Raw genomic sequence first — 56,911 nt, 5'->3', positions numbered from 1 at the left:
TGGCCGGGGTGAGCCAGCCGTCGGTGACCCGCTTCGCCGTGGCGCTCGGCTTCGACGGATATCCCGCGCTGCGCCGACACCTGCGCGAGGTGGCCCCCGCCGAGCGGCCCGGGGCCGCGCACGACGACTCGTACAACGAGTACCAGCAGGCGGTCCTCGGCGAGATCGAGAACCTGCGGCAGCTGGCGGCGATGCTCGCCGATCCCGCCCCGGTCCAGGAGGCCGGGCGGCTGCTCGCCGCCTCGGCCCCGCTGCTGGTGCTCGGGCTGCGGGCGGCCTCGTCCCAGGCGCGCGGGTTCGCGTACTTCGCCTCGAAGGTGCATCCGGACGTACGGCTCCTCGACGAGGGCGGCACGATGCTGGAGGACCGCATCGACGCGGCGCTCTACGAGGGCGCCACGGCCCTGCTGTGCTTCGCGCTGCCCCGCCACCCGCGGGAGGTCGTGGACACGCTGGAGCGCTCGCGGCGGGCCGGCCTGACCGTGGTGACGGTCGCCGACTCGGCCTTCGCGCCGGTGGCCCGCCACTCGGACCTGCTGATTCCGGCGCAGGTCGGTACCGGACTGGCCTTCGACACGGCGTGCGCGCCGATGCTGCTGGGGCGGGTGCTGCTGGAGTCGATGGCGGACGCGCTGCCCGACGCGCAGGCGCGGCTGGAGGCGTTCGACGCGCGGGCGGCGGCACGGGGCCTGTTCGTGGAATAGCCCCGCGGCCTCAGCGGTAGTCGAGCTCCGCCAGCTCGTTCGCCAGCCGGTCGTGCAGCGCCGGGATCCGCAGGAGGACCGGCAGCAGGGTGTTGCGTACGGTGCGCAGCGCCCGGTTGCGGGTGGTCGCGATCCGGGTCATCCGGTCGGTGAGGGCCACCACGCGCAGGGCGACCGGGCGGCGGCGCGCCTCGTAGCGGTCGAGGTCGAGTCCGTCGGCGAGGACCTGCCCGAGGGCGTGGCCGTCCTGGATGCCGGTGTTCATGCCCTGGCCGCCGGCCGGGCTGTGCACGTGGGCGGCGTCCCCGGCGAGCAGCAGCCGGCCGGCGCGGTAGTGGTCGGCGACCCGGTGGTGGATGCGGAACCGGGAGGACCGGACGAGCTCGCGGACCGTGGCCTGGCCGGGGACGCGCTCGTCCAGCAGGGCCTGGACGAAGGCGAGGTCCGGTTCGGCCGGGGCCTCGTCGACGGTGGTGACGATCCGGTAGCGGCCCGCGGGCAGCGGGGCGACCACGGTGAGTCCGGCCGCGCCGAAGGCGAGCGAGACCTCCCGGCGGCCCGGGGCCCAGTCCATGACCACGTCGGCGAAAACGGGGTCGAGCTCGTCGAGGACCTCGAGCGTGCGGGCGTGCACGACGGCGGCGCGGGAGGTGTTCGCGCCCTCGGCCTGCCGGTCGAGGAGGACGAAGTCGACACCGGCCCGGGCCAGGGTCACGGCGAGGGCGAGGCCGGTGGGGCCGGCGCCGACGATGGCCACGTCCGTACGGGTCGGGAGTGCGGCGGTGCTGCTCATGCGGGCCTCCTCCGGTGGGCCAACGGTTGTTGGCCAACGACTGTTGACTCAAGAGTGCGCCCGCTTCGCTGGCATGTCAACGACTGTTGGCCTACGGTTGTTGGCATGACGGCGCGACGTACTTCCGACACGACCAAGACGGCCATCCTGCGGGCGGCGCGCGAGCGCTTCGCCGCGCAGGGCTACGAGCGCACCACCATCCGCGCCGTCGCGGCGGACGCGGGGATCGACCCCTCGATGGTCATGCGCTACTTCGGCAGCAAGGAGCAGCTCTTCGGGGCCGCCCTCGCGGTGGACCTGCGCCTGCCCGACCTGGGCGCGGTCCCGGCCGGGGAGCTCCCCGCCGCCCTCGTGCGCCACTTCGTGGAGCGGTGGGAGGGCGATCCGGCGGACGACGCCCTGCTGGTGCTGCTGCGCTCCGCGGTGACGAACGAGCAGGCGGCGGACCGGATGCGGGAGGTGTTCGCGGCGCAGGTCGCCCCGGCGCTGGCGGCTGCCGTCGGCCCCGAGCGGGCCGCGCGTGCGGCGGGGCTGGTCTCCGCGCAGCTGCTGGGGCTGGCCCTGACCCGCTACCTGCTGCGGCTGCCGGGGGTCGTCGCGCTGACCCCGGCCGAGGTCGTGGAGGGCCTGGCCCCGGCCCTGGCGGCCACCCTCTCCGGCTGAGGCCGTCGTCCGGCGCCCGCGCCGCGGCCGGGGGCGCAGCCCCCGGACCCCCGCGCCTCGAACGCCGGCGGGGCTGAAACGGCGCCGGAGCCCCGGGTCTTACAACAGGGCGTCGCGCAGCGTGCCGCCCGCTTCCGCGACGATCGCCGACGTGTCCTGCGCCGGGCGCACCAGGCGGAAGCCGACCTCGCCCGACTGTGTGACCGCGAAGCCGTGGACCGCCGGACGGGGGAGGCTGTTGTAGCCGTAGTGGGCCGTGAAGAAGTACGCGCCGGTGTCCGGGACGCCGATCAGGTCGCCGGGGGCGAGCCGCGGCAGCTCGCGCGCGGTGGCCAGCAGGTCACCCGCGAAGCAGGCCGGGCCCGCGATGTCCTGGGCCACCGGATCGCCGGCCTTCGGGGCGCCCTTCGCGTCGTACGGCAGGATCCGCACCGGCCAGGCCTCCGGGGCGTACGCGGTACGGGTCGCCACCTGCACCCCGGCGTGGGTGAGCGCGATCGGCCGGGAGCCGCTGGTCTTGGTGTACTCGACGCGGGCCAGCACCAGGCCGTGCTTGGCCAGCAGGCCCCGGCCGAACTCCGTGACCAGGCCGTACGAGCCGTCGAAGAGGGCCGGCGCCGCCTGGCGCAGGGCGGCGACGTACTGCGCGAACGTCGGGGTCTCCTCGTCCGAGGCGAAGTTCACCGGCAGGCCGCCGCCGATGTCGAGGGTGTCGACCTGGCGCCGCCCGGCCGCCGCGTTGATCTCCTCGGCCAGCGCGTGCAGCTCCCGTACGCCCTCGGCGATCCGGGCCAGGGGCACGCCCTGGGAGCCGGAGTGGATGTGCAGGCGGGTGAGCCACGGCCGGTCCAGGTAGGCCCGTACGAGCCAGTCGCGCGCGCCCGGGTCGCGCAGGGCGATCCCGAACTTCGAGGTCGAGGTCGCGGTGGACAGGGCGTCGATGGCTCCGGCGCCGGTCTGCGGGTTGATCCGCAGACCGATCGGGGTCGCGATCGGCGCGGGCGCCGACCCGGCGAGCGCGTCGAGGCGGGCGAGCTCCTGCGGGTTGTCGGCGTTGAGGGCGATGCCCAGGGCCAGCGCCTCGCGCAGCTCGGCCACCGTCTTGGCGGGGGAGTCCAGGACGGTCCGGGCCGCGGGGACCCCCGCCGCCCGGGCCAGCGCCAGCTCGCCGGGGCTGGCCACCTCGCAGCCGAGTCCGGCGTCGGCGAGCAGGCGCAGGACGGGGACGAGCGGGGCGGCTTTGACGGCGAAGGCGTGCAGGACGGGAGTGCCGGGGGGCAGCGCGGCGGCGAACGCGCCGGTCAGGGCGGCGGCGGAGGCCCGAATGCCGGCGATGTCCAGCAGGCAGGTCAGTGGCTCCGCGGAGTCGGCCCCGCCCACGAGGCCCTGCTCGACGGCGGCCCGTACGGCCAGGTCACGGCGCGCGGCGGCGCCGTCGCCCTCATGCGTGTGTGCGCCCATATCGGCCATCCCATCATTCGACAGGGCCGACCGCAGCTGTTGACTGAATCTATTCAGCGCGCGACTATGTGAATAGATTGACCAACATCGGAGGAGGCACCGCCATGTCAGGACCCCGCCCCGTACGTGCCGCGCGAGGCACCGAGCTCAGCACCCTGGGATGGCAGCAGGAGGCCGCGCTGCGGATGCTCCAGAACAACCTCGACCCCGAGGTCGCCGAGCACCCCGACAAGCTCGTCGTCTACGGCGGCACGGGCAAGGCGGCCCGCGACTGGCGCTCGTACGACGCCATGGTCCGCACCCTGCAGACCCTCAAGCAGGACGAGACGATGCTGGTCCAGTCCGGCCGCCCGGTCGGCGTGATGCAGACGCACGAGTGGGCGCCGCGCGTCCTGCTCGCCAACTCCAACCTCGTCGGCGACTGGGCGAACTGGGAGGAGTTCCGCCGTCTGGAGCACCTCGGCCTGACCATGTACGGCCAGATGACCGCCGGGTCCTGGATCTACATCGGCACGCAGGGCATCCTCCAGGGCACCTACGAGACCTTCGCCGCCGTCGCCGCGAAGAAGTTCCAGGGCACCCTCGCGGGCACCATCACCCTCACCGCCGGCCTCGGCGGCATGGGCGGCGCCCAGCCGCTGGCCGTGACGATGAACGACGGCGTCGCGATCTGCATCGACGTCGACCCGCGCGCCATCGACCGCCGCATCGAGCACCGGTACCTGGACGTCAAGGCCGACAACCTGCGCCACGCCCTCCAGCTGGCGGTCGAGGCCCGCGACGCCCGCAAGCCGCTGTCCATCGGCCTCCTCGGCAACGCCGCCGAGCTGCTCCCGCAGATGCTCGCCGAGGGCGCCCCGATCGACATCGTGACCGACCAGACCTCGGCCCACGACCCGCTCGCGTACCTCCCGGTCGGCGTCGACCTCGACGACATGGCGGACTACGCCGCCAAGGACCCGGCCGGCTTCACCACCCGCGCCCGCGAGTCGATGGCCAAGCACGTCGAGGCCATGGTCGGCTTCATGGACGCCGGCGCCGAGGTCTTCGACTACGGCAACTCCATCCGCGGCGAGGCCCAGCTGGCCGGCTACGACCGCGCCTTCGCCTTCCCCGGCTTCGTCCCCGCCTACATCCGCCCGCTGTTCTGCGAGGGCAAGGGCCCCTTCCGCTGGGCGGCGCTGTCGGGCGAGGCCTCGGACATCCACAAGACCGACAAGGCGATGCTGGAGCTCTTCCCCGAGAACGAGTCCCTGCACCGCTGGATCAAGATGGCCGGCGAGCGCGTCCACTTCCAGGGCCTGCCCGCCCGGATCTGCTGGCTCGGCTACGGCGAGCGCGACAAGGCCGGCGAGCGCTTCAACGAGATGGTGGCCGACGGCACCCTCGCCGCGCCCCTGGTGATCGGCCGCGACCACCTCGACTGCGGCTCGGTGGCCTCCCCGTACCGCGAGACCGAGGCCATGCTCGACGGCTCCGACGCGATCGCCGACTGGCCGCTGCTCAACGCCATGGTCAACGTGGCCTCCGGCGCCTCCTGGGTCTCCATCCACCACGGCGGCGGCGTCGGCATGGGCCGCTCCATCCACGCGGGCCAGGTCACCGTCGCCGACGGCACCCCGCTCGCCGGCGAGAAGATCCGCCGCGTCCTCACCAACGACCCGGGCATGGGCGTCATCCGCCACGTCGACGCCGGCTACGACATCGCCGAGTCGGTCGCCGACGAGCGCGGTGTCCGCGTCCCCATGCGCGAGGGCGACGACGCGTGACCTTCCACCGGATGTGGGCCGAGCTCGCCCCCATCGGCCGCAACGCCGACACCGGCGGGTACCGCCGGTACGCCTGGAGCGGGGCCGACGCGGACTGCCGTACCTGGTTCCAGGAGCAGGCCGAGGCGCGCGGGCTCACGTACGAGACCGACCGCAACGGCAACCAGTGGGCCTGGCTCGGCGACCCCCTCGCGGGGGACGCCGTGGTCACCGGCTCGCACCTGGACTCCGTCCCCGACGGCGGGGCCTTCGACGGCCCCCTCGGGGTGGTGTCCTCCTTCGCGGCCCTGGACGAACTCCGCAGGAGGGGCGCGGAGTTCTCCAGGCCGCTGGCCATCACCAACTTCGGTGACGAGGAGGGCGCGCGCTTCGGCCTCGCCTGCGTCGGCTCCCGGCTCGCCGCCGGGCAGCTGACCAAGGAGAAGGCGTACGAGCTGCGGGACGCCGACGGCACCTCCCTGCCCCAGGCCATGGAGGCCGCCGGCTACGACCCCGACGCCATCGGGGCCGACCCCGAACGCCTGGGCCGCATCGGCGCCTTCGTCGAGCTGCACGTGGAGCAGGGCCGGGCCCTGGACCTGTCCGGGGACCGGGTCGGCATCGCCTCCGCGATCTGGCCGCACGGCCGCTGGCGGTTCGACTTCCGTGGCGAGGCCAACCACGCCGGCACCACCCGGCTGGTCGACCGCCGCGACCCGATGCTCACCTACGCGGCGACCGTGCTCGCGGCCCGCGGCGAGGCGGCCCTCGCCGGGGCCGTCGCCACCTTCGGGAAGATCTCGGTCGAGCCCAACGGGGTCAACGCCATCCCCTCGCTCGTGCGCGGCTGGCTCGACTCGCGGGCCGCCGACCAGGCCACCCTCGACACGGTCGTCACCGCCATCGAGAAGGCCGCCCGCGAGCGCGCCGACCAGGACGGCATCGACCTCGGCATCGTCCGGGAGTCCTTCACCCCGGTCGTCGAGTTCGAGCACGCCCTGCGCGACGAGATGAACCGGATCCTGGGCGGTTCGGTGCCCGTCCTCGGGACCGGGGCGGGACACGACGCCGGAATCCTCTCCGCCGCCGTCCCGACCGCGATGCTGTTCGTACGGAACCCGACCGGCGTCTCCCACTCCCCGCGGGAGTTCGCCGCCGAGGACGACTGCGTGGCAGGCGTCCTCGCACTCGCCGACGTACTGGAAGGCCTGGCATGCCGCTGACGACGTACTGGCTGGAGCACGCCTGGCTCGGCACCCACGTCGAGCCGGGCGTCGCCCTGGAGGTTTCGCAAGACGGGCGGATCGGCGCCCTGCGCACCGGCGTGAGCAGCCCGCCGCCCGGCGCGGAGGTGCTGCGCGGCCTGACGCTCCCGGGCCTGGCCAACGCGCACAGCCACGCCTTCCACCGGGCCCTGCGCGCCGCCGTCCAGGTCGGCTCGGGCACCTTCTGGACCTGGCGCGACCTCATGTACAAGGTCGCCCAGAACCTCACCCCCGACAGCTACTTCGCGCTCGCCCGCGCCGTCTACGCCGAAATGGCCCTGGCCGGCATCACCAACGTCGGCGAGTTCCACTACGTCCACCACGCGCCCGGCGGCGCCGCGTACGCCGACCCGAACGCCATGGGCGAGGCCCTGATCGAGGCCGCCGCGGCGGCCGGCATCCGGATCACCCTGCTGGACACCGCGTACCTGTCCGCCGGCTTCGGAGAGGCCCCCACCAGCCACCAGCTGTGCTTCTCCGACGGCACCGCCGAGGCCTGGGCCGAGCGCGCGAGCGCGCTCAAGCCCCGCGAGCACGCCCTGATCGGCGCCGCCATCCACTCGGTGCGCGCGGTACCGGCCGCCGAGCTGGCCACCGTCGCCCGCTGGGCCGAGGAGCGCCGGGCGCCCCTGCACGTCCACCTCTCGGAGCAGACCGCCGAGAACGACGCCTGCCGGGCCGCCCACGGGCGCACCCCGACCCAGCTGCTGGCCGACCACGGGGTGCTGGGCCCGCGCACCACCGGTGTCCACAACACGCACCTGACCGACACGGACATCGCCCTCCTCGGCGGGACCTCCACCGGCACGTGCATGTGCCCCACCACCGAACGCGACCTCGCGGACGGCATCGGCCCGGCCACCCGCCTCCAGCACGCGGGCAGCCCGCTGTCCCTGGGCAGCGACAGCCACGCGGTGATCGACCTGCTCGAAGAGGCCCGCGCGATGGAGCTGAACGAGCGACTGCGCAGCCGCACCCGGGGCCACTGGACGGCGAACGCCCTGCTCACGGCCGCCACCGAGGACGGCCACGCCGCCCTCGGGCTCCCGGACGCGGGCCGCCTGGAGGCGGGCGCGCTCGCCGACTTCACCACGATCGCGCTCGACTCCGTCCGCACGGCCGGTCCGCTGCCGCGGCTGGGCGCCGAGACGGCCGTGTTCGCGGCGACCGCCGCCGATGTCCGCCACACGGTGGTCGGCGGCCGCCACATCGTCCGCGACGGCGCCCACACCCTCGTTCCGGACGTCCCGTCCGCCCTGGCCGAATCGATCGCCGCCCTGCGCTCCTGACCGCTTCCTGGGGCTCCGCCCCAGACCCCGCGCCTCAAACTCCCCCAGCTACCGCTGGGAGGTGCCCCCTGGCGAGGCTGTATTCCAGCCCGTCCGGCGTTTGAGGACCGGGTCCGGGCGGAGCCCGGTTTCGGGAAGGGGCGGGGTGGGGGACAAGAAAGCTCTGAGAGGAACCCCGTGACCACCACCGTCATCACCAACATCGGCAGCCTCGTCACCAACGACCCCGCCGCAGGCGACGGCTCCCCCCTCGGCCTCATCCAGGACGCGGCCGTCGTCATCGAGGACGACAAGATCGCCTGGGTCGGCCCCGCCGCCAAGGCCCCCGCCACGGACGAGGTCTTCGACGCCCAGGGCCGGGCCGTCATCCCCGGCTTCGTCGACTCCCACTCGCACCTCGTCTTCGCCGGCGACCGCACCGCCGAGTTCAACGCCCGGATGTCCGGCCGCAGCTACTCCGCCGGAGGCATCCGCACCACCGTCGCCGCCACCCGCGCCGCCTCCGACGCCGAGCTGGAGGCCAACCTCGTCCGGCACCTCGACGAGGCCCGCCGCCAGGGCACCACCACCTTCGAGACCAAGTCCGGCTACGGCCTCACCGTCGCCGACGAGGCCCGCGCCCTGCGCATCGCCGCCACGCACACCGACGAGGTCACCTACCTCGGCGCGCACATCGTCTCCCCGGACTACGCCGAGGACCCGGCCGGCTACGTCGACCTCGTCACCGGCGAGATGCTGACCGCCTGCGCCCCGTACGCCCGCTGGGTGGACGTCTTCTGCGAGAAGGGCGCCTTCGACGGGGACCAGGCCCGCGCGATCCTCACCGCCGGCGCGGCCGCCGGGCTGATCCCGCGCGTCCACGCCAACCAGCTCTCCTACGGGCCCGGCGTCCAGCTCGCCGTCGAGCTCGAGGCGGCCTCCGCCGACCACTGCACCCACCTCACCGACGTCGACGTCGACGCGCTCGCCCAGGCCGCCGGCACCACCGTCGCCACCCTGCTGCCGGGCGCCGAGTTCTCCACCCGCGCGCAGTGGCCCGACGCCCGCGGCCTGATCGACGCGGGCGCGACCGTCGCCCTGTCCACGGACTGCAACCCCGGCTCCTCCTACACGAGTTCGATGCCGTTCTGCATCGCGCTCGCCGTCCGCGACATGCGCATGACCCCCGACGAGGCCCTCTGGTCGGCCACCGCCGGCGGCGCCCGCGCCCTGCGCCGTGACGACATCGGCCTCCTGGCCCCGGGAGCCCGCGCCGACCTGGCCCTCCTGGACGCCCCGAGTCATGTCCACCTCGCCTACCGGCCCGGTGTACCGCTGGTTTCCGCGGTCTGGCAGCGGGGCCGCCGCGTGCACTGACGAACGGTCAATCCCGGGTTGTCCTTTGTCTTCCTTCCGTAAGACCCCGGGCGTACCTTGAGCCACCGATCTGATGTTCCGTCAGTTCCGTGGCCCGAGGGGAAGACGAAGGTGTCCGACCGCAAACGCTCCACCGCGCTCGCGCTGGCCTCCGCGCTGGCCGGAACGGCGGTGCTGCTCACCGCCCCCGCGGCCCATGCCGCCGTCGTCGACGTGGCCTACGACTGCAAGACCCCGATCGGGGACAAGTCGGCGGTGTCGCCCATCGACATCAAGGCCGTCAAAGAGGGCGACGGCTACAAGCTGACGATGTCCTTCCAGAAGGGCGTCTCGTCCAGCCCCATCGAACTGGGCAAGGGCGCGATGAACCCCAGCGCCGTCATCCTCGTCGGCGGCGCCGAGAAGGTGTCCGTCCCGGTCTCGGGTCCGCCCAACCCCGAGGCCGTGCCGCCCGACACCCCCATCAAGATCACCGACCTCTCCGGCACCTACACGCCCAAGGAGAGCGGCAGGGTCACCTTCACCGCCGGGGTGCTCACCATCATGGCGATGAGCACGACGACCACCTGCACCCCCAGCAACAGCCCGGGGCCCTCGCTGGAGATGGACGTCACGGCGCCCGGCGGCGGCGGGGGCGCGCAGCCCGGCTCCGGCTCCGCCACCACCGGTGACACCCTCCCGCAGACCGGGCCCACCGACTCCGCCCTCGCCCTCGGCACCCTCGGCGCCACCGTGCTGCTCTCCGGCGCCGCCGGAGTGCTCTGGCTGACCCGGCGCGGCCGGCGGGCCCGGTCCTGAACGGAGCACCCGCACATGCCCGTGCTCCACACCCTCAGGCGCGCCGGCGCCGTGCTCCTGCTCGCCGCCGCCGCGCTGTACGCGACCCCCGCGCACCCCGCGGCCGCCGACGAGCCGGGCTGGACCGCCGAGCCCGCCGCCGGAACGGCGACCGCCACCCGCCCGTACTTCTACCTCGCGGGCGCGCCCGGCACCGTCCTGGAGGACCGCCTCGCCCTCGTCAACACCAGCGACCGGGAGCGCACCATCACGTTGCGCGGGGCCGACGCCTACAACACCGCCGACGGCGCCCTCGCGGTCCGCCCGGCCGACGGCGCCGCCCCCGCCACCACCGGGGCCGGCTCCTGGATCAGCTTCGGGACCGCCACCACCGTGACGGTCCCGCCGCGCACCCGCGCCGTGGTCCCCTTCACACTCACCGTGCCGCCCGCGTCCCCGCCCGGCGACCACCCCGCCGCCGTGGTCGCCGCCGAAGCCGGACACGAGGCGGGAATACGGGTCCACCTGCGCGTCGGCGGACCCGCCCTGGCGGCCCTCACCGTCGAGGACGTCGCCGTACGCGGCCGCGGCGGGTCCGCCGTCGTCGCCTACACCCTCGTCAACCGCGGCAACGTGGCCCTCGCCCCCGAACTGCGGATCCGCGCCGACACCCTCGTCGGCGGGGCGCCCGACCCGTCCCGCGGCCGCACCCTGCCGGTGGAACTGCTCCCCGGCCAGCGGGTGGAGCTCACCGAGCCCTGGCCCGGCGCCCCGGCCCTGGACCGGGTCCGCGTCACCGTCACCGTGACCGCGCCCGGAGGCGCCCGCGCCGAGGCCACCGCCTCGCGCTGGCTCGTCCCCGGCGGCCTCGCCGGCCGGGCGGGGGCCGGCCTGCTCGGCCTCGGCGCGACCGCCGCCGCCGCGCTGTACCTCGTACGCGTCCGGCGGCCCGACCCACGTCCGGCGCCGGACGTGCCGCCCGCGGCCGGCCCGACCACCCCTGCACCGCACCACGAACTGACGGGAGCCACCAGGTGAGAAGAGTCGCAGCCCTGCTGGCCGCGGGGCTGGCGGTGTGCGCCCTCGCCCTGTTCCCCGCGGGCCCGTCCGCCGCCGCCGAGGCCAGGCCGACCGTGGCGCTCTCGCTCCAGGAGGCCGCCAAGGGCACCGGCATCACCGTCACCGGTACCGGCTGGCCGGCCAAGACCCTGGTGATGCTGCTGGTCTGCGGGCAGAACATGATCGGCGGCACCAACAGCTGCGCCAACGCCGACGGCGCGGCCGTCTCCGTCGCCGCCGACGGGGGCTTCACCGCCCGGCTGCCCGTGGTGGCACCGCCCAAGCCGTGCCCCTGCATCGTCAACGTCACCTCCGTCAACGGCGACCAGTCCACCGTCGCGACCCCGCTGAAGATCACCGACCACCCGGTCGCGGAGCTGCCCGCCGAATCCGGCACGGCCCGCCTCGCGGTGCTCACCGGGGTCCGGCTGGAGGGCGGGGACGGGGTACTGACCTGGTTCGGCGCCCCGCCCGCCCGGAAGTTCAAGGTCACCGTCGGCAATCTCGGCCCGGTCCCGGTCAAGGACCCCGTCTTCCAGCTCGGCACCGCGCACGGGGTGTTCGCCCCGCTGTGGGAGGAGGCCCGCTGGAAGGGCACCATCGCGCCCGGCGGCAAGGCGGAGATCGCGCTCGACGTCGCCCTCGCCGCGGGAGCCCACGGGGACTACGCGGTCTCCCTCAAGTACGGCGAGACCGTGGTGGCCACGCAGCCCTGGGGCGTGGACCGCCCGTACGGGGTGCTGCTCTTCTGGGGCCTGCTCCTGTTGGTGATCCCGGCCGCGGTCTTCCGTATCGGCATGGCCGTCGTCGACCGGGTCCGGCCGCGCACCGTGCCCGCCGCCGGCCGCCACCGGAGCGCACGGCTCCCGGACGCGGCCGCCGCGGTGACGGCCCGGCTGCCGAGGATCCCGGCCCTGCGGGCCCCCGGGCCGGCCGCGCGCTCCGACCGCCCGGAGCCGTCCCCCCAGACCACCACGGCGGCCTTGCCGTGGTTCACCCCGGACAGCGCGCCGGGCACAGCACCACAGGCGTCCGCACCGTCTGAGAACCGTTCGACGACGAAGGGACATTCGTGAAAACCCAACGGAGGGTGAGCGCGGCCGTGATCGCGCTGCTGCTCGGCGGCGCCGGTATCGCCATCGGAACGACCCCCGCCCAGGCCGCGGAGACCAAGTTCAACGTCAAGTGCGTCCCCCCGGCCGGGGGCGGCAGTCCGGTGGAGGGCGAGACCACCGCCAAGGTCACCGCCCCGGCCTCGGCGAAGGTCGGCGACGAGGTCGACGTGTCCTGGGAGACGGTGAAGCCGGCCTCGAACAACACGGACCTGATGGACATCCCGCAGGACGCGGTCCAGCCCACCGGCTGGATCACGGTCGGCGGCGGTGGCGGTGAGCTGAAGGTCGTCGGGGAGAAGAAGAACCCGCCGATCCCGAAGAAGGCGCCCATGCAGATGTCCGTGATGAAGGGCAAGCTGAAGCTCACGAAGGCCGGGAAGATCACGCTGACCCCCGGCAAGTACGACGTGGCCGTCACCTTCTCCTTCGGCACGTTCGTCACCAAGTGCGCGCCGACCGGCGCCGTGGCCGTGGGGGCCACCATCGACGTGGCGGCGGGCTCCAGCGGCGGTACGACGACCGGCGGTACGACCACGGGCGGTACGACCACGGGCGGCGCCACCACCGGCGGTGCGACCACCGGCGGCGGAGGCGGCCAGACCGACTTCCCGGGCAAGGCGGTCGAGGTGGCCTTCGACTGCGGGCCGGTCGTCCCGGGCGGCATCAAGACCCCGGTCACCATCAGCGCCAAGAAGAACGGCGGCAGCTACGACCTGACGGTGAAAACCGCCAAGGGAGCGATGGCGGCGCCCATGGCCCTGCCCGCGGGAGCGCTCAAGCCCTCGATGGACGTGAAGCTCGGCGGGGCGGACAGCGGCACGGTCAAGGTCTCCGGCCCGGCCAACGCCGAGCCGATCCCGGACAAGGCCCCGGTCAGCCTCAGCGACATGACCGGCACCTACAAGCCCGGGAAGAGCGGCAAGGTGACGCTGAGCCCGGACCAGCTGACGATCGACGTGACGATGGCCCCCGGCTCCACCCCGATCAAGGTCCCCTGCAAGGCGACGAGCAGCGGCGTCTCGCTGGAGCTGGACACCACCGCCCAGCCGGGCGGCTCCGGTTCCTCGTCGGCCTCCGGCAGCGCCACCTCCGGCGGCGGCCTCGCCGATACCGGTGCGGAGGACGAGGGCGGCATCAAGGCCCTGGCCCTGGTGGCCGGCACGGTGATCCTGCTCGGCGGCGCGGTGTTCACGTTCACCCCGTGGCGCCGGCTGCGCGGCACCCGCTGACACCGCAACGGCCCGGCACACCGTGTGGTGTGCCGGGCCGTTGCGTCGTACGGGGCGCGAGGGCGTCAGCCCATGCCGTCCATCAGCTGGTTGACCTTCTTGCGGTACATGAAGATCGCCAGGCCGGCGAGGACGGCGGCGGTCGCCTGGAAGAGGATCACTCCGACGCCGTTCATCTGCACCTCGGCCAGACCCAGCAGACCGGTGACGCAGTCACCGGCGGTGACGGCCAGGAACCAGACGCCCATCATCTGGGAGCCGTACTTCTGCGGAGCCATCTTCGTGGTGACCGACAGGCCGACCGGCGACAGGCACAGCTCGGCGAGGGTGTGCATCAGGAAGATGAGCACCAGCCACCACATGGTGACCTTGGTGTCGTTGCCTGCGGTCTGGTTCAGCGGCAGGGCGAAGACGAAGAACGAGGCGCCGACGATGACCAGGGCCACCGAGAACTTCACGATGGTGCTGGGCTCGCGGTTGCGGCGGGCCAGGGCCACCCACGCGGCGGCGAAGACCGGGGCCAGGGCCACCACGAAGAGCGGGTTCAGCGACTGGAAGATGGTGGTCGGGACTTCCCAGCCGAACAGGCTGCGCTCGGAGTTCTTGTCACCGAACAGCGAGAGTGTCGAACCGCCCTGGTCGTAGATCATCCAGAAGACGGCGGCGGCCACGAAGAACCAGATGTAGGCGCTCATCCGGGTCTGCTCGACGGTGGACAGGTCCTTGTCCCGCTTGATGCGCGCGAGGACGGCGACCGGGATGATCAGACCGGCGATGGTGATCGGGTACAGCGCCCACTTGATGGTGAACATGTCCGCCGCGACCACGGCGCTGTAGAAGACGGCGATGACGGCCAGGACGGTGAGCGCCTTGACGATCACGGCCTTGCGCTCGGCCGCGGACAGCGGGTTCGGGACGAGGCTGCTCTGCGGGCTCAGCGTGCGACCGGCGAGCAGGTAGACCACGAGGCCGATGCCCATGCCGACGGCGGCGAGCGCGAAGCCGAGGTGCCAGTTCACGAGCTCGCCGACCATGCCGATGCCGATCGGCGCGAGGAGGGCACCCACGTTGATGCCGATGTAGAAGATCGTGAAGCCGCTGTCACGGCGCGGGTCGTCCACACCGCGGTACAGGTGGCCGACCATCGTGGAGATGTTGGCCTTCAGCAGACCGGAACCGATCGCGACCAGCAGCAGACCGATGAAGAACGACATCTGGCCGGGCAGCGCGAGCGCCAGGTGGCCCGCCATGATCACGACACCGGCGATGGTGACCGTCTTGCGGGCACCCCAGACGCGGTCACCGAACCAGCCGCCGGGCATGGCCATGAGGTAGACCATGGCCACGTAGACGGAGTAGATCGCCGTGGCCGTCGCGGCGGTGAAGCCGAGGCCGCCACCCTGGCTGTCGGTCGCGGCGTCGACGCCGCCGGAGACCAGGTACAGAACGAGAAGCGCACGCATGCCGTAGTAGGAGAAGCGCTCCCACATCTCGGTCATGAACAGCGTGGCCAGGCCGATCGGGTGGCCGAGGACGGTCTTCTCGTGAGCGGGGCTCGGTGAGGCCGTCGTCAGGCTGGAAGCCATGGTCGATCCTTGCTTGCTCGGGACGCTTCGGCTTCGTGAGCTCATCCGCGCCCGGTGGGGGGTGGCCGGCACCGGCGGACGGATCTCCCACCCCACGCCTCGGGGTCCCGCCCCACGGGGATGGGGGCGGCAGGACATCCGTAACCGGGATCCACGCCCTCCCGCGCATCATCACGCGGAGGGCCCGGCCAACAGGTCATTCACTGTCGTCACGGTCGGCCGGGGCGGTCCTTGAAGGGACCGTCCGTCCGGTTCAGGACAGAAATAGAGACCCTTGTGCTGCTTTTCGGCACAAAGGTCCCGGAGGTATTGCATCAGGCGTCTCGCCACCATACGACACGACACTGTGGCATTTAAAAGGACTTGAGAGATGGATCACAAGGTGCGTCGGGAACCGTTCGACCATATTCGAAGGCGTCCGGCCGTTCATAAGCCCAGATCGAGAGGGGTCTGCGGGCGGGCCCCTGGATGCAGCCGCCGCGGACTACCATCACCCACATGACGCGTGTACTGCTCGCCGAGGACGACGCATCCATCTCGGAACCCCTGGCCCGCGCTCTGCGCCGGGAGGGGTACGAGGTCGAGGTCCGGGAGGACGGCCCCACCGCGCTGGACGCGGGACTGCAGGGCGGCGTCGACCTCGTCGTCCTCGACCTGGGCCTGCCGGGCATGGACGGCCTGGAGGTCGCCCGCCGGCTGCGCGCCGAGGGCCACGGCTTCCCGATCCTGGTCCTCACCGCCCGCGCGGACGAGGTCGACACGGTCGTCGGCCTGGACGCCGGCGCCGACGACTACGTGACCAAGCCCTTCCGCCTGGCCGAACTGCTCGCCCGGGTCCGGGCCCTGCTCCGGCGCGGCGCCACCGAGGCCCTCCAGCCCCCCGCCACCCACGGCGTACGGATCGACGTCGAGTCGCACCGCGCCTGGATGGGGGAGGAGGAGCTCCAGCTCACGGCCAAGGAGTTCGACCTGCTGCGCGTCCTGGTCCGCGACGCCGGCCGGGTCGTCACCCGCGACCAGCTCATGCGCGAGGTCTGGGACACCACGTGGTGGTCCTCCACCAAGACCCTGGACATGCACATCTCCTGGCTGCGCAAGAAGCTCGGGGACGACGCCGCCAACCCCCGCTACATCGCCACCGTGCGGGGCGTCGGCTTCCGCTTCGAGAAGAGCTGACCGCTCCCGCGGCCCCACCTGGGGCATGCTCTAGGGCATGCGCCGCCGCCTGATCAACTCCACACTCGCCGTGGTGCTCGTCGTGATCGCCGTCTTCGGGGTCTCCCTCGTCATCGTGGAGACCCGGACCATCACCAGCAGCGCCCAGGACCGCATCGAGTCCGAGGCGCTGCGGCTCGTGGGCATCGTTGAGACGGACGTCCTGGAGAAGAAGCCGATCGACCCCGTGGCCCTCGGCGAGCAACTGGACGCCGGCCACTACGCGCGGATCACCATCCCCGGCCGGCAGGCCGTCCAGGTGGGCGTCCCGATCGCCGACAGCGTCATCCGCGGCATCGCCCGCGGTGAGCAGGGCGAGGTCGTGGTCGTCGAGGAGTCCCGCTCCACGGTGACCCGCGAGGTCGGCCGGACGCTGGCGGTGGTCGGCGCGGTGGCCCTGCTGGCCGTCGTGGCGGCCGTCCTGCTCGCCGTACGGCAGGCCAACCGGCTCGCCTCCCCGCTCACCGACCTGGCCGAGACGGCCGAGCGCCTGGGATCGGGCGACCCGCGGCCCCGGCACAAGCGCTACGGGGTCCCCGAGCTGGACCGGGTCGCGGACGTACTGGACTCCAGCGCCGAGCGGATCGGCCGGATGCTCACAGCCGAGCGGCGCCTGGCCGCGGACGCCTCGCACCAGCTGCGCACCCCGCTCACCGCGCTCTCCATGCGGCTGGAGGAGATCACCGTCACCGACGACCTGGAGACCGTACGGGAGGAGGCGACGATCGCCCTGACCCAGGTGGAGCGGCTCACGGACGTCGTACAGCGGCTGCTCACGAACTCGCGGGACCCGCGGACCGGCTCCGCGGTCCCCTTCGACCTGGACGAGGTCGTCAAGCAGCAGGTGGAGGAGTGGCGGCCGGCCTACCGCAGCGCGGGACGGGCCATCGTCCGCTCCGGAAAGCTGGGCGTCCGGGCCGTCGGCACTCCGGGCGCGGTCTCGCAGGTGCTGGCCACCCTGGTGGAGAACGCACTGATGCACGGCGGCGGCACGGTCGCGCTGCGCACCCGGGTGATCGGCAACCAGGCGGTGCTGGAGGTCACGGACGAGGGGCCGGGCGTTCCGCCGGACCTCGGGAACCGGATCTTCGAACGGGCCATCAGCGGCCGCAACTCCACCGGGATCGGCCTCGCGGTCGCCCGGGACCTCGCGGAGGCGGACGGCGGACGTCTGGAGCTGCTCCAGACACAGCCGCCGGTGTTCGCGCTGTTCCTCAGCCGGACGGCGCCGGAACCGGCCGAACCGCAGGCCATGGTGCGCTGAACGACCGGGAGCGGGTGAGCGGCGGCGGAGCTAGTTGCTCGCAGGGGCCGGCTCGGGCACCGGCTCCGGCCGACGCTCCGGCTTCGGCACGGGCGCGGGATCCGGCATCGGCTCGGTGGGCTCGGCCGGAGCCGGCAGGGCCTTGAAGACCCAGGTCCGGTACGACCAGAAGCGGAACACGGTGGCGGTCCCGATGCCGATGAACTTGAACACGTTGCTCGCGACCGGGCCGTCCCAGCCGAAGCCGTAGGTGGCGGCGTAGAGCACGCCGCTCTCGATGACCAGGCCGATACCGCTGAACAGGGCGAACAGGACGAGCTCGCGGGTGCGGCCGCTCTGGGCGCGGTCCCGGTAGGCGAAGTAGCGGAAGCCGATGTAGTTCGTGGCGATGGCCACGACGGTGGCTATCACGCTCGCCCGCACCACCTGCAGGTCGGTCGTGTTGCGGATCAGGTTGAAGACGCCCAGATTGACCAGGACACCCAGGCCGCCGACCGCCCCGAACTTGGCGACCTCCCGTACGAGGCCGCGTACGCGTTCGAGGACAGATCCGCCCGGCGTGCTCATCAGTAGGTCAGTCCTGTCGGTCACCGCCCGCTTACGGGGCGTCCGGTGTTCTCCGTCAACCCACCCATGCTAAGTCTCCCCCCTGTGGTCCGTCTGTGCCTTCCGGCTCCGTGCGACGCACGGCACACGGACACGGCCCGCGGGCGGATCCGGCCGGGGGCGCGTCGACGCGGGTCCCGGTGGCCGAATACCGGCGGATACCCTGGAGGAGTGACGTTCCCGGTAGTCGGCATGGTCGGCGGCGGACAGCTCGCCCGCATGACCCACGAGGCGGGTATCCCCCTCGGCATCAGATTCAAGCTCCTCAGTGACACCCCGCAGGACTCGGCGGCCCAGGTCGTGAGCGATGTCGTCATCGGCGACTATCGCGATTTGGAGACGTTGCGTGCCTTCGCGCGCGGTTGTGACGTGATCACCTTCGACCACGAGCATGTACCCATGGAGCACCTGCGGGCCCTGGAAGCGGACGGCATCCCCGTCCGCCCGGGGCCCGACGCTTTGGTACACGCCCAGGACAAGGGGGTGATGCGCGCCAAGCTCGACGAGATCGGCGCGCCCAGCCCCCGGCACCGGATCGTGAGCGATCCGGTGGACGTGGCCGCCTTCGCGGACGAGGTGGGCGGGTTCCCCGTCATCCTCAAGACCGTGCGGGGCGGGTACGACGGCAAGGGGGTGTGGTTCGTCCGGACCCCCGACGACGCCGAGGCCCCGTTCAAGGCGGGCGTCCCGGTCCTCGCGGAGGAGAAGGTCGAGTACGTCCGCGAACTCGCGGCCAACATCGTCCGCTCCCCGCACGGACAGGCGGTCGCCTATCCCGTCGTGGAGTCCGTCCAGGTGGACGGCGTCTGCGACACGGTGATCGCCCCGGCCCCGAACCTCTCGGAGGCCCTCGCGGGCGAGGCCCAGGCCCTCGCCCTGCGCATCGCCAAGGAACTCGACGTGACCGGCCACCTGGCCGTGGAGCTGTTCGAGACCACCGACGGCCGGATCCTGGTCAACGAGCTGGCGATGCGCCCGCACAACAGCGGGCACTGGACCCAGGACGGCGCCGTCACCTCCCAGTTCGCCAACCACGTACGGGCGGTCCTGGACCTCCCGCTCGGCGACCCGCGCCCCCGCGCCCGGTGGACGGTCATGGCGAACGTGCTGGGCGGGGACTACCCCGACATGTACGCGGCGTACCTGCACTGCATGGCCCACGACCCCCAGCTGAAGATCCACATGTACGGCAAGGACGTGAAGCACGGCCGCAAGGTCGGCCACGTCAACACCTACGGCGACGACCTGGACGATGTGCTGGAACGCGCACGCCACGCAGCCGGCTACCTCAGGGGAACGATCACCGAATGAGCACCACCTCCGCAGGCCCCGTCATCGGCATCGTCATGGGCTCCGACTCGGACTGGCCCGTCATGGAGGCGGCCGCCCAGGCCCTGGACGAGTTCGAGATCCCCTACGAGGTCGACGTCGTGTCCGCCCACCGGATGCCGCGCGAGATGGTCGCGTACGGGGAGCGGGCCGCCGACCGCGGCCTGAAGGCGATCATCGCGGGCGCGGGCGGAGCCGCCCACCTGCCCGGCATGCTCGCCTCGGTCACCCCGCTGCCGGTCATCGGCGTGCCGGTGCCGCTGAAGTACCTCGACGGCATGGACTCGCTGCTGTCGATCGTCCAGATGCCCGCCGGGGTTCCCGTCGCCACCGTCTCGGTCGCTGGGGCGCGCAACGCGGGTCTGCTGGCCGTACGGATGCTGGCCGCGCACGACACGGAGCTGCTGGCCCGGATGCGCGACTTCCAGCAGGAGCTGAACGACCAGGCCACCGAGAAGGGCAAGCGGCTGCGTACGAAGGTCGCGAACGCGGAGTCCTTCGGGTTCGGCAAGTGAGCGCGGCGCAGCGTCTGGACGAGGCGCGCGAGCTGTTGGCCGAGCACCCCGTCGTGGACGGCCACAACGACCTGCCCTGGGCGCTGCGTCAGCAGGTGCGCTACGACCTGGCGCAACGCGATATCGCGGGCGACCAGTCCGCCCACCTGCACACCGACATCCCCCGGCTGCGCGCCGGCGGGGTCGGCGCGCAGTTCTGGTCCGTCTACGTGCGCTCCGACTACGCCGGGGACGAGGCCGTCAGCGCCACCCTGGAGCAGATCGACGTCGTCGCCCAGCTGATCGACCGCTACCCCGGCGACCTGGTGCGGGCGCTGACGGCGGACGACATGGAGGCGGCCCGCGCCGACGGCCGGATCGCCTCGCTGATGGGCGCCGAGGGCGGCCACTCCATCAACAACTCGCTCGCCACCCTGCGCGCCCTGCACCAGCTGGGCGTGCGGTACATGACGCTCACGCACAACGACACGATCGACTGGGCGGACTCGGCGACCGACGAGCCCCGGCACGGCGGTCTGACCGACTTCGGCCGCGAGGTCGTCCGCGAGATGAACCGCGTGGGCATGCTGGTGGACCTCTCGCACGTCGCCGCGACGACGATGCGCGACGCGATCGCGGTCTCGGCCGCGCCCGTGGTCTTCTCGCACTCCTCGGCGCGGGCGGTCTGCGACCACCCGCGCAACATCCCCGACGACGTACTCGCGACGCTGCCGGGCAACGGCGGGGTGGCGATGGCCACCTTCGTGCCGAAGTTCATCCTCCCGGCGGCGGTCGAGTGGACCCTGGCCGCGGACGAGAACCTGCGGGCGCACGGTTTCCACCACCTGGACACCACCCCCGATGCGATGGCCCTGCACCGGGCCTTCGAGGCACAGCGCCCGCGCCCGGTGGCCACGGCCGCGACGGTCGCCGACCACCTGGACCACATGCGCGAGGTGGCCGGCATCGACCACATCGGCATCGGCGGCGACTACGACGGCACGGCCTTCACCCCCTCCGGCCTGGACGACGTGGCGGGCTACCCGAACCTCGTCGCCGAGCTGCTCACGCGCGGCTGGTCCCGTACCGACCTGGCGAAGCTGACCTGGTCCAACGCGGTACGGGTGCTGCGCGACGCGGAGGCGGTCGCCCGTGAGCTGTCGTCGTCCCGGGGCCCGTCGAACGCGGTGATCGGGTAGCGCAAGCGGTGCCCGGCGGATGCGGTGACAGGGTGTGACCTGCGGGTTCACTCGAACGCTGCGTCCGCCGGGCGGCTCGGCCGTCCCGCGTGTCACGGTGGCACCACCTCTCCCTGCTGCCGCCGAGACCGGAGCGAACGCCATGGCCGACCTGCAGGATGAACCCCACTCCGTGGGCATCGGAGCCGAAGACCTCCCCCCACCCGCGGTAGCGGTGGCGGCGGGCGCCCTCGACCGGGCCGTCGCGCTGCTGGCAGTCCATCCCGTGGCCGACGGGTGCAACACCCTGGTCCGGACCCTGCACCAGCGTCCGTACCACGACATCGAAACCTCGGACACGGGCGTGGACACCGATATCCCTCGGCTGCGCGCCGGGGGAGTGGGAGCCCAGTTCTGGTCCCTGCTCGTGCCGTCGGCGCGGGTGCACGAGGACGCCACCGGTGACCAGGTGCTCTCCGACACCCTGGACCAGATCGACACGGCCCTGGCGCTGCTGGGGCGCTACCCCGACAGCCTGTGCCTGGCGCTCAGCGCCGACGACATGGCGGACGCCCGCAACCGGGGCCGGATCGCCTCGTTCCTGGGCCCGGTGCCCGGCCGCACGCTGACCGACTCGCTGGGCGCGCTGCGCGCCTTCCACGCGCTGGGCGTACGGATCCTCGCGCCGGCGGGAGCGCCCTGGGCGCAGGAGGAGCTGACGGCCTTCGGCCACGAGGTGGTCCGCGAGGCGAACCGGCTGGCGATCCTGCTGGACCTCACCGACTGCCCGCCGGCGGTCGCCTGCCGCCTCGCGGGGGCCTCCAAGGCCCCGGTGATCATCTCGAACACGGCGGCGGCCTCGCTGAACCCCCACCCCGGGAACGTGACCGACGAGGTCCTGGCCGCGCTGCGGGAGGCGAACGGCCTTGCGATGGTCACCTTCGACACCGAGCGCACCGGGGACTCCCTGCACGCGGTGGCCGACCACCTCGACCACGTACGGGCGATCGCGGGCCCGCACGGCGTCGGACTCGGCGCCACCTTCGGCACCGGACCGGGCCACCCCCGCCCTACGGGCCTGACCGACCCCTCGGGCTACCCGCGGCTGATCGCGGAGCTGCTGGAACGCGGCTGGCCGGAGTCCGAGGTGGCCCTGCTGACCTGGGGCAATGCCCAGCGCGTGGTCCGTGACGCGGAATTCACCTCCCGCGCCGCCGGCCACCGCCGCTAGCCCGGCCGCGCCGCACCCCTCCAGCCCCGCCGGCGTTTGAGGCGCGGGGGCCCCGGGGGCAGCGCCCCCGCAACAGCGCCGCAGCGGGGCACCCGTATCCGTACCCCGGCCCGGCCGGAGGGCTACGCCCGCGGGCGGCCCATCGCCCGGTACGTCCAGCCCGCGGCCCGCCACCGCACCGGATCCAGCGCGTTGCGCCCGTCCAGCACGAGCCGGTCGGTGACCACACCGGCCAGCTCCGCCGGGTCGAGATCGCGGAACTCGCGCCACTCGGTGAGGTGCAGGACGACCTCCGCGCCCCGGGCCGCCTCCAGCGCGGAGTCCGCGTAGCCGAGGGTCGGGAAGACGCGGCGGGCGTTGTCCATGCCCTTGGGGTCGTAGACGGTGACCTGGCCGCCCTGGAGGTGGATCTGCCCGGCCACGTTCAGCGCGGGCGAGTCGCGGACGTCGTCCGAGTCAGGCTTGAAGGTGGCGCCGAGCACGGCGACCCGCTTGCCGAGGAAGGAACCGCCCACGGCCTCCCGGGCCAGCTCGACCATGTGCCCGCGGCGCCGCATGTTGATGGAGTCGACCTCGCGCAGGAAGGTCAGCGCCTGGTCGGCGCCGAGCTCGCCGGCGCGCGCCATGAAGGCCCGGATGTCCTTCGGCAGGCAGCCGCCGCCGAAGCCGATCCCGGCGCGCAGGAACTTCGCGCCGATCCGCTCGTCGTAGCCGATGGCCTCGGCCAGCTTCACCACGTCGCCGCCGGCGGCCTCGCAGACCTCCGCCATCGCGTTGATGAAGGAGATCTTCGTGGCGAGGAAGGAGTTGGCGGCGGTCTTGACGAGCTCCGACGTCGGGAAGTCGGTGACGACCAGCGGGGTGCCCTCGGACATCGGCGTCTCGTACACCTCGCGCAGCAGCTTCTCGCCGCGCTCGCCCTGTACGCCGATCACGATCCGGTCGGGGTGCAGGGTGTCCTGCACGGCGAAGCCCTCCCGCAGGAACTCCGGGTTCCAGGCCAGTTCCACGTCCGCGCCCGCCGGGGACAGCTCGGTGAGCTTCGCCGCCAGCCGCTGCGCCGACCCCACCGGGACCGTGGACTTGCCGACGACCAGGACCGGCCGGGTCAGGTACGGGGCCAGGGAGGCCATCGCGGAGTCGACGTAGGACATGTCGCACGCGTACTCGCCGTGCTTCTGCGGAGTGTTCACGCAGACGAAGTGGACGTCGCCGAACTCCCCGACCTCCTCGTAGGAGGTGGTGAAGCGCAGCCGTCCCGTCGAGCCCGGCAGGCCGGCCACGTGCTTGGCCAGCAGTTCCTCCAGCCCGGGCTCGTACATGGGCACCCGGCCGGAGGCGAGCATCTCGATCTTTTCCGGTACCACGTCCAGCCCCAGCACCTCGAAGCCCAGCTCCGCCATCGCCGCGGCGTGGGTCGCGCCGAGGTAGCCGGTGCCGATCACAGTGATCCTGAGGGGGGCCATGGGTGCTCCAGAGGTGCGGGGCCGTTTGCGGCCACTGAGCATAGTCGGGCCCACCAGCGGGGACGTTCCCCAGGAGTGCCCCGCTGTCACGCAACTCACGTGGGCCGTCCATATCGCCATCCGTGACCGGCCCACTAAGCTTGGGTTACTTAACGGTAGTTAGCATCACGCATCACCCTGGGGAGTGAGAGATCTTGGCGGGTTCTGCCGACTTCGACCTGTACCGCCCGGCCGAGGAGCACGACATGCTCCGCGAGTCGGTCCGCTCGCTCGCGGAGGCGAAGATCCTGCCGTTCGCGGCCGCGGTCGACGAGGAGTCCCGCTTCCCGCAGGAGGCCCTGGACGCCCTGGTCTCCAGCGACCTGCACGCCGTCCACGTGCCCGAGACCTACGGCGGCGCGGGCGCCGACGCCCTCGCCACCGTGATCGTGATCGAGGAGGTGGCCCGTGTCTGCGCCTCCTCCTCCCTCATCCCGGCCGTGAACAAGCTCGGCTCGCTCCCGGTGATCCTCTCCGGTTCCGAGGAGCTCAAGGCCAAGTACCTGGGCCCGCTCGCCAAGGGCGACGCGATGTTCTCGTACGCGCTCTCCGAGCCGGACGCGGGCTCCGACGCCGCCGGCATGAAGACCCGCGCCGTGCGCGACGGGGACTTCTGGGTGCTCAACGGCGTCAAGCGCTGGATCACCAACGCGGGCGTCTCCGAGTACTACACGGTGATGGCCGTCACCGACCCCGAGAAGCGCTCCAAGGGCATCAGCGCCTTCGTCGTCGAGAAGTCCGACGAGGGCGTCTCCTTCGGCGCCCCGGAGAAGAAGCTCGGCATCAAGGGCTCCCCGACGCGCGAGGTCTACCTCGACAACGTCCGGATCCCGGCCGACCGCATGATCGGCGCCGAGGGCACCGGCTTCGCCACCGCGATGAAGACCCTGGACCACACCCGCATCACCATCGCGGCCCAGGCGCTCGGCATCGCCCAGGGCGCCCTGGACTACGCCAAGGGCTACGTCCAGGAGCGCAAGCAGTTCGGCAAGCCGATCGGCGACTTCCAGGGCGTGCAGTTCATGCTCGCGGACATGGCCATGAAGATCGAGGCCGCCCGCCAGCTGACCTACTCGGCCGCCGCGAAGTCCGAGCGTGTTTCCGCCGGAGGTGAGAAGGAGGACCTGACCTTCTTCGGCGCCGCGGCCAAGTGCTTCGCCTCAGACGTGGCCATGGAGGTCACCACGGACGCCGTCCAGCTCCTCGGCGGTTACGGCTACACCCGTGACTACCCGGTGGAGCGCATGATGCGCGACGCCAAGATTACCCAGATTTATGAAGGCACGAACCAGGTCCAGCGCATCGTCATGGCGAGGAACCTTCCGTAGCGAGGTTTTCGCAGGTCAGCGGCCCACTCGGCCGATCCGGCACCCCTGATCGGCTTCCGGTCCGTTCGGGTCCGTTCCGGGGTGTTCCTGGGCGTCATGCTGGGGAAATCCTGGGCTGACACTGGGTTGGAAACATGTGCTGACCTGCCCAAACGACAAGGCCCCCGGCATGAGGCGGGGGCCTTTCGTGTGGGTCGGATCAGGCGACTTCATCCCGCTCGGTGGGGTCGTCCGCGTCGGCGGTCAGCATGGTCGCGATGGCTGCGCGCCCGCGCTGCTCGGCCCCTTCGAAGATGTAGTGGTAGTGCTCGCGGAGCACGTCCGTGCTGCTGTGTCCCATCCAGTCGGCCACATCGTTCTCAGGCACGCCCGCATAGAGCAACCGAGACCCGTAGTAGTGCCGCATGGAGTGCGGCTTGCAGTAGGTCACCCCGCCCTTCGCCAGGGCGACCAGCCAGATTTGCCGGTAGAAATACGACGCGTACAGGTACCCGGTCCGGGTTACGTTCGGGAACAGCAGACGCTCAGGTCCCCACACGCCGTGGTTCTTGATGTGCCTGCGCAGCTCGAACGCCACGTTCGGCGGAAGGGGCACAACGCGCCCCGGTTCCTCTTCATCCCGGGCCTTGACGTGCCGCCGCTGTAGCGTGCTGTTCTTCCCCGACTCGGATTCGCCGTCCTCCGCCATCTGGAAATCGACGCGCAGAGCCTCGGCCTGAAAGTCGATCTGATCGCGCGAGACCGCCATGGCCTCACCGATGCGGAGACCGCATCCCGCCATGAGCCAGAGCATCGCCCGGTACCGGGGCGGAGCCCCGTTCAGCGTCGCCAGGACTTCCCGGGTGGTCAGCCGCCGGGCATTGCTCTTGTGCTCGCGTATCTCCTTGGCGCGGCTGCCCGCGTGCCGGATCTTCTTGCACGGATTGCGCCCGATGATCTCGTTGACGACGGCCCAATCCATCATCCCGGAGAAGAACGAGAACCGCTGGCGCCGGGTCCGGGCCGACAGCTTCCGATCCTGCTCCATCCACAGCAGCCACTGTTCAATGTCCGCGACCTTCAACGACACGATCGAGCGGGCCTTGAAGAACGGCTCCAGAGTCGTTCTCTGGATCGAGCGGTACTGCTTCTTGGTGCTGTTCTCCAACTTCCTTTGCTGGGTCCACTGCTCCCAGACCGCAGTAACGGGCTGCTTCCCCAACTTGTCGTCCAGGTAGGTCCCGGCGTCGAGCTCCTGCTCCTTCCGCTTCTGGTGGTCGTCGGCGCGCTTCTTGGTCTCGAACGACTTCTGACGCTGCTTGCCATCCGGGTCGTACCAAAACGTCGTCCACTTCTTCGCGTCGTCTTTCGAGCGCGCTACCCATGCTCTTGCCACAGCACTGCCGGCCTTCCAGTCGATGAATGGGCCGCTCCCCGGTCGTGCATGGCCGCCCCGGCCTCAGTCTGCACGGTGACCACCCTGGGTTGTCAACACAGGGTGGGTCACCCCGGGTGGTGTACGGTGGGGGCATGAAGGTAGACGAGAGCGGATTCGAGATCACCCAGCAGCAGGGCAGTTGGGTGATCCGGATGTGGTGGCCGACTGGGTCGATCACGGGAGGCCCGCAGCGCATGACCTTGGAGCCGGTTGACGGCGCCGAGCCACGTGACGTTGCGCGCGGCATCTCTACGACCGTTCTCAGGAGGCTGGACATTGCCGCCGCGCTGAACCTGGCCAAGAAGGCTCCTGAGGCCCAGCGAACGCTTGAGGACCTCTCGCGGCAGGTGGAAGCTACGGGCGAGGCTGCCGGGCGCCTCCTGGCGGCCGAGGGAGTCTCAGAGCGCTATCTGGCGACGCTCACGCTGGCGTACTCCGCCATGGCGGATAGCGGTGCCCCAGCTCCGATTCCTTGGCTCGCCCGGTTGATCGAACGTCGGCCCGAGACGGTCAAGGATCACCTGAAGAAGGCGCGGCGGGACGGCTACTTGGGCACCCTCGCAGGCAAGGCCGGCGGAGAGGTGACCGACAAGGCCAAGGCGGTACTGGGGCTCGGTGGTGAGCAGTGACGGTTGGTTGAACCCGTAGTTCTCGAACTTCATATTTTCTAAAAGCCCCGAGTCACGCTGTCCGAGGACGCTCGCCCGTTGTGGCGGATCGTTCGCCGGTACGCGCGCATCTTCGGCGAGCCCCTGCCCGACGGGCAGGCGGTCTTCATTGAACGGACTGCGGAACAGACCCTTCGGGTGGCCGCCTGCCTTGCCGCTTCCGAGTGCTCCGAGATCATCACGGACGAAATCCTGTCCGCAGCCTTCACACTCGTACGCCGCTCCGTCCAGGACGCGGTACGGATCACCAAAGGGGCCGACGCCCCGAGGGTGAAGCGGCAGCCGCTCGGTCTAGCGGACAAGGTCCGGGCCCGGATCGAACTGAACGTGGACGGGCCACTTCCTCTCAGGTCCTCCCGTAGGTGGGGGCGACCGCTGAAGAGGTCAAGGCACTGCCCGAAATAGTCGTCACCGTGGAACGGTCGGGAAAGACCGGCCGACCGGCCACCGTTTTCACGCTCCGCGGTGACACTCCCATTCACTCAGAGCAGCCGGGCCCTTCTCTCACCCCTCAGCCGGCCAACGCGGAGCGTGACGTGAAGCGCGCCACGGTCGTCCAGATGGACGCCTACCGCCCGACCCCGAATCAAGCCCCGGCCAATCGGCCGGGGCTTGATTCGTTGCTTCGACTACTTCAGAGGACAGGGCAGATGGCGTTCAGCGCGGTTCGGTGAGCAAGTCACTACGGCCACGGAATGGAAGACCTTGCCGCTCAGATAGTGGCCCAGGGACACATCCCCGCCCCACGTCAGCCGCTCGACGGCAGACTTCACCAGGAGTACGAGACGCGTCGCCTCAGCGTCTTGGATGGAGCCAAAACGGGGCGCGAACTGAGCGAGTTGAAGCCCCACCCATTCCCCGGCCTCCTTGGGCTCCTCCCACGTTCCGCGCACCAAGGAGGCGGGCTTCATAAGCCAGTGCGCTGTCTGGAGAGGCGGGAGGTCGGAGTACGGGAACTCCGCCGCCGCCTGACGGTGGCGCTGTCTCACATCTTCCGGACTGGTAGCAGTCGGCTGCTCACCGGGCGGCCGACGAAGCCCCTCCTTGTCGAACGCTGCCTTCTCCCCAACCCATGCGTAGCCGTGGTGATGCACTGCTCTGCTCCGATCCTGGGAATGGCGACGGCCCCGCCCGTCGGCGTGTGGGCGGGGCCGTCAGTCAGGTGGTGCTCAGGGATCAGGCGGAGAGGTCGAACCGCTTGGGGTCGATGCCCGCCGCGTCCAGCTCCGCCGTGGTGAAGCGCAGCGGCTCCGCGTCCGGGCGCTTGCTGTCACCCAGGGCCCACGCATCGGGGCCGATCTTGGCGAGTGTCACGCACGCCTCGCCGTCCGGGTGGGTGCTGCCGCCGCAAGCCTTCGAGAAGGCGGCCGTGTCGATATCGAGCGCGTACAGGTCGGTCATCGTTGCCCTTCCTGATCATCTGACGGCCCGCTGAGGGCCGTCTCCCGCCCCTCAGTGGGCGGAAGTCTTCGTGGCCCTCATGGCCTCGGCTATCTGCTCCACCACGTCGGCCGGGAGCATCCCCAGGTGCACGTACGGGAGGCCGTTGTAGGTGACCGTGGGCCGCATGCCGCTCCAGGCGCTTTCGGGGACTCCAAGGGCAGCCAAAGCTGCACGTAGGGATTCGGCGGCGTCTGTGGCCCGTGTGTGGCCGTCCCGCCATGTCTGCATGTCCATCACGCGGCCACCGCGCGGGTGGGGCACTTGTCGTGCCGATAGACGGGGGCGGGCGCGCCCGAGGTGCGGTCAATGGCCCCTCGGAGGGCCGGCTCCAGGTCCCCGATGGGCCGGTGACAGGCGGAGCACTCGTGTCCGGGCGCGAAGGTCAGGTACTCCCACGCGTCCCGGTCGAACTCCGGGGCCTTCGTCTTCTTCGCCCTCGCCATATCGCGCCCCTAACCGCACACGCACCCTGTGCGGTGCTCGCCGTTACTCGGTGTGAAGACGACGTTAGGGAGGGCACCAGTGAGGCATCCAGGGTCTTGCACGAGCTTGCACGCGAACTAACCGATTGAGGTAATCGCGTCCGAGATCAGAGCCCGGGCGGGGGCACCGTAGACAGCGAGCTTGGACAGCTCTGAGAACGCCTTGGCGTACGTGGCAACCTCGCTGGGCGCCGTGACGTTCACTGCGGCCGTCAGCAGTTCCACGCTCGCTTGACGGCCGTCGAACAGATAGAAGGCTTCCAGGGGCCAGACAAACCGCTGGGCCGTGAAGGGGATAACCCCAAGGCTCACGTTCGGCAGCGCCATGACAGCCAGCAGATAGCCAAGCTGTCCGGCCATGGCGGAGGCGTCGCCAATGCGGTAGCGGAGCACCGTTTCTTCCAGCAGCAGCGCGAAGCGGTGGCCACCTTCGTGGAGAACGCGCGAGCGTTCGATTCGGGATTCCGCTGCTGTCTGTGAGTCGTCAGGGGTGCCCTGAAAGGCGGCGATGGTCGATAGCAGGGCTGCCGCGTACGCCTCGGTCTGGAGCATGCCCGGCACCACGTTCGAGCAGTACACGCGGAAGTGGCGGGTCTCCTCGTACAGGGGGACAACTTCCTCCTGCGCCCGGCGCATGCCGTGGCGGTGCAGCTTTTGCCAGTGGACGTACATCTGGTCGGCTTGGCGGTTGGCCGCGATCAGGTCGTCTGTCTGGTCTTCTGCTCCGCACGCCTTGCACCAGGCGCGGATGTCGGCGGCCGACGCAGGGGTCTTGGCGCGCTCGATGCGTGAGGACTTCGCGGGGCTCCAGTCGCACCGAAGTGCCAACTCATGCCCGGTCAGCTCCGCGTCTTTGCGTAGGCCCCCGAGACGGGCGGCGATGGCTTCGCGGGCAGCTTGGGCGCTGGACGAGGGGGACGCAGACATGAGTGGGCTCTTCGTATTTCGTCAGGTCAGACCGTGAACTTCTCGTGCGGGATGCCGCGCTCCCAGACTGCCTCGAACGCAGCCGATGCCAGCCGTGCGACAGCGGGCTCGGAACGAACCTCCCAGCCAGGCTCGGACCAGTTTCCATCCCCGGAGAAGTGGTTGAAGAGCACGATCTCTCCGTCGAACACCCAGCAGTCGTTTCCGGGGAGCGCGATGTCCGAAGCTTGCCGCCGAGGCAGCCAGCGGACTTGCTCCCCGGCGTGAAGGTTGACCACGGTGCCGGCGTGCTCGTACCGGATGTAATCCGTAACCGGTTCCGATACGACGCGGGCGCGGCGGACGGCCACGCCTCGGGCCACGGTGCTGCGAATCAAATCAACCCATGGCGTCCAGTAGGCGGAGGCCGGGTCAATGTCGCGCTGACCCGTACGCGTCCAGGTCTCGAAGTCCTCGGCCTCATCCCCGACGCCGTACGAGTCTCGCAGCTCCAGGTGCACAGCCGAGTGCTTGGCTGTGGCCAGCAGCTCGTTAAAGCCCGGCTCGTTCTGCGACATCGCACGCCTTCCTGAGCATCGGCACCATACGGGCCGGAATCCGAATCACGGCTTCGTGCGGAGGGATGCCCGGAGCGTGCCCGGGAACCTCGAACGCCGCGCACTCCGTTTCTAGCTTCTCGTCTGGCTTCCAGCCCTGGAGCACCAACTCCCCCTTTTCCTCGTCCACCCATACGGTGGGGGAGCCCTGCTGCCCGGTGTCTGGATCAATCCCGATGAACCGTAGTGCCATGACTGCCTCCGGTGTCGAGTGGCTTACGCCAACTTGCACGAGCTTCGTCGTGGCGGCGCGCGAGCGTCAAGGGGGCGGAAACAGCCCTTGAGCCGGGATGGAACGGCGCACCTTGCTCTGACCAGGGACGACGCGCTAGCGATCATGGGGGAATCCTGGGGTGACCCCCTATGGAAAGGGCGTCGATGCTGGTCAGAGCTGCATGTGCCGTAAAGCACGCAGATTTATGAAGGCACGAATCAGGTCCAGCGCATCGTCATGGCCCGCAACCTGCCGTAGCGGGTACCTGACCTGCAGCGACGCGGCGTCCCCCGGCACGGGTCGGGGGACGTTCGCGCAGGGGGCGGCGGGCTAGGCTGTGCGGCTGTCAGCCGTAGGCGCGCAGGTGGGGCGGAAACAGGCATGTTCACGGAACGCCAGATATCGGCGATGCTCGGGCAGATCGCCCGCCAGGACGACGTCGAGATCGGCCCGGAGCAGACGGTCGGCCGGGTGGCCGCCCTGGCCCACGTCGCGGAGCAGTACGGCTACGCGTACGACCGGGCGCACCGGACCGGCCACAACGGCATGCTGATCCTGGTGCGGATGTACCGGGACCCGCACCCCGCGGCGCGTGCCCGCGAAGCGGCGATCATCGCCGCCCACCCGCAGGCCGGCAACGGCGGGACGGTGCCGGGAATGCGGCCGGGGACGGTCAAGCCGCTCCCCGAGGCGCAGGAGCCCGTGGCCCGGCTCAAGGACAGGATCATGCTCGACGTCATGGCCGAGGCCGCGAACAAGCGGCAGAAGCTGATCGCCTGGGGGTCCTGCGGAGCCATGGTCCTCCTGCTGCTCGTCCTCGGGATGCCGGTCGCCGCGCTGGTCGGCGGCGCGGCGCTCGCGGCGTTCCTGGGCGGCGGCCTCAAGCTGGGAGCGATCCGCCGGCAGCGGATCGCCCGGCGACTGACGGACGCCGGGTTCGTCCCGGTCTCGGACGACCACGGCAGGCAGCGCTTCCTGGAGCCGGGGCGGCAACTTCCGGGCCACGCCAGTCCGTTCGCTTCCTGACCGGGCGGACAACGCGTCATTTCATGACATGTCGAGTGTGCCGAACCCACGGGTGAGCGCACCGGTGGACACATCCGGCACCGGCCCTCGGGCGCCCCCGGATGGGCTAAATTTGGACCTTCGTACGCCGGAATCGGTTGGGGAGAACGCAATGACGGAAGCGATCCTGCTGGTCGGCGGACAAGGGACGCGCCTGCGTCCCGTGACGGTGAACACGCCCAAGCCGATGGTTCCCACGGCCGGCGTCCCGTTCCTCGCCCACCAGATAGCCAGGGCCGCCGCCGCCGGCGTCACGCACATCGTGATGGCCACCTGCTACCTCGCCGAGGTCTTCGAGCCCTACTTCGGTGATGGATCCGACTTCGGCCTCAGCCTGGAGTACGTGGTCGAGGACGAGCCCCTCGGCACCGGCGGCGCCATCCGCAACGCCGGAGCGCGCCTGACCGGCGGCCCGGACTCCGCCGTCCTCGTCTTCAACGGAGACATCCTCACCGGCCTCGACATCGCCGGCCTGGTCGAATCCCACAAGGCGGCCGACGCCGACGTCTCCCTGCACCTGGTCCGGGTCGAGGACCCGCGCGCCTTCGGCCTGGTCCCCACCGACTCCGAGGGGCGGGTGCTGGCCTTCACGGAGAAGCCGCAGACCCCCGAGGAGATCATCACCGACCAGATCAACGCCGGCTGCTACGTCTTTCGCCGCAGCGTGATCGACTCCATCCCGGCCGGTCGGCCGGTGTCCGTCGAGCGCGAGACCTTCCCCGGCCTGCTCGCCGCGGGCGCCAAGCTGCACGGCGTCACCGAGGACACCTACTGGATGGACCTCGGCAAGCCCGAGTCGATCATCCAGGCTTCCGCCGACCTCGTACGCGGCGTGGTCCCCTCCCCGGCCGTCCCCGGACGCCGCGGCGAGTACCTGGTCCTGCCCGGCGCCGAGGTGGCGGCCGGGGCCAAGCTCTCCGGCGGCACCGTGGTGGGCGCCGGAGCCCGCATCGGGGCCGGAGCGGTCATCCAGGGCTCGATCGTCCTCGACGACGCCGTCATCGGCCCGGACGCCCAGGTGAACGCCAGCCTCATCGGGGCCGGGGCCTCGGTCGGCGCGCGGACCGTGCTCGACGGCACGGTCGTCGGCGACGGCGCGGCGGTGGGAGCCGACAACGAACTGCGCGCCGGCGCGCGCGTGTGGTGCGAGGCGCAGCTGCCCGCCGCCGCCATCCGCTTCTCCCCGGACGCCTGATCCCGGTCCGGGAGGGAGCACGGCCGCACGGGCCGCACTCCCTCGCCGCCGTCAGTTCCCGCGGACGGTGACCTTCTCGTCGTTCTGGATCTGCTTCACCAGCTGCTGCACCTTCGCCTTGTCCCAGACGAGGTTGCCGCCGCGCTGGCCGGAGATCGGGATGTTCATCGAGACGCCGTCACCGCCGTTGACGCCCTTCATCGCGAAGAACATCTGGCCCATGTCGTACAGGCCCATGTCCTTGTCCACGATGAGCGTGTCCAGGCCCGCGCCCAGCATCGGGTAGAGCGCGAACGGGTTGAGGATCGTCGAGGGCGTCGCGGCCTGGCTCGCCAGCGCCGACAGGAACTTCTGCTGGTTCTTGGTGCGCTGGAGGTCGGACTCGGCGAAGGCGTACCGGGTCCGTACGAAGGCCAGCGACTGCTCGCCGTTGAGGGTCTGCTTGCCGGCCTTGAAGTCGGCGCCCGACTTCTCGTCCTTGAAGCCCTCCTCGATGTCGAGCTCCACACCGCCGAGCGCGTCCACGATGTTCGCGAAGCCGGCGAAGCCGATCTCCGCGTAGTGGTCGATGTGCAGGCCGGTGTTGTGCTCCACCGTCCGCACCAGCAGCTCGGGACCGTCCTCCGCGTAGGCCGCGTTGAGCTTGACCCGGCGCCCCTGGCCGGGGAACTTCTTGCCGGACTGCGACCCGACGAAGGAGGGGATCTCCACGTCCGAGTCGCGCGGCAGCGAGATCATGGTGTTCCCGCTGGAGCACTTCGCCAGGATCATCATCGAGTCGGTCCGCTTGCCCTCGGCCGAGCCGGTGTGCAGCTTCTTCTTCTCCTCGGCGGACATGCCCTCGCGGCTGTCGGAGCCCACGATCAGGTACGTCGTGCAGTCGCCCGCCTTGGGGCGCTCGATGACCTTGGAGAGGTCGACCTCGCGGCGCACCTTGGAGTCGGCCCAGAAGTAGGTGGAGACCGATGTCACAAGGAGCGCGGAGACCAGCACGATCGAGCCGACCTTGATCCGCCTGCGCCAGTCCGGAGCGGGGCCGGGCCGTCCGGACCCGGACGGCCCACCGGGGCCGCCGGGGCCCGCGGGTCCGCCCGGAGGGCCGCCCGCCGGGTTCCCGTAGACCTGGCCCGTGTTGTAGCCGCTGTCGTAACCGCCGTACGCGTCGTGGCTTCCCGCCTGCTGCGGGGGCACGCCGTGCGCGGGCGGCGGGCCCGCCGGTCGCTGCGGCCGCGGGGGCTGCCCGGGCCGCGGCGGCTGCTGCGGCTGCCGCTGGATGTGCCGCATCCGCTGCGCGCCCTCGGGCTGCGGCTGCGCGCTGCCGCGCCCGTACGCGTCGTCACGACCTTCTGGCCAGTCATTCATGCGCCCAAGAATGCCTTCCCTGGTGCGTCCCGCGACAGCCCGGTCCGCATTCCGTACCGCTGCTGTTGCAGAGCTGATGCCTCACTGACCCAACTAAGGTGTGCGTATGACACAGATACCGGGCGAGCTGCCCGGGAAGCCCACGGCAGCCTCCCGGACGACCCTCAGCCACATCATGACCGCCAACGACACCAACCTCCTCGGGACGGTGCACGGCGGCGTGATCATGAAGCTGGTGGACGACGCGGCGGGCGCCGTGGCCGGCCGCCACTCCGGCGGCCCGGCTGTCACCGCCTCCATGGACGAGATGGCCTTCCTCGCGCCCGTGCGCGTGGGCGACCTCGTCCACGTGAAGGCCCAGTGCAACTGGACCGGCCGCTCCTCCATGGAGATCGGCGTACGCGTCCTCGCGGAGCGGTGGAACGAGTCCACCCCCGCCACCCAGGTCGGCAGCGCCTACCTCGTCTTCGCCGCGGTGGACGCCGACGGCAAGCCCCGCGAGGTCCCGCCCGTGCTCCCGGAGACGGAACGGGACGAGCGCCGCTACCAGGAGGCCCAGATCCGCCGCACCCACCGGCTCGCCCGCCGCCAGGCGATCATGGCGCTGCGCGAGGAGCGGTCGGCCCAGGGCTTCGACGACTGACGTCCGCTCCGGACCGGCCGCGCCCGCTCACTTCCCGCAGACCACCTGGTCGCCGGTGACCACCCCGAAGGTGCCCTGGTACGGGTCCTCGGCGCGCACCGGCACCACCTTGCGGTAGTCCGCGCCCGCGATCACTACGACCGTCCGGCCCTGGCCCGCCACCGCGCGCAGCTCGCTGCCCGGCAGCGCGGTCGCCACCGACCGGGCGGAGCGGTTCCAGCGCGGGTCGTACGTGATCACTGTGCGCTTGACCTCGCGGCTGGCGCCGTTGCCCGGGGCCCGGGTGGTGTCGAACCCGGTGGCGCGCAGCGCGGAGTCGACCCGGCCGCCGAGCCCGTCGATCCGGCTGCCGTTCTCCACCTGCACCCGGACCTGGGGCGGGGGCACGTCCACCGGCACCGCCGCCGGGGGACCGCCACCGGTCCTTCCGGGCCGGGCCGGGGCCAACGGCCGGTCCTCGCGCAGCGCCTCGAACAGCTTGGCCGCCTTCGCCTCGTCCCACTTCACCGTGGACCCGATGCCCTTGACGGCAAAGGAGGGGCTGCCGATCGGCACCGAGGCGAACTCCGAGGAGGACGGGGTGAAGTCGCGCATCGCCTGTCCGAGGGCCAGCATCTGCTCCGAGCCGAAGTCCTTGTCGGCCCGGACCGAGCCGAGGAGGGTGGAGCTGACCTCCTTGAACTTCACCGGGTTCAGCAGCACCCCGCCCCCGGTCGCCTGCTTGATGAGGGCGGCGATGAAGCGCTGCTGGCGCTGCATCCGGCCGAGGTCGGAGGCCCCGTCGACATGGCGCGAGCGCACGTACTGCAGGGCCTGTCCGCCGCTGAGGCGATGGCTGCCGGGCAGCAGGTCGAGGCCGGTGTTGCGGTCGCGCATGGTCTTGGCGGTGCAGATCTCCACGCCGCCCATCGCGTCGACCGTCCTCATGAAGCTGGTGAAGTCGACCTCCAGATAGTGGTCGATCTTCACCCGGGTCATGTTCTCCACGGTCCGCACGGTCAGGTTGGGCCCGCCCTCCGCGTACGCCGCGTTCAGGCGTACCGGGTGGGACCTGTGCGCCGTGCCGGTGACGAGGTCCCGGTGCGCGGGCACCTCCGCGTAGCTGTCGCGGGGCAGGCTGACCACGCTCGCCCGCTCCTTGTCGGCGGACAGGTGCACCAGCATGATCGTGTCCGTGCAGTGGCAGGGCGCCCCGCCCAGGCGGTACTCGCGCTTCTCCTCCGGGGAGATCTTCTCCCGCCCGTCGGTGCCCACCAGCAGGAAGTTGAGGCCGTGTCCGGCCTGCGGCCGGTTCTTCATGTCCTTGAACGGATCCACCCGTTCGATGCCGGTGTCCAGGCCGGTCATCACGGCGTGACCGACGGCTCCGGAGCCCAGGACCGCCACCGAGAGCCCGGCCGCGATCCGTACCCCCCACCGGGGTCGTCCGTCCCGGCGCCGGGTGGGACCGCCGCCTGTGCCGCGCCGGGTGCGCTGCGGCGGGGGCGGCCCGGCTGGACGGGCGGGACGGTGCGGCTGGGGCACGGTGGACACCTCCGCGGGGGCAGCAGGGAGACCAGTCGGGACACTGGCCGGATTCAGCTGATGCGACAGAACAGTAGGCCCATACGATCAGCCGCTGTCCTTACCGGTCGCTCGGCGCGCACCCGGTTCCCCCGTACGCGGTAACGTGACACCGATACCCGACCTTGAAGGACCACATGCCCGCCCAGCAGCCCGCAGTCTCGGTGATCATGCCGGTGCTCGACGAGGAGCACTACCTCCGCGATTCCGTCCGCCACATCCTGGAACAGGAGTACGCGGGCGAGATGGAGGTGGTGATCGCACTCGGGCCGTCCACGGACCGCACCGACGAGATCGCCGCCGAACTCGTAGCCGAGGATCCCCGAGTCCACACCGTCCCGAATCCCACCGGCCGGACCCCGGCGGCGCTCAACGCCGCCATCAAGGCCTCGCGTCACCCGATCGTGGTACGCGTCGACGGCCACGGCATGCTCTCGCCGAACTACATCGCCACCGCGGTCCGCCTCCTGGAGGAGACCGGCGCGCAGAACGTCGGCGGCATCATGCACGCCGAGGGCGAGAACGCCTGGGAAGAGGCCGTCGCCGCGGCGATGACCTCGAGGATCGGCGTCGGCAACGCGCCCTTCCACACCGGCGGCCAGGCCGGCCCGGCCGAGACCGTCTACCTCGGTGTCTTCCGCCGCGAGGCCCTGGAGCAGCAGGGCGGCTACAACGAGGAGTTCATCCGCGCCCAGGACTGGGAGCTGAACTTCCGCATCCGCGAAGCCGGCGGCCTGATCTGGTTCTCGCCGGAGCTGATGGTCCAGTACCGCCCGCGGCGCTCCGTACGGGCCCTGGCCAAGCAGTACAAGGACTACGGGCGCTGGCGCCACGTGGTGGCCCGCTACCACTCGGGTTCCATCAACCTGCGCTACCTGGCCCCGCCGACCCTCGTCTGCGCCATCGCCGCGGGCGTGGTCGTGGGCGCGGCCGTCACCCCCCTGGGCTTCGCCGTCCCGGCCGCATACTTCGCGGCGATCGCCGCGGGCTCCGTACCGGCCGGCAAGGGGCTCGGCATCAAGGCCCGCGCACAGATCCCCGTCGCCCTGGCGACCATGCACCTGAGCTGGGGCTTCGGCTTCCTGACGAGCCCGAAGGCGCTGGCGAACAAGGTCATCGCGAGCCGCCGCCCGGCCGTGCACCGGGACTCCTCGCAGGTTTGAGACATACGGGAGGGGCCCGGCGCGGAGACTGCGTACATCGCAGCCGCCGCGCCGGGCCCCTCCCGTACGCGCACTACCAGGTGAAGCCCTGCTGGATCGGCATGCAGGCGCCCTCGTTGTCGCCGTTGAGCGCGTGGGCCGAGGTCGGGGCCACGGTCGGGGCGGCCGGCGGCGGGGTCGGCGCGGTGCCGCTGCGCCAGTCCTTGCCGACGAACAGGGTGATCCCGGAGACGTCCTCGGACTTCTGCACCGAGTCGGCGGGCAGGCCCAGGGCGGTGGCCACGGCGCCGGCGTCGGCCGCCTGCGCGTCCGTCGCGTAGCGGATCACCGTGGTGTCCTCGGTCCCGGTCTGGGTCTCGGCGGCGGCCTTGGTGAAGCCCTTGCCGGCCAGCAGCGCGGCGACGTCGTTCGCCCGGTTCTTGACCCTGGCCTCGGTGCCGTTCCTCCCGCTCGTGGCGTTGCGCACGGAGACCGCGATCTTCGCGGGAGCCGCGGCCGCGGCCGGGGCCGTGGTCGGGGCGGCCGCGGACGCGGAGGCGCCCGGGGACGGCGAGGCGCCGTTCGCCGGGGTGCCGGAGCCCTTGCCGTCGAGCGCGATGTCCTCGCGGACCATCCGGAACACGTCCTCGGCCTCGCCCGCGAGGGGCTCGACCCGGCCCTCCATACCGATCTTGGTGCTGTAGACCCACGGCATGGTGGTCATGGTGATCCGGCCCGGCGGCACCTTCTTGAGTTCCATGCTCAGGTCGTACAGCTTGTCGATCTTGTTCAGGCCGGTGTCCACGACCATGGCCTGGATCGCCGCCTGCGCCAGGCTGTTGAGCTTCACCGGGTTGGTGAGCTTGGCGTTCTTGCGGAACTCGCGGGCCATCGAGGTCATGTACTGGTGCTGGGCGTGGGTGCGGCCGATGTCGGTGCCGTCCTCGAAGCCGTAGCGGGTGCGCAGCCACTGCAGGGCCGTCTCGCCCTGGATGACGCTCGTGCCCTTCGGCAGCTTCAGGCCGGAGCCCTTGCCGTCACGGGTGCGGGAGTGGACGTTCTGCTCGACGCAGACCGGGACGCCGCCGATGGCGTCCGCCATCGACACCACGCCCTTGAAGTCGATCATCATGAAGTGATCGACGGGGATCTTGGTCAGCTCCTGCCAGGCGGCGACCGTGCAGCCCGGACCGCCGCGCTGCAGGGACTCGTTGGTCTGTACGAGGCCCTTGCTGGCGGGGTGCACCTTGCCGCCCGGCTCGGTGCACTTGGGCATCATCAGCATCGTGTCGCGCGGCATCGAGACCACCGACATGTTGCTGCGGTCCGCGGACAGGTGCAGCAGCATCTGCACGTCCGCCAGCGGCGGGCCGCCGAAGGTGTCCGTGCCGCCGCCGAGGGCCTGGTTGGCCTCGTCGTCGCGCGCGTCGGAGCCGATGAGCAGGATGTTCAGCGGGGTCTGCCCGAAGGCGTTGGGCTTGGAGCCGCCCAGTTTGGTCTCGCCGAGGTTCAGCGCGTCCGTCTGGATACTGCCGTTCAGATGGCGGTAGTACAGGTACCCGGCCGCCGCGGTCCCGAGTATCAGCAGGGACAGCACGGAGGCCACCCAGCGCAGCACGCGCCGCTTGCCCCGTCTGGTGGGACGCCCGTCGGCCCGCCGACGGGCAGCTCTGGAGCCGCCCCGGGGTGGGGGCACCGTGGCGGAGGCGTCCGCCCCGCCGTCGGGTATCTCCTCGGCGGATTGGGCGGTCGCCCCCTCCCCCCGCACGCTGCTGTGCCTCACACGTCCCCCTCAAGATCCATCTTGGTCGTTGGTGGCCGGCACTCCCGGCCGAGTCCCGCTACTTGGCGCAGACCGCCTTGTCCGCCTGCGCCTGCTGCACGTCCTCGGGCAGCTGCTGCGGTGCCGCGGGGGCCAGCGGGGCACCCGCCTGCTGGAAGTCCGGACCCAGCGTCAGCTTCATCGCGGTCTTCGCCGCCGCGTCCGTCGTCCCCATCTTCAGTGCGGTGGCCGGCAGACCCATGATGTCCGCCAGCGCCCGGGCCTGGTCGGCCTGGTTGGGGGCGTATTCCAGCTGCGTGGCGCCGACCTTCGACGGTGCGTTGCCGACGTTGCTGGACTTGGTCACGCCCTTGCTGTTCTGCAGCCAGTTCAGCGTGGTGGAGGCGGCGCCCTTGGGCCCGCCGCCGTTGTAGACGTTCACCCGTACGTCCGCCGCCACCGCGCGGTTGCCCTGGAGCAGCGCGTCCTGCTTGGCCTTGGCGTCCGCGTCGGCCGCCTCCTTGGCGGCCTGCTCCTTCTTCTCGACCTCCGTGAGCGAAACGTCCCCCCGGATCATCTGCAGCAGCGGATCGGCGAGGCCCTGGTTGACCACGACGGTGGCCTTGACCTTCTCGGCCGGGTTGTCGAGCACCGGCAGGGTGGTGAAGGTGATGTTCTTGAGGTCGATGTCCTTCAACTCGCCCGCCAGGTCGGTGAGTTTGTTGATGGAGCCCAGCCCCTGGTCCACGGTCAGCGACTTGGTGGCCGCCTCCGCCAGCGAGAAGAACTTCTTCGGACTGGTCAGCGTTTCCTTGGACTTCATCTCGCGCATCATCGAACCGAGGAATTGCTGCTGGGTCTTGATCCGGTCCAGGTCGCTCTCGTTGCCGAAGGCGTGCCGGGTCCGTACGAAGGCCAGGGCCTCCTCGCCCTGCAGCCGGTGCTCGCCCGCCGGCAGCTTGAGCTTGGAGTCCTTGTCGTCGACCGCCTTCTCCAGGCAGACGGGCACTCCGCCGACCGCGGTGCTCAGGTTCTTCACCGCGTTGAAGTCGACCATCATGAAGTTGTCGACCTCTATGCCGGTGACCTCCTTCACCGTGCGCATGGTGCAGCCCGCGTCGCGGCCCTCCTGGCCCAGGCTGGTGTTGAAGCGGGTCGCCTTCGTGCCCCGGACCTCCTTCGTCGTCCCGTCCGGCTGCTTCGTCGGGCAGTTCGGGATGTTGGTGATCAGGTCGCGGGGGATGGACAACGCGGTGGCGTTGCTGCGGTCCTTGGCGATGTGGAAGAGGATCGTGGTGTCGGCGTGGCCGACGCTCTCCTTGTCCCCGTAACCCTCGTTGCCCGCACCGCTGCGCTTGTCGGTGCCGATGACCAGGATGTTGATGGCCTGGTCCTTCTTGAACCCGCCGGTGCCCGCGCCCGCGATGTCGGTGACGCTCAGGTTGCCGTTCAGGTGGTCGTAGTAGAGGTACGCCGCCAGTGAGCCGCCGACGAGCAGGAAGGCCAGCACCCCACCGGTGACGGCCAGCCGCTTTTTACGGCGACTGCCACCGCCGGCGCCCCCGCCCTTGCGGGAACGGCCGCCGCGCCGGCCTCCGGGCGGGGCGTCGCCGCGTCGCGGCTTCGGCACACCGGGAGAGGTGGGGGCGGTGGGAGCAGACGGCGATCTGCGGGGTGCGGTGACCTTCGGCCGCGCTTGCGCGGCGGAGTCGGCCAGTCGCAATTCGTAGTTGCCGGTGCGGGGATTGAGCACCCACTGGTCTGCGGGGTCGATTTCTTCCGCCCGCCCACGGCTTTGCGCATCCACGGTTGCTCGAATCCTCCGTCGGTGCTTCGCGACGCGCCTCCCCCGGGCGCACGGTCAACGATCCGGCTGCTGGCGCCCGATCTCTGGTCCGGCCGGGCACCGGATCGCTCACCCTATCCGCCCTGTTCGGCCGCAAACCATGCTGGTGACAAATTCCACTCCCCTTATAACGGGGTGAACCACCCATCCCACTCGGTTCGGTCACCGGCTTTTGGGATTGCTTTACCGGCAGTCGGCGTTCCCCGCAGTGGTTCCGGTGAAGGTGGGGACGGGCGCGGGGGGTGTGGCGGTTCCCACGTCGGTTTCGTCCGCGTCCGCGGCGGACGCCGTGTCCGCCCCGGCGGCCTCGGCCGGCGCCGGGGTCGGGGTCGGCTTCGGCGGGGTCACCGTGACCGGCCGGTCCGTCCGCAGCTGCTGGAACAGCTGTTCCGCAGCAGGTTCTACCAATTCGTCCCGATTCGGGTTGGGTGTGTAGGGCCTGCGGGGAACCGTCAGGAACTTAACCTGATCGGTCGGTATGCCCCGCATGCCCCGCACGAGTTCGTACAGGCCGCGCAGCGAGGCCAGGCCCGGGTCCGTGGTCACCGAGGAGGTCGCCGCGTCCAGCAGTGGGTACAGCCGGGTCGGATTCAGCAGCACCCCGTTGCTCTGCACCTTCTTGACGAGTGAGCCGAGGAACTGCTGCTGCCGGCCCATCCGTTCGGTGTCGCTGCCGTTGCCCAGGCTGTGGCGGGCGCGGACGAAGCCCAGCGCCTGCTCGCCCCGCAGGGTCTGGCGCCCGGCTTTCAGCCGCAGCTTCGCCTCCACGTCGTTCACCGGCCGCTTGAGGCAGACCTCGACCCCGCCGATCGCGTCGACCATCTTCTTGAACCCGCCGAAGTCGATCACCATGTGGTGGTCGATCCGGATCCCGGTGAGCTTCTCCACGGTACGGATCGTGCAGGCGGCCCCGCCCCACTGGAACGCCCAGTTGAACTGCGCGAACTGCTCGCCGGTGCGGCTGCCGTCCGGCTGCGTGCAGACGGGGATGTCCGTCATCAGGTCCCGCGGTATCGAGACCGCTGTCGCGCTCCTGCGGTCCTGCGGAAGGTGCAGCAGGATCGTGGTGTCCGAGCGCTGGGTGCCCTTGTCCTGCCCGTACCGGGCGTTGTCCTTGCCGGAGCGCGAGTCGGAGCCGATCAGCAGGATGTTCTGGGAGCCGGTGGCCAGGTGTGCCGGGCGCTCGCGCTCGTAGCGCCGCAGCTCGGCCGCGGCCGAGGTGTCCTCGGTGATGTTCCCGTCGAGCTTGTTGTAGAGCCACCAGCCGGTGGCCGTGCCCGCCAGGACCAGAAGGACCATCCCGAGCCCGATCCGGCGCAGCAGGCGGCGCCGGCGCCCGCGGCCGCGCGGGGGCCGTCCCGCACCCCCTGCCGCGTCGGTGCCGCCCGGTATGCCTGCGCTGTCCGTCACTGGCGTCCGTCCCCTCGCCGCTACGACTCTGGGCCGTCGGCCGTACGGGTGGGTACGGCCACTGCCGATGCTGCCCCCGGACTGCCGGAGCGGCCCGGGGGCAGGGGCCTGTCCAGGGCCATGCGGGTGACAAATCGTCCGTACCTGCTCTTCACCAGTGTGGGTGAAGGGCCTCCGGTCGGCGATCAGGCGGTGTGGGTGACGCGCTCGCTCTCGCCGCGCCGGTCCAGTCCCGCGGGGGAGAGCCGGTCCAGGTTCCGGCACAGCACCACGGACCCGCCCGCGGCCAGCGCGGCGTAGAGCCCGGCCGAGAGCCCCTCCCAGGTGTCGTAGCCGAGCCCGGTCAGCACCCGCGAGCCCTCGCCGAGGCCGAGCTTCGCCGCGTCCTCGCGGGCGCGGTCCACCAGCGCCGACTGCGTGAGCTCCTCGCCGCCGACGACCAGCGCCGCGCCCTCGGGGTCCACCGGGACGAAGGGGGCGAAGCGGTCGCCCTGCCCCGGCACCTCCACCGCGTAGTCGGCGAAGCCGGCCGGCGGCTGCGGGAAGCGGCCGCCCAGCGGCCGCAGTGCGAGCGCCACCCGCTCACCACCGCACGCCAGGGCCTGCTCCAGGGTGTCCGGCCCGCTGACGACGAGATCCGCACCGGCCGGATCGGCGCCGACCTCGGCGACGACCCCGACCGAGGCGCAGGCGAGCAGCCAGACCGCACTCTGCCAGTGCGCCGGGAGCATCAGCGCGAGCCGGTCCCCGGGCTCGGCGCCCAGGTCGCCCTGGAGCAGATTGGCGGTCTTGGCCACCCAATTGGCGAAGGTCGCGACGGACAATTCGACGCGCTCGCCGGTGGCATCGTCGTAGAAGGTGACGAGCGGGCGGCCCGGATCGGCGGCGAGCGCGGATCGCAGCAGGTCGGCAGGGGTGCGGTCAGTGGCGTTCACCCGGCACAGCGTACGCGGGCCCGTCCCTCGTACGGGGGCCGTCGGCTCCTCCGTACGGGGGAGGGGTATGCGCGGCGTGTCGGACGGAGCGTCAGTTCTCGGATGGCGCCGGGCGGTCCGGGTGCTCACCATCCTTTTCATGCGTGGATTCCTTGCTTCCTCGATCGGCGTCGCGACGGCCGCCGTACTGGCCCTGCCCCTCGCGCTCCCCACTCCCGCCCTGGCCGAGACCGCCCCAGCAACCCCCGCCGGGTCCACCCAGTCGCTGCCGCTCGCCCCCCTGGGGCCCTCGGCGACGCGGGCGCCCGGGGTCCCCGGAATGAGCGCCTCCGCAGGCCGCCCCGAGACGCAGGGGCTGACCGCACGCGAGGTCAAAACGTTCTCGCTGGTCGGCGTCGTCTGGGACGACGCGGCCACCGAACTGCACGGCCGGGTCCAGGTACGCACCCGCTCCGTCCGGACCGCCACCTGGTCGGACTGGCAGGACGTCGAGACCCACAACGGCGAACACGCCGCCGACCCCGACGCGGCGGAACGCGGCTCCCGCCCGATCCGCGGCGCCACCGCCCCGCTGTGGGTGGGCGAGTCCGACGGCGTGGAGATCCGCGTCCAGGCCGAGCCCGGCGCCCCGACCACCCGCGCCCCTTCCCGGCTGCCCTCCGGCATGCGCATCGAACTCGTCGACCCGGGCGCCGAAACCCCTGCCACGGGGTCCGACGGCAAGAACACCGGCCCCGAGGGCGACGGCAAGGGCGAGGTGGTGCCCGCCATGTCGATGTCGATGGCGGAGTCCTCCGCCGCGAACGTCCCGCACGCCTCGCTCGGCGCCAACGAGATCACCGCGCTCGACAAGGCCGACTCCACCGCCGACGCGGTCTTCGCCAGTGACGGCGAGCTGACCGCCGCGGCCGCCCCGTACATCGGCCCGCGCCCGCGGATCGTCACCCGCAGGGGCTGGGGCGCGGACGAGGGCCTGCGCGAGCCGGGCTTCGTCTACACGAGCACGGTCAAGGCGGCCTTCGTCCACCACAGCGCCTCCGGCAACAACTACGCCTGCAAGGACGCTCCCGCCGTCCTGCGCAGCCTGTACCGCTACCACGTGGTCAGCAACGGCTGGCGGGACTTCGGCTACAACTTCGCCGTCGACAAGTGCGGGACGGTCTACGAGGGCCGCGCGGGCGGAGTCTCCAAGGCGGTCCTCGGCGCGCACACCATGGGCTTCAACACCAACAGCATGGGCGTCGCGGTGCTGGGCACCTTCACCTCCACGGCCCCGCCGGCAGTGGTGGTCGACTCGGTCGCCCGTCTCACCGCCTGGAAGCTGGGCCTCTTCGGCCGCGACCCGCGCGCGAAGACGACCCTGACCTCGGGCGGCGGCAACCGCTACCCCAAGGGCAGGAACGTTTCGATGAACGTCATCTCCGGCCACCGGGACGGCTTCGCCACCCAGTGCCCGGGCGCGAAGCTCTACAGCAAGCTGGGCACGACCCGCACGGCCTCGGCCAAGCTCCAGGGCCGGCCCTAGCCTCCGGCGGTCCGCAGGATTCAGCCCCGCCGGCGCTCGAGTCGTGGGGTCCGGGGCGGAGCCCCGGGGGCGCGGCCGGGCAGCGCTACGCTCAGTGGCATGGCCGGCCGCTTCGACCCCCTCACCCGCGCCGCCGTCCGCGGCGGCCGGACCGACGTACCCGCGGGCCGCGCCGCCGCGGGCACCGCCGGCTCCGGGGCCAGGGAGCGCCGCTGGACCCCCGGCGGGCCCGTCGACCTCGGGCTCACCCTCGGCCCGCTGCGGCGCGGCCCCGCCGACCCCACCTTCCGCACCACCCCCGACGGCTCCGTCTGGCGTACCGGCCGGAGCCCGCAGGGCCTCCCCGCCACCCTGCGGGTCTCCCGGACCGGCACGGAGGTCACCGCCGAGGCCTGGGGCCCCGGCGCCGACTGGTTCCTCGAGCAGCTGCCCGCGCTCCTCGGCGCGGGCGACGACCCCGCCGCCTTCGTGCCCCGCCACCGCCTCGTGCACGAGAGCCACCGCAGCCGCCCCGGCCTGCGCCTGACCCGTACCGGCCTGGTCCTCGAATCCCTGGTCCCCACGGTCCTGGAGCAGAAGGTCACCGCTGATGAGGCCTACCGCGCCTGGCGCCGCCTCGTCCGGCAGTACGGCGAGCCCGCCCCGGGCCCGAGCCCCGACCTGTACGTCCTGCCCGCGGCCCGGACCTGGGCGATGATCCCCTCCTGGGACTGGCACAAGGCCGGCGTCGACGACAAGCGCTCCGCGACCATCGTGCGGGCCGCGCGCGTGGCGAACCGGATGGAGGAGGCGGCCGCGATGGACCCGCCCGAAGCCGCACGACGGCTGGAGGCCGTCCCCGGCATCGGCCCGTGGACCTCCGCCGAAACCCTCCAGCGCAGCAACGGCGACCCCGACGCGATCACCACCGGCGACCTCCACCTGCCCGGCATCATCGGCTACGCCCTCGCGGGCGACCGCGACACCGACGACGCCGCCATGCTGGAGCTCCTCGCCCCGTACGCCGGCCAGCGTCACCGCGCGGCCCGCCTGATCCTCCTCGCGGGCCGTACCCCGCCCCGCCGCGCGCCCCGGATGCCGCGCGGCGACATCGGCCGCCTCTGACCGCCCCGGCGGGCTCCGGCCGACCCCGGCGGGCTCCGGCCGACCCCGGCCGACGTCAGCTGACCTCAGCCGACGTCAGCCGACCTCCGCGGGCCTCAGCGGACCTGGATGAAGTCCTCCGCGGACCGTCCCGGCCGCTCCGCCGGAGCCGCCGCCGGGTGCCCCACCGCCACCGTTCCCATCGGGTCCCAGTCCTGCGGCAGCTCCAGCACCTCCCGCACCACGTCCCGGCAGAACATCGTCGAGGACACCCACGCCGAACCCAGCCGCTCCCCGGCCAGCGCGACCAGCAGGTTCTGCACGCCCGCGCCCATCGCGACCACGAACATCTCCCGCTCCGCGATGTCCCGCCGCGCGTGCCCGTAGTGGTGCGCGCCGTCCGTCACCAGACACGGCACCACCAGGTACGGGGCGGCCCGCAGCACGTCCCCGCGCCTGACCCGCTTCGCGACGGACTCCTGCGACTTGCCGTCCGCCCGCAGGTCCGCGATCCACGCGTCCCGCATCGCGTCCAGCAGCCGCACCCGGGAGGCCTCGGACTCCAGCAGCACGAACCGCCACGGCGTGGTGTGGTGCGGGGCCGGGGCCGTCACGGCCGCCGCCACCGCCCGCCGTACCGCGCCCGGGTCCACCGGCTCCGCCGTGAAGGCCCGTACGGTCCGGCGCTGCGTCACCGCCTCCCGTACCGCCTCCGAGGTGCCCAGCCGGAACATGTCGTCCGCCGGTGAGCGCACCAGGTCGCGGGCCGAGGAACCCTCGCCCAGGAGGTGGGCCAGCCCGCGCACGACGGCCACCGGCAGCCCTGCTGCCTTCCCCTTGACCAGGTCGCCGGCGGCGGCCAGCTCGTCGGCCGTCGCCACCACGGTCGCGCTCAGCGGATTGCCGTGCGCGTCCGCGCCGCCGCGCAGGTCGTCCAGGACCCGTACGCCGGCCGAGCCGATCGCCACGTCCGTCAGCCCGGTGCGCCACGGCCGCCCGAAGGTGTCCGTCACGACCACGCCCACGTCCACGGACAGGGTGTCGCGCACCCCGGCGCGGATCGCGGCGGCCGAGCCGTCCGGGTCCTCGGGCAGCAGCAGCACCGTGCCCGGGGCGGTGTTGGAGGCGTCCACGCCGGCGGCGGCCATCACCAGGCCCTGCCGGTTCTCGACGATCCGCAGCGGACCCCGGCGCGCGACCACCCGTACGGTCTCGGCGTCGATCGCGGCCTCGCGCGAGTCCGCCTCCACGATCCGGCCCTCGGCCTTGGAGACGATCTTCGAGGTGACCAGCAGGACGTCCCCGTCGCGCAGATCGGGCGCGGCCGTCGTGATCAGCTTCGCCAGGTCGTCGCCCGGCCTGACCTCCGGGATCCCGTCGACGGCCCGCACCTCGTACGAGGGCGCCCGCGTCACCGGGAGGCCTCCGCCAGTTCCAGCGCGGCGCGGGCCATCTCCGCGGTGGCCTCCAGGTCGGTCATCATCAGCGGCACCGCGCGGCAGGTGATCCCGGCGGCCTCCACCTCCGCGACGGCGGCCGCGTCCGAGGTGTCCACCAGCCAGCCGTCGAGCAGCCCGGTCCCGTAGTGCAGGGCGACCGCGGAGGCGGTGGACTCGACGCCCACCGCGGCGAGCACCTTGTCGGCCATCCCGCGCACGGGCGCGCCGCCGACGATGGGGGAGAGGCCGACGACGGGAGCCGCGGCGGAGGCCACGGCCTCCCGGATGCCGGGGACGGCGAGGATCGTGCCGACCGAGACCACGGGGTTCGACGGCGGGAAGATGATCACGTCGGCGGCGGCGATGGCCTCCAGCACGCCCGGGGCGGGCTTGGCCTGCTCGGCGCCCACGGGTACGACGGCCTCCGCGTCCACCGCGGCACGCAGCCGGACCCAGTACTCCTGGAAGTGGATGACGCGGCGCTCGCCGGTGCCCGCCTCGGTGATCGCCACGTGGGTCTCGACCCGGTCGTCGGACATGGGCAGCAGCCGCACGCCGGGCTGCCAGCGGTCGCAGAGCGCCTCGGTGACGGCGCTCAGCGGGTAGCCCGCGCCGAGCATCTGCGTACGGACGATGTGGGTGGCGAAGTCGCGGTCGCCGAGGCCGAACCAGGTGGGCCCGACCCCGTAGGCCGCGAGTTCCTCCTTGACGGTGAAGGACTCGTCTGCGCGGCCCCAGCCCTGGTCCTCGTTGATGCCACCACCGAGGGTGTACATCACCGTGTCCAGGTCGGGGCAGACCTTGAGCCCGAAGAGGTGAATGTCGTCACCGGTATTGCCGATGACCGTGATGTCCGCGTCGGGGACTGCCGACTTGAGTCCGGACAGGAACCGGGCGCCGCCTATACCGCCGGCCAGAACAACAATGCGCATGCGGACAGTTTGTCAGGGCAGGCGGGCGGTCAGGCAGGCACGGACGCCGTTTCGGCAGGGGAGCAGCTGTGCATCGGCATTTCGGTCAGGCCGGGGAAGTAGACGTGCAGGCTGACCGCGCCGTCGAGGGTGTCGTTGACGACCTCGTGGGCGTGGCCGGGGGCGAGGACGCGCTGGGTGCCGGGGCGGTGGCTGAGCCGGCCGCGGGCGGTGTGCTCGGTGAGCTCGCCCTCCAGGACGGTCATGACGCCGGAGGAGGCGCCGTGGTCGTGCGGGCCGCTGCCCTGGCCGGGGACCCAGCTCAGCAGCCAGACCTCGTACCCGGGACCGGTGCGCAGCCGGTGGTACCAGCGGGCGGTGGCGTCGTACCGGACGAGGTGCTCCCAGGAAGCGCGGTCCTCGGCGACGGAACGGGCGAGCCCGACGAACTCGGCGACGGTCGTCGGGTGCTCCCGGGCGGGCTGGAGCAGGTGCTGGACGGCGAGGATGTCACCGGCGATCTGGAGGTCGCTCTCGACCGGCGCGGCGGCGGGCAGGGCGGCGGGAGCGGCGGGGGTGGCGCTGTACGTGCTGTTCATCGTGGGGGATACCTCGACGGATGTCAGTCGTGCTGGCGGTTGCTGCGGGGGCGGGCCGGAGCTCTCGGGAGCCGGGGCTCCGCGGGCATCAACAGCTGCAACAGCAACAGCGAACCTGGGCAGCGCACAGGAACCCACGAATGGGGGTCCGGGTGGCGGCTGCAGGCACTGACATGCGAACAAGGAGAACGGCTGTGGGGCCGGACTGTCAACCCAATGTCCGGTTTGGGGTAAAAGTTTCACCTCATCCGGTTACCGTGCACGGAGAAAGGTTTGTGCAGTGTGCGGCAGGGGATGTGGCGCTGTGTCGGCGCTCAAACCCGAACCCGACATCCGTGACCTGAATGTGATCTGCGCCGCTTCTCGGTCCGGATCGCAACCCCGTCCGGAGGCAGCACGTGGATAACGGGTAACGACGAAATCCTGACATCTTGTGGCGCCAGAGGCATGTGTCATGATTTTTGGCGATATGAACACTTACTGCATAGGCTTGGTTCCGCAGAGTGAATAAGGGGCCCAATAGCAGATCTCGGCTTGACTGCCCCGGAGCCACGCACTTGTAATTTCACTCGTGTCGTTACGTAGCAATCAGTGACGGCATCGTCACGGGGACGCACAGACAGAGCGAGGGGCGCACATGACCGAGCTGTTTCAGGAACTGCTGGTCGAGGAGGCGGACGAAGAGCTCGGGTGGCAGGAGCGCGCTCTGTGCGCCCAGACCGACCCCGAGTCCTTCTTTCCCGAGAAGGGCGGCTCCACCCGCGAGGCCAAGAAGGTCTGCCTCGCCTGCGAAGTCCGCTCCGAATGCCTTGAGTACGCCCTCGCCAACGACGAGCGATTCGGCATCTGGGGCGGTCTGTCCGAGCGGGAACGCCGCCGCCTGAAAAAGGCAGCGGTCTGAAACGGCCGACCCACCACCGGTCAGGCACCTACCGCACATCGCACGACATATCGAAAGCACCACAGGGCGCCACACGGCACCACGCACGGCACGACGCACGGCACGCAAACGGCACCGCACACGGTCCGCCTCCTGCACCTTCCCCGCAGGAGGCGGACCGCTGTCGTGTCAGCCGTTAGGGTGGGGCGCTGTCCAGCAGCCTCCGAGGGCACACCACCCCCGGACCCCCGGCCGGAGGGCCCGTACCGCGATGTCCCTGCACAGCCAGTCGACGGCCTCCTACCAGGCCCCCGCCACACCCGAGTTCCCCCGGCACGTCGTCACCGCGATCCTCGTCGCCCACGACGGCGCCCGCTGGCTGCCCCGGACGCTCGCCGGCCTCCTCGGCCAGGAACGCCCCGCGCAGAACCACATCGCCGCCGACACCGGCAGCGCCGACGAGTCCGCGCGCCTGCTCACCGAAGCCCTCGGCGACGACCGCGTCGTGCACCTTGCCCGCCGCACCGGATTCGGCACCGCGGTCGAGGAATCCGTCCGCACCGCGGGCACCCTGACCCCCGAGGACCTCCCGTACCTCAAGCGCCCCAGCGGCTGGGACCCCGTCAGCCGCACCTGGCGCGACGACGCGTACGACCTGCCCGACCTTCCCCACGGCGAACCCGTCCAGTGGCTCTGGCTCCTGCACGACGACAGCGCCCCCGAACCCGACGCCCTCACCGAACTGCTCCGCGTCGCCGAGGACAACCCCGACGCCGCCGTCATCGGCCCCAAGCTGCGCGGCTGGTACGACAAGAAGCAGCTCCTCGAAGCCGGCGTCACCATCGCCCGCAGCGGCCGCCGCTGGACCGGGCTCGACCGCCGCGAACAGGATCAGGGCCAGCACGACCAGGTCCGCCCCGTCCTGTCCGTCTCCACCGCGGGCATGCTGGTCCGCCGCGACGTCTACGACGCCCTCGGCGGCTTCGACCGGCGCCTGCCCCTGATGCGCGACGACGTCGACCTGTGCTGGCGCGCCCAGAGCGCCGGCCACACCGTCCTCGTCGCCCCCGACGCCGTCCTGCGGCACGCCGAGGCCGCCGCCCGCGAACGCCGCACCGTCGACTGCGCCGGCCGCACCACGGCCGGCCCGCACCGCGTCGACAAGGCCGGCGCCGTCTACACGATCCTCGCCAACAGCTCCGGCCGCGCCCTGCCCTACGTCCTGCTGCGCGTCCTGCTCGGCACCGTGCTGCGCACCCTCGCCTACCTCGTCGGCAAGGCCCCCGGCCAGGCCGTCGACGAGCTCACCGGCCTGCTCGCGACCCTGCTCCGCCCCGGCCGCGTCCTCGCGGCCCGCAGGGCGCGCCGCCGCCCTGCCGTCCCCGCCGCCGAACTGCGCCCGCTCTTCCCCCCGCCGGGAGCCTCCCTGCGGGCCAACGCGGAACAGCTCGCCGGCTACTTCGGCGCCGACCGCGACACCGACGCCGCCCCCGCCGGCCGGCACGGCGGCGGTAGCATCCTCAACGCGCCCGGCGAGGACGGCGACTACCTCCCCGAGGTCGAGCGCTTCGCCCGCCTCAAGCGGCTCGCCCGCAACCCCGCGCCCGTCCTCTTCGGCCTCCTCCTGGTCGTCTCCCTGGCCGCCTGCCGCGCCCTGATCGGCGGCGGCTCCCTGATGGGCGGAGCCCTGCTGCCCGCCCCCGACAGCGGCTTCGCGCTCTGGGGCGCCTACACCGGCGGCTGGCACGCCGTCGGCACCGGCTCCACCGCCTCCGCGCCGCCCTACCTGGCCGTCCTCGGCAGCCTCGCCACCCTGCTGTTCGGCTCCACGCAGGCCGCCCTGACCCTGCTGCTCGTCGGATCCGTCCCGCTCGCCGGCCTCACCGCCTACTTCGCCTCCCGGCCGCTCGTCGCCTCCCGGCTGCTGCGCGCCTGGGCGGCCATCGCCTACGCCTTCCTCCCCGCCGTGACCGGAGCCCTCGCCGGCGGCCGCCTCGGCACCGCCGTCCTCGCCGTCGTGCTCCCCCTGCTCGCCCGCTCCGCCGTCGCCGCCTTCGACCTCGCCGACGGCGCGGAAGCCGGCGACCGCCGGGGCGGCCGGCGCGCGGTGTGGACGTACATCCTCCTGCTCACCCTCACCACCGCCTTCACCCCCGTCGTGTGGCCCCTCGCCGCCGTCCTCGGGACCGCCGCGCTGGCCCTGCGCCGGGCGCACTGGAAGGCGTACGGCCTGCGGTTGCTCGCCACCCTCGCCGTCCCGCTCCTCGTGCTCGCCCCCTGGTCCCTGGGCCTGCTCACGCACCCCGGCCGCCTCCTGCAGGAAGCCGGACTGCCCTACGGAGCCGGCTCCGCCGACGCCCTCGGCCTGCTCACCATCAGCCCCGGCGGCCCCGGCACCGGCGCCGCGCTGCTGCTCATCGGCATCGTCCTCGCCGCCCTGGCCGCCCTGCTGCGCAGCGACCGCGCCTTCGCCGTCCGCACCGCCTGGGCCGTCGCCCTCGCCGCGCTGCTCCTGGCCGTCCTCGTCAACCGCGGCGCCTGGGCCGGCCCCGCCACCCTCGTCTACGGAATCGCCCTGCTCGCGGCCGCGGCCCTCGGCGCCGACGGGGCCCGGGAACGCGTCGCCGCGCGCAGCTTCGGCTGGCGCCAGCCGCTGGCCGCCCTCATCGCGCTGGCCGCCGCCGCGGGCCCGCTGGTCGCCGCCACCACCTGGATGCTCGCCGGCGCCGACGGCCCGCTGCAGCGCCGCGACCCCGTACAGGTCCCGGCCTTCGTCGCGGACGCGGGCGGCGACGACAACCAGACCCGCACCCTGATCCTCGACCTGGACCCGCCCGCCACCGTCTCCTACAGCCTCGTCCGCGGCTCCGGCGGCGGCATCGGAGACGCGGAGGTCACCGCCCGCACCGGCGCCGACGCCCGCCTCGACAAGGTCGTCTCCAACCTGGTGGCCGGCTCCGGCGCCGACCAGTCCAGCCAGCTCAGCGCCTTCGCGATCCGCTTCGTCATGTTCCGCCCGGGCGGCCCCGAAGAGATCCGCCGCGTCCTGGACGCCACCCCGGGCCTCAGCCGCCGCCACCAGCAGGACGGCACCGCCCTGTGGGGCGTCGAACCCTGGCTGCCCCGCGCCGTGATCGTCTCCGGCAAGCAGGGCGAGGCCCCGATCCCGGTCGCCGCCGGACCCGTCGAGGCCCACAGCAAGATCCCGGCCGGGGAGGCGGGCCGCGTACTGCGCATCGCCGACCGGGCCGATGAGGGCTGGCAGGCCACCCTCGACGGCAAGGCCCTCAAGCCCAAGACCCTCGACGGCTGGGCGCAGGGCTTCGAGCTGCCCGCCGACGGCGGCCGCCTCGACCTCGTCCACGAGGACTCCCTGCTGCGGACCGCCTGGTACTGGGCCCAGGGCCTGCTCGCCCTGGTCCTGCTCGTGATGGCCCTGCCCGGCCGCCGCGCACAGCTCGACGACGACCTGCCGGACGAGGAGGCCGCGCTCCCGGCCTCGCCCGGCCCGGGCGAGGCCGGCGAGGGCCGCCGCGCCCGCCGGCTGCGCGCCGAGGCCGAACCGGCCCCCGCACCGGTGGAGACCGCCGCGGACGCCGACCCGTACGCGCAGATCCCCGCGCAGCCGGTGTACGGCGAGGACGCGTACGCGTACCAGGCGTACGGCGACCAGAGCGGCTACGCGTACGAGGCGCAGCAGCCGGCCCCGTACGACCAGTACCCGCAGTACGACCAGCAGGGCCAGCAGGGCCAGCAGGTCTACGAGGTCCCGTACCAGCAGCAGCAGCAGCAGCAGCCGCCGCAGCAGCCGCCGGTCCAGGACCCGGACCAGCAGCAGTACACCTACCCCTACGAGCCCTACCGTCCGTACGACCCCCACCACCCCCACGCACCGCACGACCAGCGTCCGGACGGGAGCCCCCAGCAGTGAAGCAGCGCGCACCCCTGACGCTGGCGGCGGTGAGCGCGGCCCTCGCCGCGATCACCGGCGTCGCCGCCCTCACCGCACCCGCCGCCGACGGCAAGGCGGTCGACGGCAAGGCCGCGGCCGCCGCCCGGATGCCGGTGGAGCGGTCCCTTCTGGTGTGCCCGGGGCCCAGTTCCTCGGAGGTCGCCGAGACCACGTACACGGCCTTCACCCCCGGCGCCCCCGCCGGCGAGGGCAAGGGCTCGGCCCGGCTGCTCGGCGCGACCAAGGACGCCAAGCCGGTGCTGGAGCCCAAGGATCGGGGCAAGCCCGTCGGGGCCACCGCCAGCGGCGCCGACGCACCGGCCCTGACCGGCAGCGCCGACGGCGTCCTCGCCCCCGGCTGGACCGCGCAGCTGACCACCAAGGTCACGGTCGGCCGGGCCCGCGGCGTCCTCGGTGTCGGCTGCACCGCGCCCGGCACCGACTTCTGGTTCCCCGCGGTGAGCACGGCCAAGGGACGCGAGGACTACGTCCACCTCACCAACCCCGACGACGCCGCGGCCATCGTCGACATCAAGCTCTTCGGCCCCGACGGACTGGCCAAGCCCGAGGCCGGCGCCAGCGAGAGCATCCGGGTCGACCCCAAGTCCAGCAAGACCGTCCTGCTCTCGTCCCTGCTCCCCGGAGCCCAGCTCGCGGACGCCACCGCCCACGTGACCACTCGCGCCGGCCGCGTGGGCGCCACGGTCCAGGTCAACGAGGAGCAGGTGGGCGCCGACTGGCTGGCCGCCCCCACCGACCCGGCGGGATCGCTCGTCCTGCCGGGCATCCCGGCCGACGCCGCCTCCGTACGGCTGGTCCTCTTCGCACCGGGCGAGGAGGACGCGGACCTGAAGCTGCGCCTGGCCGGACCGGGCGGGGCGATCAGCCCTGCGGGCAACGAGCAGGTGCACGTGAAGGCCGGGATGACGGCGGCCGTGGACCTCAAGGACCTGACGCGCGGTGAGCCCGGTTCGCTGATGCTGACCCCGGCCGACGCCAAGAAGTCCGCCCCGGTCGTCGCGGCGCTGCGGGTGGTCCGCGGCAGCGGCGCCAAGCAGGAGCTCGGTTTCATCCCCGCCACCGGCCCCGTCGGCACCCGGGCCACCGTGGCCGACAACCGGCCCGAGGAGAACACGACCCTGCTGTCCCTGACCGCCCCGGGCGCCGATGCGAAGGTCAAGGTGACGGCCTCGCCGGGCACCGGCGGCGGCGAGGCGGCCTCCCAAGAGGTCACCGTCAAGGCGGGCACCACGCAGACCCTGACCCTGGCCCCGGCCGGCGGCAAGGGCGCCTACGCCCTCACCGTGGAGACCCTTTCGGGCGGACCGGTCCACGCGGCCCGCACGCTGTCCCTCCCACACGAGGGCATCGCGATGTTCACCGTGCAGGGCTTCTCGGACGACCGTTCCACGGTCTCGGTCCCCAGGGCCGCCCAGGACCTCTCGGTCCTGACCAGATGACCGGATGACCGGATTGACCGGGCGGATGGCCTGATCACGGAGCCCCCGGTGGGCGGTAGCAGGACCTAGCTAGTTCTCGCCGTACCGGGGGTCCACCGTCTCCGGCGACAGCCCCAGCAGCTCCGCCACCTGCTCCACCACGATCTCGTGGATCAGCAGCGCCTTCTCGTCCCGCGTCTTGGCACGGATCTCCACGGGCCGCCGGAACACCACGATCCGGGCGGGCCGCCCCTCGCGGGACTCCGACACCGCGCCCAGCGGCACCGCCTCGTCGTTCCAGCCGCCGTCCGCACCGCCCGGCGGACCGGGGACGTCACCGATCAGGAACTCCACGTCGGACAGCTGCGGCCAGCGCCGCTCCAGCCGCTCCACGGAGTCCCGTACGAGGTCCCCGAACAGCTCCGACCGGCTCGCCGACAGCGGCACCTGCGGAGGGGCCACCGGACCCCGCATCCCGCGCCCGTGCCGGTCCCGCCGACGGGGGCGCGGCTCGGCTGCGGCCCCCACGGGGGGCTCGGCGGGGCAGGGAGGAAGAGGGGTGTCGGTCACCCCCGCAGGGTAGCCCTGAGTACGACACGGGGGAGCGCGCGGCGGTGGAGTCGTCGCGGCCCGGTCAGGAGTGCGGTACCGTCCAACGTCGTGAGCCCTGTACGTCGCTGTTCGCGCACCGCGTGCGGCCGCCCTGCCGTCGCGACACTGACGTACGTCTACGCCGATTCGACCGCAGTTCTCGGCCCGCTCGCCACCTACGCCGAACCCCACTGCTACGACCTGTGCGCCGAGCACTCGGAGCGCCTGACCGCCCCACGGGGCTGGGACGTCGTGCGCCTCTCCGGCACCTCCGGGCCCTCCCGCCCCAGCGGCGACGACCTCGAAGCCCTCGCCAACGCCGTACGCGAAGCCGCCCGCCCGCCGGGGCGCGCGGCCGAGGGCGGCGGTTCCCGCCAGGGAGGCCAGGCCACCGGGGAGACCCGTCGTGGACACCTGCGCGTCCTGAGATCGCCGGATTCCTGACGCTCCGACGGCCTGAAGAGCCGCTCCCGGTTCAGGGTAGGTTTTGCTGAACCGGACAGGACCTTCAGGAGGGCAGGCAGTGGCCGCAGATCTTTCGAACATCGTCAAGGCGTATGACGTGCGTGGTGTCGTGCCGGATGAGTGGGACGAGTCCTTGGCGGAGTTGTTCGGTGGCGCGTTCGT

Annotated in this window: 50 protein-coding genes (1 of these 50 cut by a window edge); 28 read left to right on the top strand and 22 right to left on the bottom strand. The window is 72.0% G+C overall.

What is annotated here, in order from left to right; genetic code table 11:
• Positions 1-704, top strand: the 3' portion of a protein-coding gene (locus ACIQZO_RS35875; protein ID WP_403634802.1) for a MurR/RpiR family transcriptional regulator. Its footprint begins 139 nt before the window's first position; 704 of the gene's 843 nt are visible here — the last part of the coding sequence; its start codon lies beyond the left edge, outside the window; its stop codon occupies positions 702-704.
• A gap of 10 nt (positions 705-714) precedes the next feature.
• On the opposite strand, the gene ACIQZO_RS35870 is transcribed toward ACIQZO_RS35875, so the two are convergent.
• Positions 715-1,497 (bottom strand): FAD-dependent oxidoreductase, encoded by a 783-nt coding sequence (locus tag ACIQZO_RS35870; RefSeq protein ID WP_403634799.1) that lies wholly within the window; start codon positions 1,495-1,497, stop codon positions 715-717.
• A 105-nt stretch (positions 1,498-1,602) separates the two neighbouring features.
• Between ACIQZO_RS35870 and ACIQZO_RS35865 the strand changes: the two genes are divergently transcribed.
• Positions 1,603-2,160, top strand: a complete 558-nt coding sequence (locus ACIQZO_RS35865) for a TetR family transcriptional regulator (protein ID WP_403634796.1) — start codon at positions 1,603-1,605, stop codon at positions 2,158-2,160.
• Positions 2,161-2,259: 99 nt separating this feature from the next.
• On the opposite strand, the gene ACIQZO_RS35860 is transcribed toward ACIQZO_RS35865, so the two are convergent.
• Complete coding sequence (locus ACIQZO_RS35860) at positions 2,260-3,621, bottom strand: diaminopimelate decarboxylase (protein ID WP_403634875.1); 1,362 nt, start codon at positions 3,619-3,621, stop codon at positions 2,260-2,262.
• A gap of 104 nt (positions 3,622-3,725) precedes the next feature.
• On the opposite strand from ACIQZO_RS35860, the gene hutU reads away from it, so the two are divergent.
• From hutU to ACIQZO_RS35820, 8 genes are all read left to right on the top strand, one after another.
• Entirely contained in the window at positions 3,726-5,390 is a 1,665-nt protein-coding gene (hutU, locus tag ACIQZO_RS35855; RefSeq protein ID WP_403634793.1) for a urocanate hydratase, read from the top strand.
• A gap of 11 nt (positions 5,391-5,401) precedes the next feature.
• Positions 5,402-6,592, top strand: coding sequence for an allantoate amidohydrolase (locus tag ACIQZO_RS35850; RefSeq protein ID WP_403634872.1), 1,191 nt, complete (start codon positions 5,402-5,404; stop codon positions 6,590-6,592).
• Entirely contained in the window at positions 6,583-7,923 is a 1,341-nt protein-coding gene (locus tag ACIQZO_RS35845) for a formimidoylglutamate deiminase (RefSeq protein WP_403634790.1), read from the top strand. The genes ACIQZO_RS35850 and ACIQZO_RS35845 overlap by 10 nt, the downstream gene beginning before the upstream one ends.
• A 177-nt stretch (positions 7,924-8,100) precedes the next feature.
• Positions 8,101-9,279: an imidazolonepropionase gene (gene hutI / locus ACIQZO_RS35840; RefSeq protein WP_403634788.1), complete on the top strand. Its 1,179-nt coding sequence runs from the start codon at positions 8,101-8,103 to the stop codon at positions 9,277-9,279.
• A gap of 111 nt (positions 9,280-9,390) precedes the next feature.
• Entirely contained in the window at positions 9,391-10,077 is a 687-nt protein-coding gene (locus ACIQZO_RS35835; protein ID WP_403634785.1) for an LPXTG cell wall anchor domain-containing protein, read from the top strand.
• A gap of 15 nt (positions 10,078-10,092) precedes the next feature.
• Entirely contained in the window at positions 10,093-11,094 is a 1,002-nt protein-coding gene (locus ACIQZO_RS35830; protein WP_403634782.1) for a hypothetical protein, read from the top strand.
• The gene (locus tag ACIQZO_RS35825) at positions 11,091-12,191 is read left to right on the top strand and encodes a hypothetical protein (RefSeq protein WP_403634780.1); all 1,101 of its coding nucleotides are present in this window, start codon (positions 11,091-11,093) and stop codon (positions 12,189-12,191) included. The genes ACIQZO_RS35830 and ACIQZO_RS35825 overlap by 4 nt, the downstream gene beginning before the upstream one ends.
• Before the next feature lie 14 nt (positions 12,192-12,205).
• Positions 12,206-13,459: a hypothetical protein gene (locus ACIQZO_RS35820; RefSeq protein ID WP_403634777.1), complete on the top strand. Its 1,254-nt coding sequence runs from the start codon at positions 12,206-12,208 to the stop codon at positions 13,457-13,459.
• Between the two features lie 65 nt (positions 13,460-13,524).
• Here the strand turns inward: ACIQZO_RS35820 and ACIQZO_RS35815 are convergent, their stop codons facing one another.
• The gene (locus ACIQZO_RS35815; RefSeq protein WP_403634774.1) at positions 13,525-15,045 is read right to left on the bottom strand and encodes a peptide MFS transporter; all 1,521 of its coding nucleotides are present in this window, start codon (positions 15,043-15,045) and stop codon (positions 13,525-13,527) included.
• A 498-nt stretch (positions 15,046-15,543) separates the two neighbouring features.
• Between ACIQZO_RS35815 and ACIQZO_RS35810 the strand changes: the two genes are divergently transcribed.
• Both ACIQZO_RS35810 and ACIQZO_RS35805 read left to right on the top strand, forming a co-directional pair.
• Positions 15,544-16,221, top strand: a complete 678-nt coding sequence (locus ACIQZO_RS35810; RefSeq protein ID WP_030724697.1) for a response regulator transcription factor — start codon at positions 15,544-15,546, stop codon at positions 16,219-16,221.
• A gap of 37 nt (positions 16,222-16,258) precedes the next feature.
• Positions 16,259-17,524: an ATP-binding protein gene (locus ACIQZO_RS35805; protein WP_403634771.1), complete on the top strand. Its 1,266-nt coding sequence runs from the start codon at positions 16,259-16,261 to the stop codon at positions 17,522-17,524.
• Between the two features lie 30 nt (positions 17,525-17,554).
• On the opposite strand, the gene ACIQZO_RS35800 is transcribed toward ACIQZO_RS35805, so the two are convergent.
• Complete coding sequence (locus ACIQZO_RS35800) at positions 17,555-18,091, bottom strand: GtrA family protein (RefSeq protein ID WP_403634769.1); 537 nt, start codon at positions 18,089-18,091, stop codon at positions 17,555-17,557.
• A 210-nt stretch (positions 18,092-18,301) separates the two neighbouring features.
• Here ACIQZO_RS35800 and ACIQZO_RS35795 point away from each other — a divergent pair, with 210 nt between their 5' ends.
• The 4 genes from ACIQZO_RS35795 to ACIQZO_RS35780 all read left to right on the top strand — a co-directional run bounded on the left by ACIQZO_RS35795 (position 18,302) and on the right by ACIQZO_RS35780 (position 22,362).
• Positions 18,302-19,441, top strand: a complete 1,140-nt coding sequence (locus ACIQZO_RS35795; protein WP_403634766.1) for a 5-(carboxyamino)imidazole ribonucleotide synthase — start codon at positions 18,302-18,304, stop codon at positions 19,439-19,441.
• On the top strand, positions 19,438-19,974 hold the full coding sequence (gene purE, locus ACIQZO_RS35790; protein ID WP_403634763.1) for a 5-(carboxyamino)imidazole ribonucleotide mutase: 537 nt from the start codon (positions 19,438-19,440) through the stop codon (positions 19,972-19,974). The genes ACIQZO_RS35795 and purE overlap by 4 nt, the downstream gene beginning before the upstream one ends.
• Positions 19,971-21,152 (top strand): dipeptidase, encoded by a 1,182-nt coding sequence (locus tag ACIQZO_RS35785; RefSeq protein WP_403634761.1) that lies wholly within the window; start codon positions 19,971-19,973, stop codon positions 21,150-21,152. The genes purE and ACIQZO_RS35785 overlap by 4 nt, the downstream gene beginning before the upstream one ends.
• Before the next feature lie 142 nt (positions 21,153-21,294).
• Positions 21,295-22,362, top strand: coding sequence for a membrane dipeptidase (locus ACIQZO_RS35780; RefSeq protein WP_403634758.1), 1,068 nt, complete (start codon positions 21,295-21,297; stop codon positions 22,360-22,362).
• Between the two features lie 122 nt (positions 22,363-22,484).
• Here ACIQZO_RS35780 and ACIQZO_RS35775 read toward each other — a convergent pair whose 3' ends face one another.
• Positions 22,485-23,828, bottom strand: a complete 1,344-nt coding sequence (locus ACIQZO_RS35775; protein ID WP_403634756.1) for a UDP-glucose dehydrogenase family protein — start codon at positions 23,826-23,828, stop codon at positions 22,485-22,487.
• A 194-nt stretch (positions 23,829-24,022) separates the two neighbouring features.
• On the opposite strand from ACIQZO_RS35775, the gene ACIQZO_RS35770 reads away from it, so the two are divergent.
• Positions 24,023-25,195: an acyl-CoA dehydrogenase gene (locus tag ACIQZO_RS35770; RefSeq protein ID WP_403634753.1), complete on the top strand. Its 1,173-nt coding sequence runs from the start codon at positions 24,023-24,025 to the stop codon at positions 25,193-25,195.
• A 199-nt stretch (positions 25,196-25,394) separates the two neighbouring features.
• Here ACIQZO_RS35770 and ACIQZO_RS35765 read toward each other — a convergent pair whose 3' ends face one another.
• Complete coding sequence (locus ACIQZO_RS35765) at positions 25,395-26,570, bottom strand: tyrosine-type recombinase/integrase (RefSeq protein WP_403634751.1); 1,176 nt, start codon at positions 26,568-26,570, stop codon at positions 25,395-25,397.
• A 134-nt stretch (positions 26,571-26,704) separates the two neighbouring features.
• Here ACIQZO_RS35765 and ACIQZO_RS35760 point away from each other — a divergent pair, with 134 nt between their 5' ends.
• Positions 26,705-27,241 (top strand): hypothetical protein, encoded by a 537-nt coding sequence (locus ACIQZO_RS35760; RefSeq protein ID WP_403634749.1) that lies wholly within the window; start codon positions 26,705-26,707, stop codon positions 27,239-27,241.
• Between the two features lie 668 nt (positions 27,242-27,909).
• Here ACIQZO_RS35760 and ACIQZO_RS35755 read toward each other — a convergent pair.
• From ACIQZO_RS35755 to ACIQZO_RS35730, 6 genes are all read right to left on the bottom strand, one after another.
• Positions 27,910-28,374, bottom strand: coding sequence for a hypothetical protein (locus ACIQZO_RS35755; protein WP_403634747.1), 465 nt, complete (start codon positions 28,372-28,374; stop codon positions 27,910-27,912).
• 82 nt (positions 28,375-28,456) lie between these two features.
• Complete coding sequence (locus ACIQZO_RS35750; RefSeq protein ID WP_403634744.1) at positions 28,457-28,681, bottom strand: DUF397 domain-containing protein; 225 nt, start codon at positions 28,679-28,681, stop codon at positions 28,457-28,459.
• Between the two features lie 275 nt (positions 28,682-28,956).
• Positions 28,957-29,166, bottom strand: coding sequence for a hypothetical protein (locus ACIQZO_RS35745; RefSeq protein ID WP_403634741.1), 210 nt, complete (start codon positions 29,164-29,166; stop codon positions 28,957-28,959).
• Between the two features lie 117 nt (positions 29,167-29,283).
• Positions 29,284-30,132, bottom strand: a complete 849-nt coding sequence (locus tag ACIQZO_RS35740) for a helix-turn-helix domain-containing protein (RefSeq protein ID WP_403634739.1) — start codon at positions 30,130-30,132, stop codon at positions 29,284-29,286.
• A gap of 26 nt (positions 30,133-30,158) precedes the next feature.
• Positions 30,159-30,689, bottom strand: a complete 531-nt coding sequence (locus ACIQZO_RS35735; RefSeq protein ID WP_403634737.1) for a DUF6879 family protein — start codon at positions 30,687-30,689, stop codon at positions 30,159-30,161.
• The gene (locus ACIQZO_RS35730) at positions 30,664-30,921 is read right to left on the bottom strand and encodes a hypothetical protein (protein ID WP_403634734.1); all 258 of its coding nucleotides are present in this window, start codon (positions 30,919-30,921) and stop codon (positions 30,664-30,666) included. Before ACIQZO_RS35730 ends, ACIQZO_RS35735 begins: the two co-directional genes overlap by 26 nt.
• 402 nt (positions 30,922-31,323) lie before the next feature.
• Between ACIQZO_RS35730 and ACIQZO_RS35725 the strand changes: the two genes are divergently transcribed.
• A complete protein-coding gene (locus tag ACIQZO_RS35725; protein ID WP_403634732.1) occupies positions 31,324-31,968 on the top strand; it encodes a hypothetical protein in 645 nt (214 codons plus the stop codon).
• Between the two features lie 151 nt (positions 31,969-32,119).
• Positions 32,120-33,202, top strand: a complete 1,083-nt coding sequence (locus tag ACIQZO_RS35720) for a sugar phosphate nucleotidyltransferase (protein ID WP_403634730.1) — start codon at positions 32,120-32,122, stop codon at positions 33,200-33,202.
• Between the two features lie 51 nt (positions 33,203-33,253).
• On the opposite strand, the gene ACIQZO_RS35715 is transcribed toward ACIQZO_RS35720, so the two are convergent.
• The gene (locus tag ACIQZO_RS35715; RefSeq protein WP_403634728.1) at positions 33,254-34,564 is read right to left on the bottom strand and encodes an LCP family protein; all 1,311 of its coding nucleotides are present in this window, start codon (positions 34,562-34,564) and stop codon (positions 33,254-33,256) included.
• A gap of 106 nt (positions 34,565-34,670) precedes the next feature.
• On the opposite strand from ACIQZO_RS35715, the gene ACIQZO_RS35710 reads away from it, so the two are divergent.
• Positions 34,671-35,207, top strand: a complete 537-nt coding sequence (locus ACIQZO_RS35710) for an acyl-CoA thioesterase (RefSeq protein WP_403634726.1) — start codon at positions 34,671-34,673, stop codon at positions 35,205-35,207.
• A gap of 27 nt (positions 35,208-35,234) precedes the next feature.
• Here the strand turns inward: ACIQZO_RS35710 and ACIQZO_RS35705 are convergent, their stop codons facing one another.
• Entirely contained in the window at positions 35,235-36,731 is a 1,497-nt protein-coding gene (locus ACIQZO_RS35705) for an LCP family protein (RefSeq protein ID WP_403634723.1), read from the bottom strand.
• A gap of 176 nt (positions 36,732-36,907) precedes the next feature.
• Between ACIQZO_RS35705 and ACIQZO_RS35700 the strand changes: the two genes are divergently transcribed.
• Positions 36,908-37,933, top strand: coding sequence for a glycosyltransferase family 2 protein (locus ACIQZO_RS35700; protein ID WP_403634720.1), 1,026 nt, complete (start codon positions 36,908-36,910; stop codon positions 37,931-37,933).
• Between the two features lie 73 nt (positions 37,934-38,006).
• Here the strand turns inward: ACIQZO_RS35700 and ACIQZO_RS35695 are convergent, their stop codons facing one another.
• The 4 genes from ACIQZO_RS35695 to ACIQZO_RS35680 all read right to left on the bottom strand — a co-directional run bounded on the left by ACIQZO_RS35695 (position 38,007) and on the right by ACIQZO_RS35680 (position 43,865).
• Entirely contained in the window at positions 38,007-39,695 is a 1,689-nt protein-coding gene (locus tag ACIQZO_RS35695; protein ID WP_403634717.1) for an LCP family protein, read from the bottom strand.
• 58 nt (positions 39,696-39,753) lie between these two features.
• Positions 39,754-41,481 (bottom strand): LCP family protein, encoded by a 1,728-nt coding sequence (locus ACIQZO_RS35690; RefSeq protein WP_403634715.1) that lies wholly within the window; start codon positions 41,479-41,481, stop codon positions 39,754-39,756.
• Positions 41,482-41,703: 222 nt separating this feature from the next.
• A complete protein-coding gene (locus ACIQZO_RS35685) occupies positions 41,704-42,930 on the bottom strand; it encodes an LCP family protein (protein ID WP_403634713.1) in 1,227 nt (408 codons plus the stop codon).
• Positions 42,931-43,115: 185 nt separating this feature from the next.
• A complete protein-coding gene (locus ACIQZO_RS35680) occupies positions 43,116-43,865 on the bottom strand; it encodes a TIGR03089 family protein (protein ID WP_403634710.1) in 750 nt (249 codons plus the stop codon).
• A gap of 139 nt (positions 43,866-44,004) precedes the next feature.
• On the opposite strand from ACIQZO_RS35680, the gene ACIQZO_RS35675 reads away from it, so the two are divergent.
• On the top strand, positions 44,005-45,390 hold the full coding sequence (locus tag ACIQZO_RS35675) for a peptidoglycan recognition protein (protein ID WP_403634708.1): 1,386 nt from the start codon (positions 44,005-44,007) through the stop codon (positions 45,388-45,390).
• 99 nt (positions 45,391-45,489) lie between these two features.
• The gene (locus ACIQZO_RS35670) at positions 45,490-46,494 is read left to right on the top strand and encodes a DNA-3-methyladenine glycosylase family protein (RefSeq protein WP_403634706.1); all 1,005 of its coding nucleotides are present in this window, start codon (positions 45,490-45,492) and stop codon (positions 46,492-46,494) included.
• 95 nt (positions 46,495-46,589) lie between these two features.
• Here ACIQZO_RS35670 and ACIQZO_RS35665 read toward each other — a convergent pair whose 3' ends face one another.
• Genes ACIQZO_RS35665 through ACIQZO_RS35655 form a run of 3 tightly spaced genes read right to left on the bottom strand, consistent with a single transcriptional unit; the run spans position 46,590 to position 49,422 of the window.
• Positions 46,590-47,888 carry a coenzyme F420-0:L-glutamate ligase gene (locus tag ACIQZO_RS35665; protein ID WP_403634703.1) on the bottom strand — a complete coding sequence of 433 codons (1,299 nt, stop codon included), beginning with the start codon at positions 47,886-47,888 and terminating at the stop codon, positions 46,590-46,592.
• Positions 47,885-48,844 carry a 2-phospho-L-lactate transferase gene (cofD, locus tag ACIQZO_RS35660; RefSeq protein WP_403634700.1) on the bottom strand — a complete coding sequence of 320 codons (960 nt, stop codon included), beginning with the start codon at positions 48,842-48,844 and terminating at the stop codon, positions 47,885-47,887. Before cofD ends, ACIQZO_RS35665 begins: the two co-directional genes overlap by 4 nt.
• 29 nt (positions 48,845-48,873) lie before the next feature.
• Positions 48,874-49,422: a cysteine dioxygenase gene (locus ACIQZO_RS35655; RefSeq protein ID WP_403634697.1), complete on the bottom strand. Its 549-nt coding sequence runs from the start codon at positions 49,420-49,422 to the stop codon at positions 48,874-48,876.
• A gap of 637 nt (positions 49,423-50,059) precedes the next feature.
• Here ACIQZO_RS35655 and ACIQZO_RS35650 point away from each other — a divergent pair.
• The 3 genes from ACIQZO_RS35650 to ACIQZO_RS35640 all read left to right on the top strand — a co-directional run bounded on the left by ACIQZO_RS35650 (position 50,060) and on the right by ACIQZO_RS35640 (position 55,714).
• Positions 50,060-50,323, top strand: coding sequence for a WhiB family transcriptional regulator (locus tag ACIQZO_RS35650; protein WP_003983763.1), 264 nt, complete (start codon positions 50,060-50,062; stop codon positions 50,321-50,323).
• 250 nt (positions 50,324-50,573) lie between these two features.
• Positions 50,574-54,233 carry a glycosyltransferase gene (locus ACIQZO_RS35645; protein WP_403634695.1) on the top strand — a complete coding sequence of 1,220 codons (3,660 nt, stop codon included), beginning with the start codon at positions 50,574-50,576 and terminating at the stop codon, positions 54,231-54,233.
• Positions 54,230-55,714 (top strand): DUF5719 family protein, encoded by a 1,485-nt coding sequence (locus ACIQZO_RS35640; protein ID WP_403634693.1) that lies wholly within the window; start codon positions 54,230-54,232, stop codon positions 55,712-55,714. The genes ACIQZO_RS35645 and ACIQZO_RS35640 overlap by 4 nt, the downstream gene beginning before the upstream one ends.
• 69 nt (positions 55,715-55,783) lie before the next feature.
• On the opposite strand, the gene ACIQZO_RS35635 is transcribed toward ACIQZO_RS35640, so the two are convergent.
• Positions 55,784-56,263: a metallopeptidase family protein gene (locus ACIQZO_RS35635; RefSeq protein ID WP_403634690.1), complete on the bottom strand. Its 480-nt coding sequence runs from the start codon at positions 56,261-56,263 to the stop codon at positions 55,784-55,786.
• 15 nt (positions 56,264-56,278) lie between these two features.
• Between ACIQZO_RS35635 and ACIQZO_RS35630 the strand changes: the two genes are divergently transcribed.
• Positions 56,279-56,728 carry a DUF3499 domain-containing protein gene (locus ACIQZO_RS35630; RefSeq protein WP_403634870.1) on the top strand — a complete coding sequence of 150 codons (450 nt, stop codon included), beginning with the start codon at positions 56,279-56,281 and terminating at the stop codon, positions 56,726-56,728.
• Positions 56,729-56,911 lie beyond the last annotated feature (183 nt).

The sequence above is a fragment of the Streptomyces sp. NPDC097617 genome (assembly GCF_044761485.1).
Classification (GTDB): Bacteria; Actinomycetota; Actinomycetes; order Streptomycetales; family Streptomycetaceae; genus Streptomyces.
This window is presented reverse-complemented; position numbering and strand designations above follow the sequence as displayed.

What these genes read in the sequence shown, in the direction of transcription:
- ACIQZO_RS35870 (WP_403634799.1), bottom strand. Translation starts at nt 1,497, where the DNA reads ATGAGCAGCACCGCCGCACTCCCGACCCGTACGGACGTGGCCATCGTC.
- ACIQZO_RS35670 (WP_403634706.1), top strand. Translation starts at nt 45,490, where the DNA reads ATGGCCGGCCGCTTCGACCCCCTCACCCGCGCCGCCGTCCGCGGCGGC.
- ACIQZO_RS35860 (WP_403634875.1), bottom strand. Translation starts at nt 3,621, where the DNA reads ATGGGCGCACACACGCATGAGGGCGACGGCGCCGCCGCGCGCCGTGAC.
- ACIQZO_RS35740 (WP_403634739.1), bottom strand. Translation starts at nt 30,132, where the DNA reads ATGTCTGCGTCCCCCTCGTCCAGCGCCCAAGCTGCCCGCGAAGCCATC.
- ACIQZO_RS35750 (WP_403634744.1), bottom strand. Translation starts at nt 28,681, where the DNA reads ATGACCGACCTGTACGCGCTCGATATCGACACGGCCGCCTTCTCGAAG.
- ACIQZO_RS35775 (WP_403634756.1), bottom strand. Translation starts at nt 23,828, where the DNA reads ATGGCCCCCCTCAGGATCACTGTGATCGGCACCGGCTACCTCGGCGCG.
- ACIQZO_RS35655 (WP_403634697.1), bottom strand. Translation starts at nt 49,422, where the DNA reads ATGAACAGCACGTACAGCGCCACCCCCGCCGCTCCCGCCGCCCTGCCC.
- ACIQZO_RS35745 (WP_403634741.1), bottom strand. Translation starts at nt 29,166, where the DNA reads ATGGCGAGGGCGAAGAAGACGAAGGCCCCGGAGTTCGACCGGGACGCG.
- purE (WP_403634763.1), top strand. Translation starts at nt 19,438, where the DNA reads ATGAGCACCACCTCCGCAGGCCCCGTCATCGGCATCGTCATGGGCTCC.
- cofD (WP_403634700.1), bottom strand. Translation starts at nt 48,844, where the DNA reads ATGCGCATTGTTGTTCTGGCCGGCGGTATAGGCGGCGCCCGGTTCCTG.
- ACIQZO_RS35780 (WP_403634758.1), top strand. Translation starts at nt 21,295, where the DNA reads ATGGCCGACCTGCAGGATGAACCCCACTCCGTGGGCATCGGAGCCGAA.
- ACIQZO_RS35675 (WP_403634708.1), top strand. Translation starts at nt 44,005, where the DNA reads ATGCGTGGATTCCTTGCTTCCTCGATCGGCGTCGCGACGGCCGCCGTA.
- ACIQZO_RS35810 (WP_030724697.1), top strand. Translation starts at nt 15,544, where the DNA reads ATGACGCGTGTACTGCTCGCCGAGGACGACGCATCCATCTCGGAACCC.
- hutU (WP_403634793.1), top strand. Translation starts at nt 3,726, where the DNA reads ATGTCAGGACCCCGCCCCGTACGTGCCGCGCGAGGCACCGAGCTCAGC.
- ACIQZO_RS35715 (WP_403634728.1), bottom strand. Translation starts at nt 34,564, where the DNA reads ATGAATGACTGGCCAGAAGGTCGTGACGACGCGTACGGGCGCGGCAGC.
- ACIQZO_RS35850 (WP_403634872.1), top strand. Translation starts at nt 5,402, where the DNA reads ATGTGGGCCGAGCTCGCCCCCATCGGCCGCAACGCCGACACCGGCGGG.
- ACIQZO_RS35710 (WP_403634726.1), top strand. Translation starts at nt 34,671, where the DNA reads ATGACACAGATACCGGGCGAGCTGCCCGGGAAGCCCACGGCAGCCTCC.
- ACIQZO_RS35700 (WP_403634720.1), top strand. Translation starts at nt 36,908, where the DNA reads ATGCCCGCCCAGCAGCCCGCAGTCTCGGTGATCATGCCGGTGCTCGAC.
- ACIQZO_RS35730 (WP_403634734.1), bottom strand. Translation starts at nt 30,921, where the DNA reads ATGGCACTACGGTTCATCGGGATTGATCCAGACACCGGGCAGCAGGGC.
- ACIQZO_RS35720 (WP_403634730.1), top strand. Translation starts at nt 32,120, where the DNA reads ATGACGGAAGCGATCCTGCTGGTCGGCGGACAAGGGACGCGCCTGCGT.
- ACIQZO_RS35760 (WP_403634749.1), top strand. Translation starts at nt 26,705, where the DNA reads ATGAAGGTAGACGAGAGCGGATTCGAGATCACCCAGCAGCAGGGCAGT.
- ACIQZO_RS35845 (WP_403634790.1), top strand. Translation starts at nt 6,583, where the DNA reads ATGCCGCTGACGACGTACTGGCTGGAGCACGCCTGGCTCGGCACCCAC.
- ACIQZO_RS35645 (WP_403634695.1), top strand. Translation starts at nt 50,574, where the DNA reads ATGTCCCTGCACAGCCAGTCGACGGCCTCCTACCAGGCCCCCGCCACA.
- ACIQZO_RS35725 (WP_403634732.1), top strand. Translation starts at nt 31,324, where the DNA reads ATGTTCACGGAACGCCAGATATCGGCGATGCTCGGGCAGATCGCCCGC.
- ACIQZO_RS35815 (WP_403634774.1), bottom strand. Translation starts at nt 15,045, where the DNA reads ATGGCTTCCAGCCTGACGACGGCCTCACCGAGCCCCGCTCACGAGAAG.
- ACIQZO_RS35735 (WP_403634737.1), bottom strand. Translation starts at nt 30,689, where the DNA reads ATGTCGCAGAACGAGCCGGGCTTTAACGAGCTGCTGGCCACAGCCAAG.
- ACIQZO_RS35805 (WP_403634771.1), top strand. Translation starts at nt 16,259, where the DNA reads ATGCGCCGCCGCCTGATCAACTCCACACTCGCCGTGGTGCTCGTCGTG.
- ACIQZO_RS35800 (WP_403634769.1), bottom strand. Translation starts at nt 18,091, where the DNA reads ATGAGCACGCCGGGCGGATCTGTCCTCGAACGCGTACGCGGCCTCGTA.
- ACIQZO_RS35865 (WP_403634796.1), top strand. Translation starts at nt 1,603, where the DNA reads ATGACGGCGCGACGTACTTCCGACACGACCAAGACGGCCATCCTGCGG.
- ACIQZO_RS35650 (WP_003983763.1), top strand. Translation starts at nt 50,060, where the DNA reads ATGACCGAGCTGTTTCAGGAACTGCTGGTCGAGGAGGCGGACGAAGAG.
- ACIQZO_RS35830 (WP_403634782.1), top strand. Translation starts at nt 10,093, where the DNA reads ATGCCCGTGCTCCACACCCTCAGGCGCGCCGGCGCCGTGCTCCTGCTC.